The 57,545-nt window shown below is 62.2% G+C and carries 49 protein-coding genes (1 of these 49 running past the window's edge); 29 read left to right on the forward strand and 20 right to left on the reverse strand.

Features of this window, described 5'->3' with window-relative positions; genetic code table 11:
* Positions 1–183: 183 nt before the first annotated feature.
* A complete protein-coding gene (rhtA, locus tag ACKLNA_RS18990; protein WP_408986734.1) occupies positions 184–1,071 on the forward strand; it encodes a threonine/homoserine exporter RhtA in 888 nt (295 codons plus the stop codon).
* Between the two features lie 168 nt (positions 1,072–1,239).
* Positions 1,240–1,521 (forward strand): hypothetical protein, encoded by a 282-nt coding sequence (locus ACKLNA_RS18995; protein WP_085711012.1) that lies wholly within the window; start codon positions 1,240–1,242, stop codon positions 1,519–1,521.
* A gap of 10 nt (positions 1,522–1,531) precedes the next feature.
* On the opposite strand, the gene ACKLNA_RS19000 is transcribed toward ACKLNA_RS18995, so the two are convergent.
* The gene (locus tag ACKLNA_RS19000) at positions 1,532–2,101 is read right to left on the reverse strand and encodes a TetR/AcrR family transcriptional regulator (protein ID WP_408986930.1); all 570 of its coding nucleotides are present in this window, start codon (positions 2,099–2,101) and stop codon (positions 1,532–1,534) included.
* 92 nt (positions 2,102–2,193) lie between these two features.
* Between ACKLNA_RS19000 and ACKLNA_RS19005 the strand changes: the two genes are divergently transcribed.
* Both ACKLNA_RS19005 and ACKLNA_RS19010 read left to right on the forward strand, forming a co-directional pair.
* Complete coding sequence (locus ACKLNA_RS19005; protein ID WP_408986735.1) at positions 2,194–2,922, forward strand: SDR family oxidoreductase; 729 nt, start codon at positions 2,194–2,196, stop codon at positions 2,920–2,922.
* 33 nt (positions 2,923–2,955) lie between these two features.
* Entirely contained in the window at positions 2,956–3,546 is a 591-nt protein-coding gene (locus ACKLNA_RS19010; RefSeq protein WP_408986736.1) for a 2-hydroxychromene-2-carboxylate isomerase, read from the forward strand.
* On the opposite strand, the gene ACKLNA_RS19015 is transcribed toward ACKLNA_RS19010, so the two are convergent.
* Positions 3,543–4,541: a zinc-dependent alcohol dehydrogenase family protein gene (locus ACKLNA_RS19015; RefSeq protein WP_408986737.1), complete on the reverse strand. Its 999-nt coding sequence runs from the start codon at positions 4,539–4,541 to the stop codon at positions 3,543–3,545. The genes ACKLNA_RS19010 and ACKLNA_RS19015 overlap by 4 nt on opposite strands.
* A gap of 112 nt (positions 4,542–4,653) precedes the next feature.
* Here ACKLNA_RS19015 and ACKLNA_RS19020 point away from each other — a divergent pair, with 112 nt between their 5' ends.
* Positions 4,654–5,562, forward strand: coding sequence for a LysR family transcriptional regulator (locus ACKLNA_RS19020; protein ID WP_408986738.1), 909 nt, complete (start codon positions 4,654–4,656; stop codon positions 5,560–5,562).
* Here ACKLNA_RS19020 and ACKLNA_RS19025 read toward each other — a convergent pair.
* The 4 genes from ACKLNA_RS19025 to ACKLNA_RS19040 all read right to left on the reverse strand — a co-directional run bounded on the left by ACKLNA_RS19025 (position 5,555) and on the right by ACKLNA_RS19040 (position 9,779).
* Positions 5,555–7,363 carry an aminopeptidase P family protein gene (locus tag ACKLNA_RS19025; protein WP_408986739.1) on the reverse strand — a complete coding sequence of 603 codons (1,809 nt, stop codon included), beginning with the start codon at positions 7,361–7,363 and terminating at the stop codon, positions 5,555–5,557. The genes ACKLNA_RS19020 and ACKLNA_RS19025 overlap by 8 nt on opposite strands.
* A gap of 57 nt (positions 7,364–7,420) precedes the next feature.
* The gene (locus ACKLNA_RS19030; protein ID WP_408986740.1) at positions 7,421–8,587 is read right to left on the reverse strand and encodes an aminotransferase class V-fold PLP-dependent enzyme; all 1,167 of its coding nucleotides are present in this window, start codon (positions 8,585–8,587) and stop codon (positions 7,421–7,423) included.
* 206 nt (positions 8,588–8,793) lie between these two features.
* The gene (locus tag ACKLNA_RS19035) at positions 8,794–9,408 is read right to left on the reverse strand and encodes a LysE family translocator (RefSeq protein WP_408986741.1); all 615 of its coding nucleotides are present in this window, start codon (positions 9,406–9,408) and stop codon (positions 8,794–8,796) included.
* Positions 9,409–9,509: 101 nt separating this feature from the next.
* Positions 9,510–9,779, reverse strand: coding sequence for a hypothetical protein (locus ACKLNA_RS19040; protein ID WP_408986742.1), 270 nt, complete (start codon positions 9,777–9,779; stop codon positions 9,510–9,512).
* A 389-nt stretch (positions 9,780–10,168) separates the two neighbouring features.
* Between ACKLNA_RS19040 and msuE the strand changes: the two genes are divergently transcribed.
* From msuE to ACKLNA_RS19060, 4 genes are read left to right on the forward strand one after another with little or no spacing between them, the layout of a single operon-like run.
* Positions 10,169–10,732 carry an FMN reductase gene (msuE, locus tag ACKLNA_RS19045; protein ID WP_408986931.1) on the forward strand — a complete coding sequence of 188 codons (564 nt, stop codon included), beginning with the start codon at positions 10,169–10,171 and terminating at the stop codon, positions 10,730–10,732.
* Between the two features lie 10 nt (positions 10,733–10,742).
* Positions 10,743–11,888: an FMNH2-dependent alkanesulfonate monooxygenase gene (ssuD, locus tag ACKLNA_RS19050; protein WP_408986743.1), complete on the forward strand. Its 1,146-nt coding sequence runs from the start codon at positions 10,743–10,745 to the stop codon at positions 11,886–11,888.
* A gap of 10 nt (positions 11,889–11,898) precedes the next feature.
* Positions 11,899–13,086 (forward strand): acyl-CoA dehydrogenase family protein, encoded by a 1,188-nt coding sequence (locus ACKLNA_RS19055; protein WP_007955826.1) that lies wholly within the window; start codon positions 11,899–11,901, stop codon positions 13,084–13,086.
* Between the two features lie 23 nt (positions 13,087–13,109).
* Positions 13,110–14,213 (forward strand): sigma-54 interaction domain-containing protein, encoded by a 1,104-nt coding sequence (locus tag ACKLNA_RS19060; RefSeq protein WP_408986744.1) that lies wholly within the window; start codon positions 13,110–13,112, stop codon positions 14,211–14,213.
* Here ACKLNA_RS19060 and ACKLNA_RS19065 read toward each other — a convergent pair.
* Entirely contained in the window at positions 14,210–14,575 is a 366-nt protein-coding gene (locus ACKLNA_RS19065) for an antibiotic biosynthesis monooxygenase (RefSeq protein WP_248740248.1), read from the reverse strand. The two genes, ACKLNA_RS19060 and ACKLNA_RS19065, sit on opposite strands and share 4 nt — an antisense overlap.
* Before the next feature lie 90 nt (positions 14,576–14,665).
* Here ACKLNA_RS19065 and soxR point away from each other — a divergent pair, with 90 nt between their 5' ends.
* A complete protein-coding gene (soxR, locus tag ACKLNA_RS19070; RefSeq protein WP_085710691.1) occupies positions 14,666–15,124 on the forward strand; it encodes a redox-sensitive transcriptional activator SoxR in 459 nt (152 codons plus the stop codon).
* A 36-nt stretch (positions 15,125–15,160) separates the two neighbouring features.
* Here soxR and ACKLNA_RS19075 read toward each other — a convergent pair whose 3' ends face one another.
* The 3 genes from ACKLNA_RS19075 to ACKLNA_RS19085 form a co-directional block, all read right to left on the reverse strand.
* Positions 15,161–15,931 (reverse strand): MetQ/NlpA family ABC transporter substrate-binding protein, encoded by a 771-nt coding sequence (locus ACKLNA_RS19075; RefSeq protein ID WP_039770347.1) that lies wholly within the window; start codon positions 15,929–15,931, stop codon positions 15,161–15,163.
* 72 nt (positions 15,932–16,003) lie between these two features.
* Positions 16,004–16,669 (reverse strand): methionine ABC transporter permease, encoded by a 666-nt coding sequence (locus ACKLNA_RS19080; protein WP_114884461.1) that lies wholly within the window; start codon positions 16,667–16,669, stop codon positions 16,004–16,006.
* Positions 16,670–16,671: 2 nt separating this feature from the next.
* Positions 16,672–17,886, reverse strand: a complete 1,215-nt coding sequence (locus tag ACKLNA_RS19085; RefSeq protein WP_408986745.1) for an SfnB family sulfur acquisition oxidoreductase — start codon at positions 17,884–17,886, stop codon at positions 16,672–16,674.
* 259 nt (positions 17,887–18,145) lie between these two features.
* On the opposite strand from ACKLNA_RS19085, the gene ACKLNA_RS19090 reads away from it, so the two are divergent.
* The 10 genes from ACKLNA_RS19090 to ACKLNA_RS19135 all read left to right on the forward strand — a co-directional run bounded on the left by ACKLNA_RS19090 (position 18,146) and on the right by ACKLNA_RS19135 (position 26,040).
* Positions 18,146–18,607, forward strand: coding sequence for a VOC family protein (locus ACKLNA_RS19090; RefSeq protein WP_085710695.1), 462 nt, complete (start codon positions 18,146–18,148; stop codon positions 18,605–18,607).
* A 139-nt stretch (positions 18,608–18,746) separates the two neighbouring features.
* Positions 18,747–19,622: an alpha/beta fold hydrolase gene (locus ACKLNA_RS19095; protein WP_408986746.1), complete on the forward strand. Its 876-nt coding sequence runs from the start codon at positions 18,747–18,749 to the stop codon at positions 19,620–19,622.
* Between the two features lie 283 nt (positions 19,623–19,905).
* Positions 19,906–21,105 carry a PepSY-associated TM helix domain-containing protein gene (locus ACKLNA_RS19100; protein ID WP_408986747.1) on the forward strand — a complete coding sequence of 400 codons (1,200 nt, stop codon included), beginning with the start codon at positions 19,906–19,908 and terminating at the stop codon, positions 21,103–21,105.
* A complete protein-coding gene (locus ACKLNA_RS19105; protein ID WP_408986748.1) occupies positions 21,102–21,644 on the forward strand; it encodes a thiamine pyrophosphate-binding protein in 543 nt (180 codons plus the stop codon). Before ACKLNA_RS19100 ends, ACKLNA_RS19105 begins: the two co-directional genes overlap by 4 nt.
* Positions 21,645–21,664: 20 nt before the next feature.
* Positions 21,665–21,973 carry a hypothetical protein gene (locus tag ACKLNA_RS19110; RefSeq protein ID WP_408986932.1) on the forward strand — a complete coding sequence of 103 codons (309 nt, stop codon included), beginning with the start codon at positions 21,665–21,667 and terminating at the stop codon, positions 21,971–21,973.
* Positions 21,970–22,536: a DUF6162 family protein gene (locus ACKLNA_RS19115; RefSeq protein ID WP_408986749.1), complete on the forward strand. Its 567-nt coding sequence runs from the start codon at positions 21,970–21,972 to the stop codon at positions 22,534–22,536. Before ACKLNA_RS19110 ends, ACKLNA_RS19115 begins: the two co-directional genes overlap by 4 nt.
* 35 nt (positions 22,537–22,571) lie before the next feature.
* Complete coding sequence (locus ACKLNA_RS19120) at positions 22,572–23,501, forward strand: metal ABC transporter substrate-binding protein (protein WP_408986750.1); 930 nt, start codon at positions 22,572–22,574, stop codon at positions 23,499–23,501.
* On the forward strand, positions 23,498–24,241 hold the full coding sequence (locus tag ACKLNA_RS19125) for a metal ABC transporter ATP-binding protein (RefSeq protein ID WP_408986751.1): 744 nt from the start codon (positions 23,498–23,500) through the stop codon (positions 24,239–24,241). The genes ACKLNA_RS19120 and ACKLNA_RS19125 overlap by 4 nt, the downstream gene beginning before the upstream one ends.
* A complete protein-coding gene (locus ACKLNA_RS19130; protein ID WP_119429585.1) occupies positions 24,241–25,140 on the forward strand; it encodes a metal ABC transporter permease in 900 nt (299 codons plus the stop codon). The genes ACKLNA_RS19125 and ACKLNA_RS19130 overlap by 1 nt, the downstream gene beginning before the upstream one ends.
* Positions 25,141–26,040 carry a metal ABC transporter substrate-binding protein gene (locus ACKLNA_RS19135; protein ID WP_408986752.1) on the forward strand — a complete coding sequence of 300 codons (900 nt, stop codon included), beginning with the start codon at positions 25,141–25,143 and terminating at the stop codon, positions 26,038–26,040.
* 71 nt (positions 26,041–26,111) lie between these two features.
* On the opposite strand, the gene ACKLNA_RS19140 is transcribed toward ACKLNA_RS19135, so the two are convergent.
* From ACKLNA_RS19140 to ACKLNA_RS19160, 5 genes are all read right to left on the reverse strand, one after another.
* The gene (locus ACKLNA_RS19140) at positions 26,112–26,336 is read right to left on the reverse strand and encodes an MbtH family protein (protein ID WP_065257038.1); all 225 of its coding nucleotides are present in this window, start codon (positions 26,334–26,336) and stop codon (positions 26,112–26,114) included.
* 83 nt (positions 26,337–26,419) lie between these two features.
* Positions 26,420–27,832, reverse strand: coding sequence for an aspartate aminotransferase family protein (locus ACKLNA_RS19145; protein WP_192552118.1), 1,413 nt, complete (start codon positions 27,830–27,832; stop codon positions 26,420–26,422).
* A gap of 143 nt (positions 27,833–27,975) precedes the next feature.
* A complete protein-coding gene (locus tag ACKLNA_RS19150; protein ID WP_408986753.1) occupies positions 27,976–28,461 on the reverse strand; it encodes a GNAT family N-acetyltransferase in 486 nt (161 codons plus the stop codon).
* A gap of 100 nt (positions 28,462–28,561) precedes the next feature.
* Positions 28,562–29,884: an ATP-binding protein gene (locus ACKLNA_RS19155; protein ID WP_408986754.1), complete on the reverse strand. Its 1,323-nt coding sequence runs from the start codon at positions 29,882–29,884 to the stop codon at positions 28,562–28,564.
* A complete protein-coding gene (locus tag ACKLNA_RS19160; protein WP_114884486.1) occupies positions 29,884–30,564 on the reverse strand; it encodes a response regulator in 681 nt (226 codons plus the stop codon). The genes ACKLNA_RS19155 and ACKLNA_RS19160 overlap by 1 nt, the downstream gene beginning before the upstream one ends.
* 153 nt (positions 30,565–30,717) lie before the next feature.
* On the opposite strand from ACKLNA_RS19160, the gene dsbD reads away from it, so the two are divergent.
* From dsbD to dsbG, 3 genes are read left to right on the forward strand one after another with little or no spacing between them, the layout of a single operon-like run.
* Positions 30,718–32,451, forward strand: coding sequence for a protein-disulfide reductase DsbD (dsbD, locus tag ACKLNA_RS19165; RefSeq protein WP_408986755.1), 1,734 nt, complete (start codon positions 30,718–30,720; stop codon positions 32,449–32,451).
* The gene (locus ACKLNA_RS19170; RefSeq protein WP_408986756.1) at positions 32,451–33,326 is read left to right on the forward strand and encodes a prolipoprotein diacylglyceryl transferase family protein; all 876 of its coding nucleotides are present in this window, start codon (positions 32,451–32,453) and stop codon (positions 33,324–33,326) included. Before dsbD ends, ACKLNA_RS19170 begins: the two co-directional genes overlap by 1 nt.
* Positions 33,302–34,072 (forward strand): thiol:disulfide interchange protein DsbG, encoded by a 771-nt coding sequence (dsbG, locus tag ACKLNA_RS19175; protein ID WP_408986757.1) that lies wholly within the window; start codon positions 33,302–33,304, stop codon positions 34,070–34,072. Before ACKLNA_RS19170 ends, dsbG begins: the two co-directional genes overlap by 25 nt.
* Positions 34,073–34,128: 56 nt before the next feature.
* Here the strand turns inward: dsbG and ACKLNA_RS19180 are convergent, their stop codons facing one another.
* Together ACKLNA_RS19180 and ACKLNA_RS19185 are read right to left on the reverse strand one after the other, a co-directional pair.
* The gene (locus ACKLNA_RS19180; RefSeq protein WP_408986758.1) at positions 34,129–34,944 is read right to left on the reverse strand and encodes an alpha/beta fold hydrolase; all 816 of its coding nucleotides are present in this window, start codon (positions 34,942–34,944) and stop codon (positions 34,129–34,131) included.
* 121 nt (positions 34,945–35,065) lie between these two features.
* Complete coding sequence (locus tag ACKLNA_RS19185; RefSeq protein ID WP_408986759.1) at positions 35,066–48,073, reverse strand: non-ribosomal peptide synthetase; 13,008 nt, start codon at positions 48,071–48,073, stop codon at positions 35,066–35,068.
* Positions 48,074–48,453: 380 nt separating this feature from the next.
* On the opposite strand from ACKLNA_RS19185, the gene ACKLNA_RS19190 reads away from it, so the two are divergent.
* Positions 48,454–49,008 carry an RNA polymerase factor sigma-70 gene (locus ACKLNA_RS19190; RefSeq protein WP_408986760.1) on the forward strand — a complete coding sequence of 185 codons (555 nt, stop codon included), beginning with the start codon at positions 48,454–48,456 and terminating at the stop codon, positions 49,006–49,008.
* A gap of 69 nt (positions 49,009–49,077) precedes the next feature.
* On the opposite strand, the gene ACKLNA_RS19195 is transcribed toward ACKLNA_RS19190, so the two are convergent.
* The 3 genes from ACKLNA_RS19195 to ACKLNA_RS19205 all read right to left on the reverse strand — a co-directional run bounded on the left by ACKLNA_RS19195 (position 49,078) and on the right by ACKLNA_RS19205 (position 51,691).
* On the reverse strand, positions 49,078–50,091 hold the full coding sequence (locus tag ACKLNA_RS19195) for a GNAT family N-acetyltransferase (protein WP_408986761.1): 1,014 nt from the start codon (positions 50,089–50,091) through the stop codon (positions 49,078–49,080).
* A gap of 87 nt (positions 50,092–50,178) precedes the next feature.
* Complete coding sequence (locus tag ACKLNA_RS19200) at positions 50,179–50,976, reverse strand: substrate-binding periplasmic protein (RefSeq protein WP_408986762.1); 798 nt, start codon at positions 50,974–50,976, stop codon at positions 50,179–50,181.
* A gap of 91 nt (positions 50,977–51,067) precedes the next feature.
* The gene (locus ACKLNA_RS19205) at positions 51,068–51,691 is read right to left on the reverse strand and encodes a TetR/AcrR family transcriptional regulator (RefSeq protein ID WP_248740225.1); all 624 of its coding nucleotides are present in this window, start codon (positions 51,689–51,691) and stop codon (positions 51,068–51,070) included.
* A 187-nt stretch (positions 51,692–51,878) separates the two neighbouring features.
* On the opposite strand from ACKLNA_RS19205, the gene ACKLNA_RS19210 reads away from it, so the two are divergent.
* The 5 genes in view from ACKLNA_RS19210 to ACKLNA_RS19230 are tightly spaced (at most 30 nt apart) and all read left to right on the forward strand, a layout consistent with a single transcriptional unit that may run on beyond the window.
* Positions 51,879–53,669 (forward strand): acyclic terpene utilization AtuA family protein, encoded by a 1,791-nt coding sequence (locus ACKLNA_RS19210; RefSeq protein WP_408986763.1) that lies wholly within the window; start codon positions 51,879–51,881, stop codon positions 53,667–53,669.
* Between the two features lie 12 nt (positions 53,670–53,681).
* Positions 53,682–54,551 (forward strand): SDR family oxidoreductase, encoded by an 870-nt coding sequence (locus ACKLNA_RS19215; protein ID WP_408986764.1) that lies wholly within the window; start codon positions 53,682–53,684, stop codon positions 54,549–54,551.
* Positions 54,552–54,554: 3 nt separating this feature from the next.
* Positions 54,555–56,171 (forward strand): geranyl-CoA carboxylase subunit beta, encoded by a 1,617-nt coding sequence (atuC, locus tag ACKLNA_RS19220; RefSeq protein WP_408986765.1) that lies wholly within the window; start codon positions 54,555–54,557, stop codon positions 56,169–56,171.
* Positions 56,172–56,201: 30 nt separating this feature from the next.
* Positions 56,202–57,359 carry a citronellyl-CoA dehydrogenase gene (atuD, locus tag ACKLNA_RS19225; protein ID WP_085710720.1) on the forward strand — a complete coding sequence of 386 codons (1,158 nt, stop codon included), beginning with the start codon at positions 56,202–56,204 and terminating at the stop codon, positions 57,357–57,359.
* Positions 57,356–57,545 carry the beginning of an enoyl-CoA hydratase/isomerase family protein gene (locus ACKLNA_RS19230; RefSeq protein WP_408986766.1) on the forward strand. The gene runs 608 nt beyond the window's last position, so the window shows 190 of its 798 coding nt (coding positions 1–190); it begins with the start codon at positions 57,356–57,358; its stop codon lies beyond the right edge, outside the window. The genes atuD and ACKLNA_RS19230 overlap by 4 nt, the downstream gene beginning before the upstream one ends.

Raw genomic sequence — 57,545 nt, forward strand, 5'->3', positions numbered from 1 at the left:
TGCGCCGGAAGTGGGGCGAATTATAGGCCTCCAGAATCTGCCGTCAACCCTTAATTTGGTTTTTCTATCAGTCGACTCAAAAAGCCCGCTTATATATAGACGCAACACCAGCGAATGCGCAGTATATTGCCCATCACTCAGTTAGTGCCTTCTACTGCCTTTACTATCGGACGATGCCGCGCAATGAACGACCAACCCCGCAGTCTTGTATCCATCCTGTTTCCGGTTGGCCTGATATTGATCGCCATGGCATCGATCCAGTCAGGCGCGTCTCTGGCCAAAAGCATGTTCCCCATTGTGGGCGCCCAAGGCACAACGACGCTACGCCTGATGTTCGCCAGCGTGATCATGCTGCTATTGCTGAGACCCTGGAGGGCAAAGTTGACGGCCAAATCGCTGCGCACCGTGATCGTGTACGGGATGGCGCTGGGCGGCATGAACTTCCTCTTCTATATGTCCTTGCGCACCGTGCCGCTCGGCATCGCGGTTGCGCTGGAGTTCACCGGGCCGCTGGCCGTCGCCATCTACGCGTCCCGTCGTGCAATCGACTTCCTCTGGATTGCCCTTGCCGCCGTCGGATTGCTGCTATTGATACCAACAGGTGCGACGACAGCGGGTCTCGACCTTACCGGTGTGGCCTATGCGCTGGGCGCTGGTGTTTGCTGGGCCCTCTACATTCTTTTCGGTCAAAAGGCCGGCGCTGACAACGGCGTGACGACGGCCGCACTGGGCGTGATGATCGCAGCGCTGTTCGTCGCCCCCATCGGCATCGTCCACGCCGGCGCCGCATTGCTGACGCCGTCATTGATCCCGCTAGCCATTGGTGTCGCAATACTTTCCACCGCCCTGCCCTACACCCTGGAAATGGTCGCACTCACCCGTATGCCCGCTCGTACTTTCGGTACGCTGATGAGCATTGAGCCGGCATTTGGTGCGCTATCGGGGCTGCTGTTCCTGCAGGAATATCTCTCCTTGTCACAATGGATGGCCATCCTGTGCATTATTCTGGCTTCCGTCGGTGCAACGATGACCATGGGCAGCCACGCCAAGCCCGTGATTGCGGCAGATTGAAAGCGGTTGTAACGAAGGTCTGGCATTTGCCGCTCATTTAGGCCATGTTTAGCCTCGCAACTCAGTGCCAGATATGGACTTTTTCGGATAGGGACATCGGAACGCGTCAAGCGAGAGCGAATGCAGGCAGACCCGAGCGCCAGACTCGAGGCCGCTATAAGGACGGTAATGAAACGAATTTTGATACTGATCGCCATACTCGCCATTTCGGGATGCGCGGCGACCTCCAAGGCTCAGGTTAAGCACGGCAAAAAAGGGCTGCACATCAACTGTTCAGGGCTCTCCTCCTCTTGGGACAAGTGCTACACCAGTGCCGCCAACTCCTGCGCGCCAAAGGGTTACAAAGTCATCGCCAAATCAGGGGATGCGGTAGAAGAGCCGGGTGATTATCCCTTCGGCCTCAACCCCGCCGGCTATACCAGCCGAAGCATGATCGTCATCTGCAAATAAGCCATCGCCACTATTGTGCTCGCTGAACGGCGAGCTGGCGGCCGATTGCTTCGTGACTGGACTCCAGCACCCGCTGCTGAATCTGCGGGGACGCCAACATCCGCGCCACCACCAATGCTCCGACACATTGCGACAGAATCGCCCAGGCCAGGCTGTCGCTCTCCAGAATCTGCGCCCAACTTTCCTGAAGCCGGCAAATCCACAGTTCCGCCTGTTCCCGGACAACAACATCCGAGCGCGCAATCTCAGCGCCCAGTGCCGGCAAGGCACAACCCAGCTCAGGTTGTTCGACATGAGCCATGCTCAAATACAGCCTCAGGCACCGCTCCAAACGTTCGCGATCCTGTTCACCCCGTCCGCCCAGCCGCTCCAGGCTCTGGCACAACTCGCGCTCGACGATAGCCGCGAACAAGGCATCTTTGGACGAGAAATGACTGTAGAACGCCGCGCCACTGAGGCCAATCGCCTTCATCAGTCCGTCAACGCCCATTGTTGAGAACCCGTTTTTTTTCGCAGACAGCGAACTGCTTTGCAGTAGCTTTTCCTTGGTTTCAAGTTTGTGACCGGCGGAGTACCGCATGTATTTGCCCTCGCAATGGACTGCCTTGACGCTGGGCAAATCCTAGCATAACGTTCGTTCACTTAACGATCGTTTACTAAAGGGATCTACCCATGAATAACAAGAAGGTCGTATTGGTTGTCGGTGCAGGTGATGCCACGGGCGGTGCCATTGCCAAGCGGTTTGCCAAGGAAGGTTTCATCGCTTGCGTCACACGGCGCAGCGCCGAAAAATTGCAGCCATTGGTGGAAGCCATCCAGGCAGACGGCGGCGAAGCCCACGGTTTTGCCTGCGACGCGCGTAAGGAAGAAGACGTGATTGCGCTGATCGAAGATATCGAAACCCGTCTCGGGCCGATTGAAGCATTCGTTTTCAACATCGGCGCCAATGTGCCTTGCAGCATTCTCGAAGAAACCGCTCGCAAGTATTTCAAGATCTGGGAAATGGCCTGTTTCTCCGGATTCCTCAATGCCCGCGAAGTCGCCAAGCGCATGGTCACCCGCCAGCGCGGCACCATTCTGTTCACCGGTGCTACCGCCGGGCTGCGTGGCGCTTCCGGTTTTGCCGCATTCGCCGGCGCCAAACATGGCATCCGCGCACTGGCGCAAAGCATGGCCCGGGAACTCGGCCCCATGAACATTCACGTCGCCCACATCGTGGTCGACGGCGCCATCGACACCGACTTCATCCGCAGCAATTTCCCCGACAAATACGCCACCAAGGATCAGGACGGTATTCTCAATCCCGAGCACATCGCCGAGAACTATTGGTACCTGCACAGCCAGCCAAGGGACGCCTGGACTTTCGAGCTGGACCTGCGCCCCTGGAACGAACGCTGGTAATCCCTTCCAATAACAACAATGAGTGCAGCGATCATGAGCAAAACCGTGGAGTTCTACTTCGACCTCGGCAGCCCCGCCACCTATCTGGCGTACACCCAGCTGCCAGGAATCTGCGCCAAGACCGGCAGCCAGCTGATTTATATCCCGATGCTGCTGGGCGGCGTGTTCAAGGCCACCGGCAACGCCTCACCGGCGATGATCCCGGCCAAGGGCCGCTACATGTTTCAGGACCTGGACCGCTACGCCAAGCGCTACGGCGTACCCCTGAAATTCAACCCGCATTTCCCGATCAATACCCTGATGCTGATGCGGGCGGTGACCGGCATTCAATTGCGCCACCCGGAGCGCTTCCAGGCGTTCATCGATTGTCTGTTCAAAGCCCTGTGGGTTGAGGGTCGCAGCCTCGATGAACCGGCAACGGTTGCAGCGGTGCTGAACGAACATGGCTTCAATCCTGAGCAGGTACTGGCATTGACCAATGATGAAGCGGTCAAGACTGCCCTCAAGGACAACACCGAGGTAGCCGTGAAACGTGGCGTTTTCGGTGCACCGAGCATGTTCATCGACAATCAGTTGTTCTTCGGTCAGGACCGGCTCGACTTCGTTGAAGAAGCCCTGCGCTAGATCTCTACCACCAGACGTCCCCGGGCTGCTTTCGATGAAAGCAGTTCATGGGCTTCACTGGCCGATTCAAGCGTGAACCGACGCGCATCGAGCAGCGGCTTCACCTCTTCGGCTTCGATCAACAAGGCAGCCTGGCGCAGGATCTCGCCATGATGCTCGCCACCCTTTCCAGTCAGCAGCGGCAACAAGGTAAACACACCAGAGTAGGTCGCACCGCGGAAAGATAGCGGCGCCAGACTATGCTGCCCCCACCCGAGGCAACTCAACACATGCCCGTGGTAGATGCGCGCAGCCTTGAACGACGCATCCAGCGTTTCACCGCCGACCGTGTCATAAACGATATCGAACCCCTCCCCCGCCGTGTACTCGCGGACATAGTCGTCAACCGACATCTCTCGGTAATCAATGAACGTTGCGCCATAACCTTCAATAATCCCGCGTTGCCCTGCGGAGCCCGTCGCAAAAACCTCGGCACCGAACGCGCGGGCAATTTGCACCGCCACATGCCCGACGCCACCCGCCCCACCGTGAATCAATACTTTTTTCCCGGCACTCACCCGAGCCCGATCAACCAGGCCTTCCCACGCCGTAATCAGCACCAGCGGTAACCCTGCGGCCTCACGCATGCTCAGATTGGCCGGCTTACGCGCCATAAGCCGCGCATCAACCACCGCAAATTCCGCCAGCGAACCCTGCACGCCGCCAATGCCGGTCGCCAACGCATAAACCTCATCGCCCGATGCCCACCCCTGCACGCCTTCACCCACCGCTTCGATCACACCCGCCAGATCCAGCCCCAGCACTGCCGGCAACGGCTGTCGAGCATGGGCGGCCTGCCCGGCACGGATTTTCAGATCCAGCGGATTCACACCACTGGCCTTGATCCGCACCAATATCTGTCCGGCACCCGCCACGGGGCGTTCAAGGGAAACCAAGTGTAGCGGCCCATTGGCGGTGTCCACTATCAGGGCATTCATGTGCAGTGAGTCAGTCATTTCGGTCATTCCTGTGGGAGAAAGTGAAGCCATGTTCTTTCAACCGACTCATGCCGATAAGACGCCGAATGACTATAGTGATCATGCCAAACCGGCATGAATGAGGCGCTTCGTGGACAAGCTCAACGCAATGGCAATCTTCGTCCGGGTGGTCGAGCGCGGCAGTTTCTCCGCCGTCGCCCGGGAGCTGCAGACCACCCAACCAACCATCAGCAAAGTCCTGCGCGCCCTGGAAATCCAGCTGGGCGGCAAGCTGATTGCCCGCAGTACGCGCAAGCTGTCGCTGACCGATGAAGGTCAGCGGTACTACAACGAATGCCGGAATATTCTTGCCGCGGTGGATGCGGCCGAACACAGTTTCCAGTCCGGTCGGGAAACAGTCGCCGGGGCGTTATGCATCGGCTCTTCGGTCAGCTTCGGCCGCCTGCAGATCGCTCCAAGACTCCCCGATTTTCTCAAGCTATACCCACAGATTCAGATCGACCTGCACCTGAACGACCAGAACCTGGATCTGGTCAGCGAAGGCCTGGATGTCAGCCTGCGCATCGGAGAATTGAACGACAGTGGCATGATCGCCCGGCGCATCGGCACCACACATCGTGTCACCGTCGCAGCACCTGCTTATCTGCAACGCCACGAACATCCGCAATCGCCGCAGGATCTGGCGCAGCACAACTGCCTGCAATTCAACCTGCTCGAATCGCAAAACCTGTGGACTTACGAGAAGGACGGCCAGCGCCACGAGGTGCGCATCAAAGGCAACGCCCAGAGCAACAACTCCGAAGCGATCCGCGAAATGGTTCTGGGAGGATTGGGGATTTCGCTGTCACCGGTCTGGCTGTTCAGCGAGGACTTGAAGGCCGGTCGAGTGATCGCCCTGTTGCAGGACTACCAGACCCGATCACTGCCGATACACGCCGTGTCCCCGGCGAACCGTCGTCAGTCCGCCAGGGTCAACGCGTTTGTCGAGTACATGACCCGGGCGCTGGCAGCAGCGCCCGAGCTTCAACCCATCAAATAGCGGCAGTGCGCGTATTCAGCCACGCCAGTGCCTCACCGCTGAGCAACGGACTCAAACGCTTGCGCACTTCGGCGTGATAGGCGTTGAACCACTGCTTCTCTTCCTGCGTGAGCAAGGACGGTTCCAGGCAACGGGTGTCGATCGGGCACAGGGTCAGGGTTTCGAACTTGAGGAACTCGCCGAACTCGCTGCTTCCGGCAACTACGTTCATTGCCAGGTTCTCGATCCGCACACCCCAGCGACCCGGACGGTAAGTACCCGGTTCGATGGAGGTGATCATCCCCGGTTGCATGGCAGTTTGCGGCGCGGGCGCAGCCTGATAGGCGATCACCTGCGGACCTTCGTGCACATTGAGGAAATAACCTACGCCGTGACCGGTGCCATGGCCGTAATCCACGTTCTCGGCCCAGATCGGCGCACGGGCAATCGCATCCAGCAGCGGCGACAGAATGCCTTTCGGGAAATGCGCGCGGGACAGCGCGATCACGCCCTTCAACACGCGGGTGCAGTCATGTTTCTGTTCTGCGCTCGGCGTGCCGACCGCCACCATACGTGTGATGTCGGTGGTACCGCCCAGGTATTGGCCGCCGGAATCGATCAGCAGCAAGCCGTCACCCTCGATTACCGCGTGCTCTTCCGGGGTGGCATGGTAATGCGGCATGGCCCCGTTGGCGTTGTATGCAGCGATGGTGTTGAAACTCAGCGACACATAATCCGGGCGACGCTCACGAGCCGCCGTGAGTTTTTCGTCAATGGTCAGCTCGGTAATGCGCTCGCGGCCCCAGGCCGATTCCAGCCAGGTGAAGAACTCACACAGCGCCGCGCCGTCCTGCTCCATCGCCTGACGAATGTGCTCGGCATCCGCCGGGCTTTTTTGTGATTTGGCCAATGTGGTCGGATTCAGGCCTTCGACCAGTTTCACGCCGCTGTCGAGGTTGCCCAGCAGGCCGCTGGTTACCCGCGCCGGATCCACCAGCAGGCTCGCGCCGTTCGGGATTGCAGCCAAGGCCTCGGCAACTTCGCTGTAGTCGCGCAAGGTCACGCCGTCTTTTTCCAGCACGACGCGCAGATCAGCGTCGACCTTGCTCAACGCCACAAACAGCGTGGCCTGTTGCTGACCGATCAGGGCGAAGGAAACAAAAACCGGGTTGAACGACACATCGCCGCCGCGCAGGTTGAACAGCCAGGCGATATCGTCGAGGGTGGCAATGAAGTGCCAGTCCGCGCCGCGTTCCTGCAAGGTGTCACGCAGCTGGGCGAGTTTCTCGCCACGGCTGACGGTCGCCTGCGGCGGCAGGTGTTGATAGATCGGCGCGTTCGGCAGACCCGGACGGTCGCTCCAGACTTCGTTCAACAGGTCGAGGTCGGTACGCAGACTGGCGCCCCGCGCTTCGAGCTTGCCGCCCAGGGTTCGCGCCGACGCCACGGCCATTACCGCGCCGTCGACTGCGACCACGCCACCTTCCGGTGTCTGCTCGGCGAGCCAGTCCAGCGGGCTCGGCTGACCCGGTTGCAGTTTCACCAGTTCGATGCCGCTGCCCTTGAGTTCCTTGGTCGCCTGTTCCCAGTAACGACTGTCGGCCCAGACCCCGGCAAAATCGGTGGTGACAATCAACGTGCCGACCGAGCCATGAAAACCCGACAACCATTGCCGCCCCTGCCAGTAACCCGGCAGGTACTCCGACAGGTGCGGGTCGGCGGATGGCACCAGCAGTGCGTGAATGCCTTCGCGACGCATCAGTTCGCGGGTGTGCGCCAGGCGCTGGGGAACCGTTCCTTCGGTCAAAGTCTGGGTACTCATCGTGTCTCCTGCCAATCACTTCATCGTTATTGTTCGGTGCCGTTCGAAGCCGGCTCGTTAAAGCCCTGTCGCCCAGAATGCCGGAGCACTGGCGCAGGCGGTCTTGATCAGATCTACAGCCTTGTCGATGTCCTCGGCGGTGGTGAAACGACCGAGGCTCAGACGAATGGTACGGCCGGCCAAATGCGCATCGTGCCCCAGCGCCAGCAAAACGTGGGACGGTGTATTGCTCGCAGAATTGCAGGCCGAGGTCGCAGAGAACGCGATCGAATGGCTCAGCGCCGCCGGGTTGAACTCGCCTTCGCTGAAGGTCAGGCTCAAGGTGTGCGGGATACGCTGACTGGCGCTGCCGTTGAGGCGCACGCCGGGCAGGCTCAACAGTTGTTCGAGCAATCGCTCGCGCAACGCGACGATGGTTTTCTTCTCGTCATCGAAAGCTTCTGCGGCCAGGGCAAACGCCGAGCCCATCGCGGCGATCTGATGCGTCGCCAGCGTGCCGGAACGCAATCCGCCCTCGTGGCCGCCACCGTGAATCTGCGCCTGCAAACGCTGTTGAGCACGCGGGCCAACGTACAGCGCACCGATGCCTTTGGGGCCGTAGAGCTTGTGTGCCGAAAACGACATGAGATCCACCGGCCATTGCGCCAGATCGATCGCCACCTTGCCGGCGCCTTGCGCCGCATCGACGTGGAACAAGGCCCCGCGTCCACGCACCACTTCGCCGATGGCCGGGATGTCGTTGACCGTGCCGAGCTCGTTGTTGACCAGCATCAGCGACACCAGAAAGGTGTCATCGCGCATCGCCTCGCTGACCGCTTGCGGGGTAATCAGGCCGTCGGCGTCCGGCACCAGATAGGTCACGGCAACACCGGCGTCCTGCAATTGCCGGGCGGTGTCGAGGATGGCTTTGTGTTCGATCTGACTGGTGATGATGTGGCCGCCGGACACGCCACGTGCCTGGGCGACGCCTTTGAGGGCAAGATTGTTGGATTCGGTGGCGCCGGAGGTCCAGACGATCTGTTGCGCCTGGGCACCGACCAGTTCGGCGACTTGCCGGCGAGCGTTCTCGACCGTTTGCCGGGCCTGCTGGCCGAAGGCGTGGGAACTGGAGGCCGGGTTGCCGAAGTTACCGTTGAAACCCAGACACTCGATCATCACCTGGATGACCCGCTCGTCCACCGGGGTGGTGGCGGCGTAATCGAAATACAGCGGACGTGTGTTCATAAAAAGACTCGCAGAGCGTGTTCCGGGATCAGGAAGCTCGTGTCTACAAACGGCACGACGCAGCCTTGTGAGCTGCGTCCGGGTTCGAGAGCGTCATCAATACCTGATCGGATGCCGTTAAAGAAGAACAACTTCATTTAAAAGTGCGTAGGAACGCTCCTGAACGCGACTTTAACAGGCATCGGGCTGGCGGTTGTAGCACTGCGTCAGCTAAAGCTTTCAAGGAATAACGGATACAGCGAAATCACCAGCAGCGCCGCCATGCCCCAGTTGAACACCCGCAACCAGCGGCGATCCTTCAATACGTTACGCAACAGGGTCCCGCACGCCGCCCAGACGCCGACGCTCGGCAGGTTGATGATGGCGAACACCGCCGCAATCACGATCACGTTGGTGAAATAACCCTGCATTGGCGTGTAGGTACTGATGGCGCCAATGGCCATGATCCACGCCTTGGGATTGACCCACTGGAAGGCTGCCGCGCCGAGGTAGCTGATCGGTTTCGCCTCGCCGGATTCGCTTTCGCCGACCGGGCCGGAATGGGCGATTTTCCACGCCAGGTACAACAAGTACGCCGCGCCGACGTAACGCAGGACCGTATAAAGCAGCGGATAAGTCTGAAACACCGCGCCCAGGCCAAAACCCACCGCCACCACCAGCACGAAGAAGCCGCAGGTAATGCCGAGCATATGGGGGATGGTGCGGTTAAAGCCGAAGTTCACGCCCGATGCCAGCAACATGGTGTTGTTCGGCCCCGGTGTGATCGAGGTGACAAGGGCAAACAGGGCAAAGCCCAGCAGCAGGTCAAGCGAGAGGGTCATGGCAGGCAGTCCGTCAGGGTCATTCAGGTGTTGACCCTATCCCACGGCGCCGCTCAAACCCACGGACAGTTGGGTAAAACTTCAAGCAGTACAGTTACGGATCAGCTGGGACGACCGTGCAGCTGTACGGCCCGCTCGGCGCTCATTTCACCCTTGTTGTCAAACCCGAAAGGCTTCTGTGGCTGGCCGAGCAATTCGGCTTTTTTCACCTGGTATTCCTCGAAGGACAAGCCGCGACGGTTCAGACTTTCGAGGGCCAGTTCGCGAGTTTCTTCCGCCGTGTAAGGGCGCAATTCCGGGGAAACGTGGCTCGCGCAACCGGCGAGAACGGAGACAGCGAACATCAGGGAAACAGTCAGTAAACGATTCATGGGAGCGTCCTGGCGAGCAGTGTGGGTCGATGGAGAAAGGCTACGCCCGGGCTCGTCGTGGCAGAAATCAACGCTCTCAATAGTGGCTATCAGAATTCGGGCAGGATTCGCCCTTTATATTCTCAAAAGACCTATCAATATCAATTAACAGTCTTTTACGGAATAACAGTCAGCCTTTATAAATCCTTCATCGCGTTCGGCAGTGTTGCTCCAGCAACTGTTTCCCAGGCAACAGCGGTTCAACAAACCGGCCTGATATTCACAGGACCACAGCCCCCGACAACGCTCAAAGCCCCGGAATACGGGCCTCACAGGAATTGGTACAGCGCTTGCTCCGCTCCAGTGACTACTCACTGCTCGCCGAGCAACTGTTGAAAAAGGAACTGACCATGCCGCGTCCATTGAAAGTCGTCGCCCTGTCCGGCGGAACCTGGCGTCCATCGCGCACTCTGGTGCTGACCCAGGCCCTGCTGACCGAACTGTCCGGGCACCTGCCGGTCGAGAGTCATCTGATCGAACTCGGTGACATCGCCCGCCCGCTCGGCGCCGCACTGTCCCGTCAAGAGCTGCCGACCGAGATCGAAGCCGAGCTGCAAGCCATCGAGCAGGCTGATCTGTTGATCGTCGCGGCGCCGGTGTATCGCGGTTCCTATCCCGGACTGCTCAAGCACCTGTTCGACCTGATCGATCTGAATGCGCTGATCGACACCCCTGTGCTGCTCGCCGCCACCGGTGGCAGCGAACGCCATGCGCTGGTCCTCGATCACCAGTTGCGCCCGCTGTTCAGTTTCTTCCAGGCCGTGACCCTGCCGATCGGCGTGTACGCCACCGAGGCCGATTTCGCGGATTACCAGATCACCAGCGAGCCGCTGAAAGCGCGGATCCGTCTGGCCGCCGAACGCGCCGCGCCGCTGTTCGGTGCACACCTCAAACCGTTGCTGAAAATCGCTTAAGGAGCTGTTCATGGATGTTTTCTGGTTCCTCCCGACCCACGGCGACGGCCACTATCTGGGCACCACCCAAGGCGCGCGCCCGGTCACCCTCAATTACCTGAAACAAGTGGCGCAAGCCGCCGACAGCCTCGGTTACCACGGTGTGCTGATTCCCACCGGGCGATCCTGCGAAGACTCTTGGGTGATCGCCTCGGCGCTGGTGCCGTTGACCGAACGCCTGCGTTATCTGGTGGCGATCCGTCCGGGGATCATCTCGCCGACCGTCTCGGCGCGCATGGCCGCGACCCTGGATCGACTGTCCAACGGTCGCTTGCTGATCAACGTCGTGACCGGCGGTGACCCCGACGAAAACCGTGGCGACGGCAGTTTCCTCAGTCACAGCGAACGCTACGAAGTCACCGACGAATTCCTCAGGATCTGGCGTCGCGTGCTGCAAGGCGAGGCGGTGGATTTCGAAGGCAAACACCTGAAGGTGCAAAACGCCAAAGCCCTGTATCCACCGGTGCAAAAACCCTACCCGCCGCTGTACTTCGGCGGTTCCTCCGACGCGGCCCATGATCTGGCCGCCGAGCAGGTCGACGTGTACCTGACCTGGGGCGAACCACCGGCCGCCGTCGCCGAAAAACTCGCCGATGTGCGCGAACGCGCCGCCCGTCACGGACGAAAAGTGAAGTTCGGCATCCGTCTGCACGTGATCGTGCGCGAGACCGCGGAAGAAGCCAGGAAAGCCGCCGACAAACTGATCGAACACATCAGCGACGAAACCATCGAGGCCGCGCAGAAATCCTTTTCCCGCTTCGATTCCGAAGGCCAGCGGCGCATGGCCGCCCTGCACGACGGGCGCCGCGACAATCTGGAAATCTCGCCCAATCTGTGGGCCGGCGTCGGCCTGGTGCGCGGCGGTGCCGGCACTGCATTGGTCGGCGATCCGCAGCAAGTGGCGGCGCGGATCAAGGAATACGCAGATCTGGGCATCGAGAGCTTCATCTTCTCCGGCTATCCGCATCTGGAAGAGGCCTACCGCTTTGCCGAGTTGGTGTTCCCGCTGTTGCCCGAGCCGTATGCGAGCCTGGCCGGACGCGGCGTCACCAACCTCACCGGGCCGTTCGGCGAAATGATCGCCAACGATGTTCTGCCCGCCAAAGCCAACGCCTGAGGAAGACCGAGTGACTGCCAAACCGCAAAGCACCCTGCTCTCCCCCTTGCAGACCGCCCGACAACTGGCCGCCGAATTCGCCCTGACCGCCGTCGAGCGCGACGAGCGCGGCGGCACGCCGAAAGCCGAACGCGACGCCCTGCGCGACAGCGGTCTGCTGGCCCTGAGCATTCCCACCCGTTACGGCGGCCTCGGCGCGCGCTGGAGCGAAACTCTGGAAGTCGTGCGCGAGTTCGCCAAAGTCGACAGTTCGATCGCCCACGTCTTCGGTTTTCATCATTTGATGCTCGCCACCGTCCGGTTGTTTTCCCGACCGGAACAATGGCAACCGTGGTTCGAACAGACCGCGCGGCAGAACTGGTTCTGGGGCAACGCGCTCAATCCGCTGGATACCCGAACCGTGGTCAAGGACCTCGGTGGCTGGCGCGAGTTTTCCGGAAAGAAAAGCTTCTGCTCCGGCGCCAGCGATTCGCAGATGCTGATCGCCTCGGCGGTGGACGAAAGCAACGGCGGCAAACTGCTGATCGCGGCGATCCCCAGCGGCCGCAGCGGCATCACCCTGCACAACGACTGGAACAACATCGGCCAGCGCCAGACCGACAGCGGCAGCGCCACGTTCGAACGGGTACGGGTCGAGGAATCGGAACTGCTGCTTGATCCGGGTCCTTTAAGCACACCGTTCGCCTGCTTGCGCCCGTTGATCGCACAACTGACGTTCACCCACATGTTTCTCGGCATTGCCGAAGGTGCCTTTGAAGAGGCGCGGCAATACACCCTCAGCGAAACCCGGGTCTGGCACAAATCCTCGGTGCGCGAGGTGCGTGAAGACCCGTATGTGCTGGCCCATTACGGCGAGTTTTGGGTCGCCCTCGAAGGCATCCGTCTGCTGGTAGAACGCGCCGCTGCGCTGCTCGACGAGGCCTGGGCCAAAGGCCCGAACCTAAGCGCCGAAGAGCGCGGCCACCTGGCCACGGCAATTGCCACGGCCAAGGTCGCCGCCAGTCGCCAGGGCCTGGAGATTTGTAGCCGACTGTTCGAAGTCACCGGTGCTCGATCAACCCATGCGTCGCTGCGCCTCGACCGCCACTGGCGCAACCTGCGCACGCAAACCCTGCACGACCCGCTGGATTACAAACTCCACGAGCTGGGCGACTGGGCGCTGAACCAGTCCCTGCCGGTGCCGACGTTCTATTCCTGATTTCCTTTCGTGGAGCGAGACCCATGCAACTGCTGACCCTGCCGCCCTCACCCGCCCTGGCCACTTCGATCCGCGCCACCGCCCAGGTCTTCGAAGACCCGAAATCCCAGGCCCTGCTCGCGCATCTGCAACAAGTCGCGCCGAGCGAAGCCAGCGTGCTGATCATCGGCGAAACCGGCACCGGCAAGGAACTGGTAGCGCGGCATATCCACAACCTCAGCAACCGGCGCAACCGGCCGTTCATTGCCGTCAACTGCGGGGCGTTTTCCGAATCGCTGGTGGAGGCTGAATTGTTCGGCCACGAAAAAGGCGCCTTCACCGGTGCCCTCAGCGCCAAGGCCGGGTGGTTCGAAGAGGCGGATGGCGGCACCTTGTTCCTCGATGAAATCGGCGATTTGCCGATGGCGATCCAGGTCAAATTGCTGCGGGTCTTGCAGGAGCGCGAAGTGGTGCGCCTCGGGTCGCGCAAAAGCATTCCCATCGATGTGCGGGTGCTGGCGGCGACCAACGTGCAACTGGAGAAAGCCATCAATGCCGGGCATTTCCGCGAAGATCTGTATTACCGGCTGAACGTGGTCAATCTGGAACTGAGCCCGTTGCGCGACCGACCCGGTGACATCCTGCCGCTGACCCGGCATTTCATCGAGGCCTACAGTCAGCGCCTGGGTTACGGACGCATCACCATCAGCCCCGGTGCCGAGCACAAACTGCGCGGCTACAGTTGGCCGGGCAATATCCGCGAACTGGAAAACGTCATCCACCACACGCTGCTGATCTGCCGTAACGGCGTGATCGAGCGCGATGATCTGCGCCTGTCGAACCTGCGCATCGACCGTCCGGACGATCAGCACGGCAGCGGCGACGACTCACCGGAAGCGCTGCTCGAACGCGCCTTCCAGAAACTCTTCGAACAGCAGGCTGGCGCGCTGCATGAAAAGGTCGAAGACGCGTTGCTGCGTTCGGCCTATCGCTTCTGCCACTACAACCAGGTGCACACCGCCGCGCTGCTCGGCCTGAGCCGCAACGTGACCCGCACGCGGCTGATCAAGATCGGCGAACTGGCGGTAAACAAGCGGCGGCCCACGGAAAACCTGCAGGGCGAGCGCCTGATCCAGCTGTCGATCTAGCCCACCAACTGGCAGTGCAAGCCATCGTCGTGACTGCGGGCGATGCTGCTCAGCACCTGGAATGAACCGAAGGTCACGGTTCGCGCCTGATGGGCGCGGATCAACTGCCAGAAATCCTGCTCGCCGGTTTCGAAACTCTGGAACGCCGCCTCCCCCGCCTCGCGGGATTGCCATTGCAGGAAACCCAGCACTCGCCGGCCATCGTCGCTGGCCTGAACGCTGGCGCTGACGAAACCGGCATAACGCTGGGCCAGACGCTCGGTCTGCACGGTCAGTGCCGAGACCAGCGCCGGTTGTTGGCCGGGCTCGATTTCGAATTCGATCAATTGGGTGAAGCTGCGATTTTTCGCTGTGACTTGCATAACGCCCCCACTCGGTCAGGCGAATCTTGCGATTCGAAGGACAGCAGGGTAAAACCTCGAGTTAACTAGAGGTCAAGGGGCAATTTTCAAATGGTCACAGCGGAAAATCTGCACAGGCAACTCACCGTCGGCGAAGTCGCGGCCCGCAGTGGTGTCGCCGTCACCGCCCTGCATTTCTATGAATCCAAAGGTTTGATCAAAAGCCAGCGCAATGCCGGCAACCAGCGCCGGTATCCACGGGAGGTGCTGCGCCGGGTGGCGCTGATCAAGGTGGCGCAACGGCTGGGCATTCCGCTGGCAGAAATCGGCGAGGCGTTGAAACAGTTGCCGGACAACCGCGCGCCGACAGCGGCGGACTGGAAAGTATTGTCGGAGCAATGGCGGCGGGAGCTGGACGAGCGGATCAATCAGCTGATGCTTCTGCGGGATCGGCTGACCGGTTGTATCGGCTGCGGCTGCCTGTCGATGGAGGCCTGTCCGCTGCGCAATCAGGGCGATGTGCTGGGCGAGCAAGGGCCGGGAGCGCACTTTCTCGATGTCCCGGATTGACGGCCCCCACGGCATGGGAACCGTCAAATCGATCAATCAGAAGCCCGGCGCAATCTGCCCTTTGTAGCGGGTCAAAATGAACTGACGCACCTCATCGGAGTTCAACGCCTTGGCCAGTTTCTGCAGGCCCGGGTCGTTGATGTTGTCGGGGCGCGCGACCAGAAACTCGATGTACAGGCTCTTGCCCTTCTCGACGATCAGCGCACTGTTGGTGTCGATCCCGGCTTCCAGCGCGTAGTTGGCGAACACGAAGGCCAGGTCCACCTGGCTGACGGAACGGGCCAGCAACGCGCCTTCCAGTTCACGGATTTTCAGGTGCTTGGGGTTTTCGACGATGTCGCGCTGGGTGGCCAGGGTATTGCTTGGATCCTTGAGTTTGATCAGCCCCGCCTCGTGCAACAGCACCAGGGCGCGACCGGTGTTCACCGGGTCATTGGGAATCGACACGCTGGCACCGTCCTTCAGCTCCGAGATGTTTTTGATCTTGGTCGAGTAAGCACCAAACGGCTCGATGTGCACGCCGACCACAGGCACCAGATCGGTGTGGCGGGTCTTGTTGAAATCATCGAGAAACGGCCGGTACTGGTAGTAGTTGGCGTCGAGGTTTTTCAGCGCCAGTTGCTGGTTGGGCTGGATGAAATCGGTGAAGACCTTGATGTCCAGATCCACGCCTTCCTTGGCCAGGGTCGGTTTGACGAACTCGAGGATTTCCGCGTGCGGCACCGGGGTGGCACCGACGATCAGTTTTTCATTGGCATGGGCGCCGAACGACAGAACGGCAGCCAGTACGGCCAGGGTCTTTTTCATGCTGTGCTCCAAGGCAGATTTGAGTGGCCGTCGTGGGGTGGACGTGGGGCCTTTATGGGATGAACTGTTTTTTCAGCGGCGGCTGTAGTGCGCCACCAGTCGGTCGCCGGTCATTTGCAGGGCCTGCACCAGAATCAGCAGCAACACCACGGTGACCACCATCACGTCGGTCTGAAACCGTTGATAGCCGAAGCGGATCGCCAGATCGCCGAGCCCGCCGCCACCGATCACGCCAGCCATGGCCGTGTAATCCACCAGCACGATGGCGGTCACCGTCACCGCCGCCAGCAACCCGCCGCGGGCTTCCGGCAACAACGTGTGGCGGATGATCTGCCAGGTGTTGGCGCCCATGGCCTGGGTCGCCTCGACCACGCCGCGATCGACTTCGCGCAACGCGGTTTCCACCAGTCGCGCAAAGAACGGTGTGCAGCCAACCACTAGCGGCGGAATGGTTCCGGGCACGCCCAGCGAGGTGCCCACCAGCAACGTGGTCAGCGGAATCAGCACGATCAGCAGAATGATGAACGGCAGCGAACGCAGCATGTTCACGATCACCGACAGCACCCGGTACACGCCGACCGTTTCATGCAACTGGCGCTTGCCGGTGAGAAACAGCAGCAGCCCCAGCGGCAAGCCCAGCAACACCGTGAACAGCAACGCCGCGCCGAGCATGCTCAACGTATCGAGACAGGCCTGGGCGATGTCGGCCCAGTAAATGTGTTTGAACCACTCGGCCATGATCAGGACCAGTCGTGGCGTGGCGGTTTGACGCCGTTGAGCAGCCAGTTGCCGACCACGTGGTATTTCCAGCGCACCGGGTCATGCAGGGTATGGACCCGGGCGTTGCGCCAGTGGCGGTCGAAGTTGTGCTTCTTCAGGGTCGAACGGGTGCCACCCAGTTCGAAAAGCTTGTTGCTGGCTTCGATGGCGATTTCGGTGGTCAGCACTTTGGCCTTGGCCACGGCCAGGGAGGCCAGCGCGACGTTGTCTTCATCGGGTGCCGGGCGTGCGGCGTCGAGCGCCCAACCGGCCCGTTCGAGCAAGGCTTCGGCGGCTTCCAGACGGATTTCCAGTGCGCCGATCTGAATGATCGTCAGCGGATCTTCGCTGGCCTTGTCCACCCCGGCGTCGATCCATGGCCGGGCAAACTGACGGACGAACTCAACCGTGTCCCGCAGCGCCGCCCGGGCAATGCCGGCGTCGATGGCGGCAGTGGTCAACTGGGCGAACGGCCCGGCCAGGGTCGGGCTCTCGTAGGAACGGTACGTCGGGAACAGATTGAACGGCGCCACCTGCAAGTCTTCCGCCAGCACGGTCCCGCTGGACGTGGTGCGCTGGCCGATGCTGTCCCAGTCGTCGACGATCACCAGCCCTTTTGTGCCGCGCTCGACGAAAGCCAATTGGCCCTTCTGTTCCTCATCCAGCGCCAGCACCGCCAGCCAGTGGGCGTAGAGCGAACCGGTGCAGTAGCCCTTGCGGCCATTGATCACGTAGCCGTCGCCATATCGACGGATCGTGGTCTGGATGTCCTGCACGTTCTTGCCTCCGGTTTCCGACAGCGCATTGGCAAAGCGATGACCTTGCAGCGCCAGCTCAAAAAAATGCGCCTGCTGTGCGAGCGTGCCTTGCAGACGGATGTCTTCGAGCAGGCAGTAATGGTTCTGTGGGATCTGCCCGAGGGACGGATCGGCGGCGGAAATGATCGCGATCACCTGTGCCAGCACCGCACAGGACACCTGCGCGCCGCCGTGCTCCTTCGGCACGGTGATGCCCCACAGGCCACTGTTGGAATACAGATCGACGATTTCGGCGGGCACTTCACGGTGGCGGTCACGCTCGGCGGCGTGCTCCTGCAAAACGGCGGCGACCTGTGCGGCCACGCGCAAGGCTTCGGCGTCGTCGGCGATCCGATGGGCGGCCGGCGGGTTGATCGGATAAACGGCAGATTCAGACATGGATGACTCTCGGTATCGGTGTTGTACCGGGTCATTGCAGCTTCTGTGCCTGACTGGTAGCCCTTGTCTGACGCGGCTTTCAACGGCTATCAACAGATACTGGCGATAAAAACCCGCGCATTCTGTTGCTTCACTGTCGATGGCTGAACACTGCTCGTCGGCTACTCGTTCATGGCAGCGCGACGGATCTATAGTTGAGCGACCGGAAACCCCGGCGAAGGCAAACCTTCAGTCACTCATAAAAAAAGGGAGTACCGCCATGAGCGTCCAACCCATCCCGGAGGGGTACCACAGCGTGACCCCGTATCTCGGCATCCATAAGGCCGCCGAGGCCATCGATTTCTATAAAAAGGCGTTCGGTGCCACCGAAGTCATGCGCCTGAGCATGCCTGACGGTCGCGTCGGCCACTGCGAACTGCGCATCGGCGACAGCGCGATCATGCTGGGCACACCGTGCGACCAGGGACCATTGAGCAACCCGGACAGCGCCGTGTCCGTCGGTCTGCATCTGTACGTGACCGATGTCGACAAGTCGTTCCAGCGTGCACTGGATGCCGGGGCGAAGGCAGTGTCCGAGGTCAAGGATCAGTTCTACGGCGATCGCAGCGGTACGTTGAAAGATCCCTACGGGCATCTGTGGTTCCTGGCCACGCGCAAGGAAGACCTGACCCAGGAGCAGATCGAACAGCGGGCGAAGGAAATGTTTCAGCAGGCTCAGTAACCACGATTCTCCATTCCCGCGCCGCGCGCGGGGATGGGTGAACACGATTCATGAACCGTCGAACCACGCTTCACGCCTTGTCATGAACGCCCGGCGATTTCAGGATGCAGGTCAACCGCCTGAATAAAGGATCAACCCGATGTTTGCCGGATTCGTCAAAGACCAGCGCCACGTCAATGGCGTGGACATCACCTATCGCCTCGGCGGCAGCGGCCCGGGCCTGTTGCTGTTGCACGGGCACCCGCAGACCCACGTCATCTGGCACAAGGTCGCCGAGCAACTGGCCGAACATTTCACCGTGGTCGCCGCCGACCTGCGCGGTTACGGCGACAGCAGCCGACCGCCCGCCGATGATCGGCACGCCCACTATTCCAAACGGGAAATGGCCCGCGACGGCGTGGAACTGATGAAGGCGCTGGGCTTTACGCAGTTCTCGATCCTCGCCCACGACCGTGGCGCCCGGGTCGCCCATCGCCTGGCCCTCGACCATCCCGACGCCGTGCAGCGCATGGTGCTGCTGGACATCGCGCCGACCCTGGCGATGTACAGCCAGACCAACGAAGCCTTCGCCCGGGCCTACTGGCACTGGTTTTTCCTGATCCGCCCGGCGCCGCTGCCGGAAACCCTGATCGAGGCCGATCCCGAAGCCTACCTGCGCAGCGTCATGGGCAGCCGCAGTGCCGGGCTCAAGCCGTTCACTGACGAAGCGTTCGCCGAATACCTGCGCTGCCTGAGCCTGCCCGGCAGTGCTCGCGGCATCTGCGAGGACTACCGGGCCAGTGCCGCTATCGATCTGGAACATGACCGGGCCGACCTCGATGCCGGCCATCAGCTAAGCCTGCCGCTGCTGGTGCTGTGGGGCGCCGAAGGCACGGTCGGTCGTTGCTTCGATCCACTCAGGGAATGGCAGCAGGTGGCCACCGACGTGTGCGGCAAGTCCTTGCCCGCCGGGCATTACCTCGCAGAAGAAGTGCCCGAGCTGTTGCTCGCCGAGGCGCTGCCGTTCCTGCGCTGATTCGCCGCCAAAAAGATCAACACAATACCGTGTGGGAGCGAGCTTGCTCGCGATGACGGTGTATCTGTGACATTCAAGCTGTCTGACACGACGCTATCGCGAGCAAGCTCGCTCCCACAAGAAACATTTACTTTCATATCCTTCATCGGGATTTGCTTCAGTCATCCGTCTTATAGAGATGCGGGCCAGTCGCGTAGGCAAAAGCCACGACCGGCCCTTCAGGGACTCCCGTGCTGCGAAGCCCGTAGCGCCGAGCCCCCTCACTGAATCAAGACCCGTCATCATGTCGAAGAAATCCCGCTCGAAACTGTGGTTCCTCGTACACAGCTGGCTGGCGTTGCCGATCTGGTTTTTTGTCCTGATTGTCTGCGTCACCGGCACCCTGGCGGTGGTCAGCCAGGAAATCGTCTGGCTGGCCAACCCGCAGATGCGCGCCAGCGCTCCTTCGGACGACGCACCTCGTCTGAGTTACGACCAGATCCTCGCCGAAATCAAAAAAGCCGAACCGCAGACCGTGGTGCAAAGCATCAACCGGCCAGATGAATCGCACTTTGCCCTCGATGTCGACGTCAGCTATCCCGACGGCCGTTCGCTGACGGTCTACGTCAACCCGTACACCGGCGTTATCCAGGGCACCGCCCCGAACTTCAACTTCAAGGCTTTCACCCGCGCGCTGCATGGCTGGTGGCTGGTGCCGTTCACCAACGGTTTCAGCTGGGGCTGGTATCTGGTGTCGTTCCTCGGCCTGCCGATGCTCGCTTCGCTGGTGACCGGGCTGGTGGTTTACAAACGTTTCTGGAAAGGCTTCTTCCGCCCGACTTTGCGCTTCAATCACGGTGCACGGATCTTCTGGGGCGACTTTCATCGCTTGAGCGGCATCTGGTCGATCTGGTTCATCGCAGTGATTTCAATCACCGGCACCTGGTTCCTGATCCAGGCACTGCTGGCGGACAACCAGATCTCCATTTCCAGCGAGCCGATCATTCCGGCCATGTCCCGCGAAGCCGTGCCGCAGTCGAACGATGGTTCTCCGCCGCCACGTATCAGCCTCGACCGCGCCATCGAAATCACCCAGACGAAAATCCCCGGCTTCGAAGCCAGTTTCATCAGCCTGCCAGGCAATGCCTACGCGCATCTGGATATCGGCGGACGCGGCTGGTATCCGCTGATGTACCAGACCGCCACGCTCAACCCGTATAGCGGTGATGTGGCGGCTTCGCGGCTGCTTTCCGATCGCACGTCGCTGGAGTTCGTCACCGAATCCATGCGTCCGCTGCATACCGGCGATTTTGGCGGCCTGTGGATCAAGCTGATCTGGTTCTTTTTCGGCCTGCTGCTGAGCATGATGGTCCTCAGCGGGTTGTTGATCTGGACCAAACGCACCGCACTGGCCACCGCCAACGCCCTCAAGCGCGAGCACAAAAAACAGCGCGTCCAGGCGCAACCGGCCCTGCGCCGTGAAACGTCGGAGGTGAACCTGTGAGCAAGCCCACTACCGGGGCTCAGCCTTCACGGCTGAGCGTGATCTGGCACAAATGGCGCTTCCACATCAACGTGCTGTTGCTGCTGATCCCATTGGGCTTCATGCCCAAATACTTCGCCGACGCCTCGCTGTTTCGCGGTGACAGCGGACTGGGTGAACGGGAGATCGGCGAAATCCAGGTCGGTCCCTGGAGCCTGCGACTGGCCGAACTGCGCAATGAGGCACCGAACCTGAGCGGGCCGGCCGGCTACATGAAAGATTTCAGCGCCGCTCTCTGCGACGCCTGTGTCGACCACGTCAAGGCGACCTACCTGCGCATCGGCAAACCCCGCAGCTTACGGGCGGCCGGAGTGATTTTCTTCGGCACACCGTACCGCATGGGCACCCAGTTGCCGGTGCCGGAAAAGACCGCCGCCGACGCCGAGCTGTGGATCACCATGGAAGGCTGGGACGGCAGCATGCACCAGGCCTCGATTCCGCTGAGCCAGGCCTCACCCGCCACCCTTGCCTGGTTGAACAAACAAGGAGCCAAACCATGAGCCGTCCTTTCCACCCGATCATGAATGCTGCCTTGCTGGCGCTGTGTGCCGGTTTCAGCGCCAGCGCCCTGGCCCACAATCCGATGTGCGAGTGCAAGGCCATCGATGCCGAACAGATCAAATGCACTGGCGGTTTCTCCGACGGCAGCGGCGCGCCGGGGGTGACCCTCGATGTGATCGGTTACGACGAGACCGTTCTGGTGCCGGGCAAGCTCGGCGCCGATTCGACCCTGACCTTCAAGAAACCCGGCGCCGAATTCTACGTGCTGTTCGACGCCGGCCCCGGCCATGTGGTCGAAATCGACCAAGCGGATATCGAAGCCCCATGACCACGCCGACCACTCAAATCGTGCGCCCTGCCGGCGCCGGCCATGAAACCCTCAATGTGCTGCTGATGTGCCTGCTGATCCTCGCGGTCGCCGGCTCCGTGGTGGCATGGCGCGGTGTTTCCCACGAACCGGAGCCGGTTGCCAGCCATCAACTGGATGCCCGCCGCGACCTCGTTGCCAGCGAGCAAGGCATCTACGCCGACCTGCGAGTAACCCTCGACGAAATCCAATTGTTGCGCGAAGAACAGCAAAAGCTGCCAAACCCGCAGAACCTGGCGGATGAAGGTTTCGCACCGTTCGCCCAGGACGCCAGCTCTGTGAGTCGTGGCGGCCATGCCTGGCAATTGCTGGCCGACGGCGCCTATTTCGGCCACAGCCAGGCACCGGCCGTGGCCGGCTCGTTTCTGATGCGCCTGAATGACGCCGCGCCGGACATCTGGCTCAACCGCGCCGCCGATGTGCCAGCGCCGACAGACCTGTCCGACGCGGCACTGACCGCGGCCGGATGGAAACAGATCATCGCGCAATTCGATGCCGGGGTAACCCGCGAACATCGTCATTGAACCCTCGCCTTCATTCGAGAGAAGACCGCTTGCCCATGCCCAGTTCATCTCAACGCCGCCCCTTCCTGCGCCTGCTGCTGATCGGCCTGTGCACGTGCCTGCTGAGCCCGCTGGCCAGCGCCGATCTGGCCAAACGCCTGCGCATCGGCATCACCCTGCACCCTTATTACAGCTATGTGGCGAACATCGTCGGCGACAAGGCCGATGTCGTGCCGCTGATTCCCGCCGGTTTCAACCCCCACGCCTACGAGCCCCGGGCCGAAGACATCAAACGCATCAGCGGGCTGGACGTGATCGTGCTCAACGGCGTCGGCCATGACGACTTCGCCGACCGCATGATCGCCGCCAGCGAAACGCCGGACATCAAGACCATCGAAGCCAACGAAAACGTGCCGCTGCTGGCCGCCACCGGAGTTGCGGCGCGCGGTGCCGGCAAAGTGGTGAACCCGCACACATTCCTGTCGATCAGTGCCTCGATTGCCCAGGTCAACAACATCGCCCGGGAGCTGGGCAAGCTCGACCCGGACAACGCCAGGACCTACACCCAGAACGCCCGCGCCTACGGCAAACGCCTGCGGCAGATGCGCGCCGACGCCCTGGCCAAACTGACCCAGGCGCCGAACGCCGAACTGCGGGTTGCCACCGTTCACGCGGCTTACGACTACCTGCTGCGTGAGTTCGGCCTGGAAGTAACGGCGGTGGTCGAGCCGGCCCACGGCATCGAGCCAAGCCCGAGCCAGTTGAAGAAAACCATCGACCAACTGCGGGAACTGGACGTGAAGGTGATCTTCTCCGAGATGGATTTCCCCTCCACCTACGTCGAGACCATTCAGCGCGAATCCGGTGTGAAGCTGTACCCGCTGTCGCACATTTCCTACGGCGAATACACCGTCGACAAGTACGAAAAGGAAATGACCGGCAACCTCGACACCGTGGTTCGGGCGATTCAGGAGTCCGGCGCATGACGGCACAGGAAAACCTCTCGATCGTCAGCAGTGGCCCGGCCCTGGAATTTGCCGAGATCAGCCTGACGCTGGGTCGTACCACGATTCTGGACAAGGTCAGCTTCCAGGTGCAGCCCGGTCACGTGCATGCGCTGGTCGGCCCCAACGGCGGCGGCAAAAGTTCGCTGATCAAGACCCTGCTCGGGCAGATGCCGCATCAGGGCCGGCTCAGTCTGCAATGGCCGGGGGAGCCCGGCACCATCGGCTATGTGCCGCAGGCGCTGGAATTCGACCGGGGCCTGCCGATGACCGTCGACGACTTCATGGCTGCCATGTGCCAGCGCCGCCCGGCGTTTCTCGGCCTGAGCAAACGCTACGCCGGCGCCATCGGTGATGCGCTGGAGCGGGTGGGCATGCAGGACAAGCGCAAGCGCCGGATGGGCGCGCTGTCCGGTGGTGAACGCCAGCGGGTGCTGCTCGCCCAAGGCCTGATCCCGGCCCCTCAACTGTTGGTGCTGGATGAACCGATGTCGGCCCTCGACGAAGCCGGGATCCAGGTGTTCGAACGCCTGCTCGGCGACTGGCGCGCGGCGGGCATCACCGTGCTGTGGATCGAGCACGACCTGGAAGCCGTCGGGCGTCTGGCCAATCGCGTCACCGGCCTCAACCGCCGGGTGCTGTTCGACGCCACGCCGCAGCAGGCGCTGACCCCGGAACGCCTGCTGACCCTGTTCTCGACCCATCCACGGAGCGCTGCCTGATGAGTTACGAAGCCTTTCGTTTGATGGTGCAAGGCTGGGCCTCATCCGGTTACCTGCCGGAAGCCCTGGCCTACGGTTTTGTGGTCAATGCGCTGCTGGCCGGTCTGCTGATCGGCCCGGTACTGGGTGGTCTCGGTACGCTGGTGGTGGTCAAGCGCTTCGCGTTTTTCTCCGAAGCAGTCGGTCACGCGGCGTTGACCGGCGTGGCCATCGGCATTCTGCTCGGTGAGCCCTACACCGGGCCGTACGGCAGCCTGTTCGGCTACTGCCTGCTGTTCGGCATTCTGCTCAATTACCTGCGTAACCGCACCGGCCTGGCCCCGGACACGTTGATCGGCGTGTTCCTGTCGGTGTCTCTGGCGCTGGGCGCCAGCCTGCTGCTGATCCTCGCGGGCAAGATCAACGTGCACATTCTGGAAAACGTACTGTTCGGCTCGGTGCTGACGGTCAACGGCAATGATCTGGCGGTGCTGGCCATCGTCGGTTCGCTGGTGATGGCGCTGGCGTTGCCGCTGTACAACCGCATCATGCTCGCCAGTTTCAACCCGCAACTGGCAGCGGTGCGCGGCGTCGCGGTAAAGACCCTGGATTACCTGTTCGTGATTCTGGTGACCCTGATTACCGTCGCGGCGGTGAAAGTCATCGGCGCGATTCTGGTCGGGGCCCTGCTGGTGATTCCGGCGGCGGCCGCGCGTTTGCTCAGCCAGTCGCTCAAGGGCTTTTTCTGGTGTTCGGTGCTGATCGCCACGGTCAGCACGCTGTGCGGGATTCTCGCGCCCATCGTCTTCGATCTGCCGATTCCGTCCGGCGCCGCAATCATCCTCGTCGCCGGTATCGGCTTCGCCCTCGCGGCCATTGCCCGGGGCATCGTCCCCAGTCTGAAAGGGAACCTTGGATAAATGTCTTTTTCATTGCGACAACTTGCCCTGGCCATCGCCCTCAGCGGCGCTGTCTCCAGCCCATTGCTGGCCGCCGAAAAACCCGTGCGCGTGTTGGCCTCGCTGCCGATCACCTACGGTTTGGGCGAAGTGCTGCTCAAGGGCACCGACATCAGCCTCGAACGCGCGGCACCGGCGAACCTGCCGGGCAGCCGTCAGTCCGCCTACTTCACCGGGCGCGGCGCTCCGGCACTGGACAAGCTGGCCAGCGGCGCCGATGCAGTGATCGGCGTGCGCTCGCTGTGGGCCGATGACCCGCTATACCCGATGGCCCGACGCAGCAACATCCGCATCGTCGAAGTCGACGCCGCCCGTCCTGTAGACGGCGCCCTGCCCGGCATTGCCGTGCAACCGGGGCTGAAAGTCGACGGCCTGAACAGCCAGCCGTGGCTGGCCAGCAACAACATGGGACGCATGGCTGATGTGATGGCGGCGGATCTGGTGCGTCTGGCGCCGAAGGACAAACCGAAGATCGAGGCCAACCTGGCGGCGCTGAAACAGCGCCTGCTGAAGCTCAGTGCCGACAGTGAAGCGCGTCTGGCCAGTGCCGACAATTTGAGCGTGCTCAGCCTGAGCGATCATTTCGGCTATCTGATCGGCAGTCTGAATCTGGAGTTGGTCGGGCAGGATCCGCGACCGGACGCTGAATGGACGCCGGAAGACCTGAAAAAACTGACTGCAACGCTCAAGGACAACAACGTGGCGCTGGTGCTGCACCATCGGCAGCCGTCGGATGCGCTGAAAGCGGCGATTGCCGAGTCGGGCAGCCGTCTGCTGGTGCTAAGCACCGATGCGGCGGATCCGGTGGCTGAACTGGAAGGGAATGTGGATGCGCTGCTCAAGGGTTTGAGCGGCGCATAACACCGAACCTCCGGAAATGAAAAAACCCGCTGACTGTTTCCAGTCCAGCGGGTTTCTTTTTGGCCGGCGACTTACTGTGCAGCCGCTTGCGCTTCCATCTTCTGACGCAGGCTCAGCGGGCGCATGTCGGTCCAGACTTCTTCGATGTAGGCCAGGCATTCTTTCTTCATGCCGCTCTTGCCCACGGTGCGCCAGCCTTCCGGGATGGCCTTGTAATCCGGCCAGATCGAGTACTGCTCTTCGTGGTTGACCACGACTTGAAAGAGGATGTCCTCGCGGTCGAATACTGACGTCATGCTGTGTCTCCATCGTTGTAGGGGTGGGCTGCACGGCGGGTGCAGCCGGGTATGTAGAAGGAACGTTCGGCGCGGCGAAAAATTTACAGGGCGGCGGTCGCGGCACTCAGCGCACGGCCGAAGATCTCGGCGACGCGGTCGATTTCGGCGGCGGTGATCACCAGCGGTGGCAGGAATCGCACCACCGCACCATGTCGCCCGCCCAATTCCAGAATCAGGCCACGCTTGAGGCATTCGCGCTGCACCAGCGGCGCCAGGCGCGCAAACGCAGGTGGATGACCCAGTGCATCCGGTGCACCGTTCGGATCCACCAGCTCGACACCGAGCATCAGGCCACGACCGCGAATATCGCCCAATTGCGGGAAGTCACGCTGCAGGATGTGCAGGTGCTCACTCAGGCGTTCGCCCATGGCGGCGGCGTGTTCGCAGACCTTGTGCTCGACCAGGTAACGCATCACTGCGGAACCGGCGGCCATCGCCATCTGATTGCCACGGAAGGTGCCGGCATGGGCGCCCGGCTGCCAGGTGTCGAGCCAGTCGCGATAGACCACCACCGCCAGCGGCAGGCTGCCGCCGATAGCTTTGGACAGCACCACCACGTCCGGGGTGATGCCGGCGTGCTCGAAGGCGAACATTTTGCCGGTGCGGGCGAAGCCGCTCTGGATCTCGTCGACGATCAACGCGACGCCGGCCTTCTCGGTGATGCGACGCAGGCCGCGCAGCCACTCGATGTCCGCCGGGATCACCCCGCCCTCGCCCTGCACTGCCTCGACGATCACCGCCGCCGGCAGCTGCACACCGGCCTCCGGGTCATTGAGCAGGTTTTCCAGGTAACTCAGATTGGCCTTCACGCCCGCCGCGCCACCGAGGCCGAACGGGCAACGGTAGTCATAAGGGAACGGCATGAACTGCACGCCGTTGCTGAGCAGCGCGCCCAACGGTTTCTTCGGCCCCAGGCTGCCCATCAGGCTCAACGCGCCCTGGCTCATGCCGTGGTAACCGCCGGAGAACGACAGCACCGTGCTGCGGCCAGTGGCGGTACGCACCAGCTTCAGCGCGGCTTCCACGGCGTCGGTGCCGGTCGGGCCGCAGAACTGGATTTTCGCTTCCTTGGCCAATGCTGGAGGCAGCAGGCCGAACAGGTCCTGAACAAACTGGTCCTTCACCGGCGTGGTCAGGTCCAGGGTGTGCAGCGGCAACTCATCGGCCAGCACCTGCTGGATCGCCTCGATCACCACTGGGTGGTTATGCCCCAGCGCCAACGTGCCGGCACCCGCCAGGCAATCGATGAAGGTACGCCCCTCGACGTCTTCGACGTACAGCCCCTTGGCACGCTTCAGCGCCAGCGGAATGCGACGCGGGTAACTGCGGGCATTGGATTCCTGCTGGCTCTGGCGTGCCAGCAGCGGCGATTCATTGAACTGATACAGCGTTTCCGCCGGCGCGGAGGCGATCCGGGCCGACGACTCTTCGATAAGGCTGGTGGCGACTGACATCTCTCGACCCCTCAATTCGCTATGGATAGTGACCAAAACTGCACACCGCACAGGTGCGCGTTCCGGTCCCGGGGCGCACATGCAGGTTTTCCTGTTCTGGAAACGCACCAGCACGTCGAGGATTTACACCCTTGAGCGAGTTGTCATGCCGACAGCGGCAACGACTTGTGCATCGGCAGGCTGCGCATGCCGTGGCGAATGAGTGGCGGCGCCGATTCGCGATAGCCCAGACGTCGATAAAAGGCTTCACCGGTGCGGGTGCTGGTGAGCACTGAACGGGCGCTGCCGCGAGTCAGCAGCCAGCCTTCAAGGTCAGTCATCAGCGCCCGGCCGACGCCCCGGCGAAACCATTCCGGCTGCACATGACACAGCGTGATATCGCCATTGGCCAGCGCCATGCCGACGCCAATGGGTCGGCCCTGCATCAAGGCAATATTCAGATAGCGCTGCGGATCGGCGAGCCAGGCACTGATGTGGTCGGGCGATTGCTGACGGATCCAGAGATCCACAAGGTGGGGGTCATTACGATGGTCGAGCGCACAACCGACGCGAATCGAACGCTCGACGATGCGGCTGATGATGCCGGTATCGGCCGCAGTGGCCGGGCAAATGTAGATGGATGCATCCATGGCGCTGTTCCCTCAATCCATTGAGTCAAAGGCTGGGGCGACAATAGCGGCGCCGCTGGCGAATGACCAATGGAGAGAGGTTACATTTGATGTGCCGGGCTCAGGCCGGTTGCAGCGGCATGGTCAGTTCGACCCGCAAGCCATCCGGGCGACTGTCGAAATGCAGGGTACAGGCACAGCGCTGGACAATCGCCTGGACAATCGCCAGCCCGAGCCCGCAACCGGTGCTCTGGCCGTTGCGCCAGAATCGTTGGGTCAGATGTTGCAGATCGTCCGGTGCAATCCCCGGCCCGTGATCACGCACCACGAAACGTACGCGGTTGCCGATGGTTTCCACACTCAGTTCCACGGCACCTTCCGTCGGGGTATGGCGCAGGGCGTTATCGAGCAGATTGCGCAAAGCCGCAATCGACAACACCGCCGGCATTTGCAGCGGTGCGCTGGACAGTTTTTCAGGGAGCTGCAGTTTGATCCGCTGCCGCTCGTCGCTGGCGGAGTCTTGAATCGCCAGTTTCGCCACTTGCTCGGCGCTGCACTGCACGCCGTCGTCGAAGGACAGACTGCCCTCGACCCGGGCCAGCAACAGCAATTGTTCGAGGGTCCGGTGCAAGCGGTCGGCGCCCTCCTCGGCCCGGGCCAGGGACTGATCACGGGCGCTGCCGTCGGTCATGCGCGCCACTTGCAGGTGGGTCTTGATCGCCGTCAGCGGGCTGCGCAGTTCATGGGCGGCGTCACCGGTCAGGCGACGTTCACGCTCGATGGTCTTGCCGATGCGCTGGAACAGTTGATTCTGGGTTTCAAGCAGCGGTTTCAGTTCGCTGGGGAACGACTGCAATTGCAACGGTTCGAGGGAGTCGGCATTGCGGCGCATCAAGGCTTCGCGCAAGCGGTTGAGCGGTGCCAGGCCCTGACCGATCCCCAGCCACAGCAGGCACAGACAGCCGAGCAGCGCCACGCCCACCGGCACCGAGGCCGCCAGCAGGATCGACATGTTCAGGGCTTCGCGCTCGATTACCCGGTCGGCGGTGGTAATGCGCACATCGCCCCGGGCCAGGGTGAAGGTGCGCCATGGAGCACCGTCGATCATCTGGTCGTGGAAGCCCATTTTCTGAGCTTCCAGTGCCTGTTCCGGGTTGTTGTGGCTGCGGGCGAGGATTTCCCCGCGCAACGAACTGACCTGACAGGCCATGCCGCCGGGAATGTTCAGTTGTTCGGCGCTGAAGTGAGTGCCCTCGCCCTTGCTCGGGATCGCCGGCAATTGCTCCAGCAACCCGGCGACCATACGCGCCGATGCCACCAGCCGCTGGTCGAGGGAAAACATCATCTGATTGCGCAAGTCGCTGAGCATCCAGGCCGCCGCCAGGGCCCAGATCAGCGCGAACGCGGCGCCGAGGGTCAGACTCAGGCGCAGGCGCAGGCTCATCACTTGTCGGGTTCTCCACCATCGGCCGGGCCCAGGCGATAGCCCAGACCACGCACGGTTTCAACGATGCCTTTGCCCAGTTTGCTGCGCAGGTGATGGATGTGCACGTTGAGGGCGTTGCTCTCCAGCTCATCGCTGAAACCGTAAACGCTGTCCTTCAACTGCTCGGTGGACAGCACCCGGCCACGGTTGTGCAGCAGGGCTTGCAACAGGGATTGTTCGCGGCGGGACAGGTCCACCGAACGGCCGGCCAACGTGGTTTCGCGGCTGCTCGGGTCGTAGGTCAGTGCACCGTGCTCGATCAGGTTGACGCTGCGCCCGGCCACCCGGCGCAGCAGGGTTTGCAAGCGAGCGAACAGTTCGCGCAAATCGAAAGGCTTGAGCAGGTAATCGTCGGCGCCGGACTGCAAGCCGTCGACCCGGTCAGTGACCGAATCCCGTGCGGTAAGGATCAGTACGGGAATTTCCAGACCTTGCTGGCGCAGTTGCTGCAACAGTTTGAGGCCATCTTCGTCCGGCAAACCGAGGTCGAGCACCATCACGTCGAATTCGGCAACCTTGAGGATCGCCCGGGCCTTGGAGGCGGTGTTGACGTGTTCGACCGTCAAGCCCTGGGCCGTCAGCCCGGCGACGATGCCGCTGGCGATCAACTCATCGTCTTCGCAAACCAGTACGTGCATGGTGAGTCCCGTAGAAAAATGCCGATTAGGCGGTTGGCCGATTAAGCTGACATTATGCCCCGAACGCCACAGCGACAAGGGTGCCGCGGTTAATCATCGGTTAATCGCCGCCGCCCATTGTGCTCATCACTTGCACAGGGACAAGGCTCCTCCATGCGTCATATTTTTTTATTGTTTGCACTGTTGATTTCGGGTCTGGCCCAGGCAGGGAACGATCCTTTTGCGACAAAACCGGAATTTCTCCCGGTCGACAAGGCCTTCGTGCTGACGTCCGAACGTCTGGATTCCGGCGAAACCCAACTGTTCTGGCAGATCACCGACGGTTACTACCTGTATCAGAAACGCCTGAAATTCGATGGATTGGCGGCGGAAAACGCCCCGTCCCTGCCCGAAGGCGAATCCCACAGCGACGAGTATTTCGGTGAGCAACAGGTCTATCGTCAGGGCCTCGAACTGAAGATCCCAGCGACGGCCAAAGGCCAGATCAAGGTCAGTTATCAGGGCTGCGCCGATGCCGGCCTGTGCTATCCGCCGCAGACCCGGGTGATCGATCTCGGTGGCAAAGCGGCCGCTGCGGCGACCGATGAGGCACAGGATCAAGCGCTGGCCAGCGGCCTGCAACAGCACTCGCTGGGCTGGAGCCTGCTGGTGTTCTTCGGTCTCGGTCTGCTGCTGGCCTTTGCGCCGTGTTCGTTGCCGATGCTGCCGATTCTGGCTGGCATGGTGGTCGGCAGCGGTGCCACGCCACGTCGTGGTTTCGCGCTGGCCAGCAGCTATGTGATTTGCATGGCGCTGGTGTATGCGGCAATGGGCGTGATCGCCGCGCTGCTGGGGGCGAACCTTCAGGCCTGGCTGCAAAATCCGTGGCTGCTCGGAACGTTCGCGGCGGTGTTCGTGATTCTGGCGCTGCCGATGTTCGGCTTCTTTGAACTGCAATTGCCGGTGGCCGTGCGTGATCGGCTGGAGCACGCCTCGCGCAGTCGCAGCGGCGGCAGCCTGGTCGGTGCGGGGGTACTGGGCGCGCTGTCCGGCCTGCTCGTCGGCCCGTGCATGACCGCACCGCTGGCCGGTGCCCTGCTCTACATCGCGCAAAGCGGCAATGCACTGCACGGCGGCTTGATCCTGTTTGCCTTGGGCATCGGCATCGGCATCCCGCTGTTGGTGCTGGTGACGGTCGGCAATCGCTTCCTGCCGAAACCCGGCGCGTGGATGAACCTGCTCAAGGGCGTGTTCGGCTTCCTGTTCCTGGGTACGGCGGTGTTGATGCTGCGTCCGGTGCTGGACTCGTCGCTGTGGCTCGCGCTGTGCGGCGCGCTGTTGCTGATCGCGGCCTACAGCGCCTGGAAACAGTCCGAAGGCTTCGGCCGGGTAGCCCAGTTGTTCGGTGCCAGCTCACTGTTGCTGGGACTGTGGGGCAGTTTGCTGGTGGTGGGTGCAGCGGGCGGCAGCGATGATCCATTCCAACCGTTGCAGGTGTACAGCGCCGGACGCACCGGCACGGCGGCACCGAACGGTCATGAAGCATTCCTTACGATCAAGGATCCGGCGGCCCTGCAAAGTGAACTCGACGCTGCCAAGGCTCAGGGTCAGTGGGTGTTGCTCGATTACTACGCCGACTGGTGCACGTCGTGCAAAGTCATGGAGAAAAAGGTGTTTGGCCAGGCGCGGGTGATGCAGGCCCTGAGCGATGTGCGTCTGCTGCGTCTCGACGTCACCGATGACAATGCCGCCAGCCGCGAGCTGCTCGGCCGCTACAAGGTGCCGGGGCCACCGAGTTTTGTGTGGATCGGCACCGACGGTGAAGAGCGCCGCAGCCAGCGCATCACCGGCGAGGTCGATGCCGATACCTTCCTGCAACGCTGGACCACCACCCGAGACGCCCGTTAATGCTGACCTTCACCCTCGGCACCTTTGCCATTGCGCTCAACCACCTGCTGCTGATCAGCGCCCTGGCGCTGGCAACATTCGTCGGCTGGCGGGTGGCCAAACGCGGTGGCGATAACCCCGAGTCGGCGCTGTTCAGCCTGTTCTTGCTGGGCATGCTCGCGGCGCGCATCGCGTTTGTCGCCGTGTACTGGGGTCACTATCGCAACGATCCGTGGCAGATCATCGACCTGCGCGATGGCGGCTTTCTCGCCTGGCCGGGGGTGATCGTGCTGTTGCTGGCGGCGCTGTATCGCGGCTGGCGCCGGCCGGGTTTGCGTCGACCGCTGGGTTTCGGTGTGGCCAGCGGTGTGGCGTTCTGGGTACTGGCGACCCTGTCGCTGAACATTTATGAGCAAGGCACACGCCTGCCGGACATCACCCTGCGCAACGCCGCCGGGGAAACCGTGAAACTCGCCGACTACCAGGGCGGCCCGCTGGTGATCAACCTGTGGGCCACCTGGTGCCCGCCATGTCGCCGGGAAATGCCCGTATTGGAAAACGCCCAGCAGCAACGCCCGGACCTGACGTTCCTGTTCGTCAATCAGGCCGAAAGCATGCAAAGCGTCGCGACCTTCCTCGAAACCCAGGGCCTGAGCCTGAACAACGTACTGTTCGACCGCAGCGGGCATCTGGGTCAGGCCGTGGGTTCCATGGCATTGCCGACTACGCTGTTCTATAGCCCTGACGGCCAATTGCTGGCCAGCCATCTGGGCGAGTTGTCGAACGCCAGTCTGGCCCGGGCCCTGGAAAACTTCGACACCCCGAATCCGACTACGAACGCCGCACCGGCCACCTCTGCAAGGAAACTGCCATGCCTCGCCTCCGCCACCTGCTGACGCTGTCTCTGGGCGCTGCCCTGTTGCACTTTCCGTCGGTGCAGGCCGCTGAAGAATTGCCTGATGCGATCAAGAAAATCGAAGCCAAGGGCGCAAAAATCGTCGGCCAGTTCGATGCACCCGACGGACTGCGCGGTTACGCCGCGCAATACCAGAACCGTGGCATGGCGCTGTACCTGACGCCGGACGGCAAGCATGTGCTGCTGGGCAATCTGTACGACGCCGACGGCAACGACCTGAGCAGTGCGCCGCTGCAAAAACTGGTGTACGCGCCGATGGCCAAGGAAGTCTGGGCCAAGTTCGAGGCGAGCAACTGGATTCAGGACGGCAAAAAGGACGCACCACGCACGGTGTACCTGTTCAGCGACCCGAACTGCCAGTACTGCAACATGTTCTGGGAACAGGCCCGCCCTTGGGTCAAGGCCGGCAAGGTGCAGTTGCGGCACATCATGGTCGGCATCATCCGCGAAGACAGCCCGGCCAAATCCGCCGCGCTGCTGGCGGCCAAGGACCCGGCCAAGGCCCTGGACGATCACGAGAAAGCCGGCAAGGCCAGCACCCTCAAGGCCATGAAGGATATTCCGGCCGCCGTGCAGACCAAACTTGCGGCGAACATGCAGTTGATGGAAGACCTGGAATTGCAGGCCACCCCGGCGATCTTCTACATGGACGACAAGGGTGAGCTGCAACAACAGCAAGGCGCGCCGACGCCGGACAAGCTGGCGAAGATTCTCGGGCCGATGTAACGCTTGGTTTGCAGGCGCCTGAACGGGCGCCTGCTCGCGAAGCTTGGAGACTCGCTCTAGCGGTTGCGCTCGTTCAGAAAAGCAAACAACACCTCCGTCACAAACCCGGGATTCTCCAGATTGGAGATATGCCCCGCCTCCGGCACCAGCACACACGGGCAGCCGATCAGCTCGGCCATTTCCCTGGCTTCCGACGGTGGACGGGGTTTGTCCTGATCGCCGCAGACCACCAATGTCGTTGCTGCATTCAGTTCACCCAGACGCGGCAGCAGATCGTCGCGGCCAAAGGTGATGCGCCCCATCGGCACGATGCTTTGACGCAGGCGATCGGCGGAATAGCCGGCGAGTTGTGCGCGGAAATCCTGATAGAGCGCCGACTCTCGATCGATGCCCGGGCGGAAGAAGATCGGCACCACGATATCCAGCAGTTGCTCGGAGATGCCGCCGCTTTCCTCGATCTGTTTGAACAGCGAGAAGTAATACTGACGGGTCGGTTCCGGCTCGACACCGACATAGGTGTCCATCAGCACCAGACCGTTGAGCCGATGCGGTGCCGACAGCGCAAGGCGAACGCCCCACATGCCGCCGACCGACAGCCCGACCAGCGTTACCCGGTCGATCTCCAGATGGTCGAGCAAGGCCAGTGCCTGACGTGCGATGTCATCCAGTGATGTGGTGTTTTCAGGCAAACGTCCGGATTCACCGTGACCCCACAGATCCAGCGCAATTACCCGATAGTGTGGCGACAGCGCTGAGATTTGCGGTGCCCACATGGCCTGGTCCCACAGGTAGCTGCCGGCCAGCAGCACCGCCGGGCCTGTGCCTTGATCAATGTAGTGAAGCGCTTGTCCGTCAACCTCGAAGAAAGCCATCGATTCACCTGCACGGTAAAAAAGAGAACCGGCAGACTGAGCTGCCGGTTCTCGATCGTCAACCCTGGAAATGTACGCGAATGTACAGGTTGAATGGTGTTGAACACGCAGGCGCTGAAGACTACAAACCCTCCAGTTCCGCCATCAGATCATTCAACCGATCCACCTTCTCCTCGGTAATGTCACTGGCCGCCAGCCCTTCGATGTATTCGGCCAGTTCCTCCACCGTGCTGCACTCGAACATCGCTCGCAGCGGCACATCCCGTTGCAGGGCTTTCTGCACCCGCGAGGCGATCTGCGTGGCGAGCAGCGAGTGGCCGCCGAGTTCGAAGAAGTTGTCGCGAACCCCGACCTTCTCCACCTTCAGCACCTCGGCCCAGATATCGGCCAGGGTTTGCTCCAGATCGCTGCGCGGCGCCAGGTAATCCTGGCTCTGCAACTGGCCGATCTCCAGCGCCGGCAAGGCCTTGCGGTCGAGTTTACCGTTGGCGTTGAGCGGCAACCGGTCGAGCCACAACCAGTGCAGCGGCACCATGTATTCCGGCAGTTCGGCGCGCAGGCGCTGCTTGATCCGCTCCAGCCGTTCGCTTGGGTTCAGTGCCGTATCGGCGGCCACAAGGTAGCCGACCAGATGCTTGCCATTCACCCCTTCCTGCACACCCACCGCGCCATCGCGGACTTCCGGTTGTTCGTGCAGACGCGCTTCGATTTCACCCAGCTCGATCCGGTAACCGCGAATCTTCACCTGATGATCGACCCGGCCGACGTATTCCAGCACGCCGTCACTGCGGCGGCGCGCCAGGTCACCGGTGCGATACAGACGCTCGCCCGGCGCGCCGAACGGGTTCGGTACGAACACCGGCGCGGTGCGCAGCGGATCGCTGACATAACCGCGACCGACACCGGTGCCCGCCACGCACAACTCGCCCACCGCACCCAGCGGTACCAGATCCAGTGCGCCATCGAGCAGGTACAGCAAGTTGTTGTCGGTCGGCGTACCGATTGGCAGGTAACTGCCGCGAGTCGAGGCCATATCGACGCGGAAGAACGCCACGTCATCCGAACACTCCGCCGGGCCATAGGCGTTGACCAGACCGATCTCCGGGTAACGCAACAGCCATTGGTGTGCCAGCTCCGGCGGCATCGCTTCACCGGTCGGCAGCATCCAGCGCAGACCGTCGAGGCTCAGGCGATCCGAGGCGAGCATGCCCTGAATCAGCGACGGCACGCTCTCCAGCACGGTGATGCCCTGCTGCTGAACATGCACCAGCAAACCTTGCGGATCATGGGCGATGGTGTTCGGCACGATGTCCACCCGCGCCCCGAACAGCGGTGCGGCGAGGAACTGCCAGACCGAAATGTCGAAGCTTTGCGACGCAGTCTGGGCGATCACATCGGCATCGCTCAGGTTCAGGTACGGCACCTTGCTCAACTGGTTGTTGAGCATGCCGCGCTGCTCGACCATCACGCCTTTCGGCAACCCGGTGGAGCCCGAGGTGTAGATCACATAGGCCAGATTGTCCGGGCCACTGAAGATGCCCGGATTCGCCGACGACACCGCGCCGGCCTGAACCTCTTCCCACACCAGCAGGCGTGGGCGGTTGGCGCAGCTGAATTCATCCAGCAAGGTCTTCGCCTGTTCACGGCAAGCCTCGGTGCACACCAGCACCGGCGTGCGGCTGAGCTCGATAATGCGTTGCAGACGCTGGCTCGGCAGGCCCGGATCCAGCGGCAGGTAACCGGCACCGGCCTTGAAGCTGCCGATGATCATGCCCAGCAGATCCAGATTGCGCTCGCCCAGCAGCGCCACCGGTTGATCCATCTGCACCCCGGCCACGACCAGCGCATGGCCGAGACGGTTGGCGTTCTGGTTCAGCTCGGCATAGCTCAGTTGCTGATCGAGGCAACTGGCGGCGATGCGTTGCGGATGTTGCGCGACCTGCGCCTCGAACAATTCGACGTAGCTCTGCTCCAGCGGATAGTCGTGCTCACTCTGGTTGCAACCGTGGAGCAGGAAATCCTGTTCATCAAAGCCCAACAGCGGCAGGTCAGCCATGTCGCCATGGAAGCCGTCAACCAGCGCCAGCAGCAGACGCTTGAACTCACCGAGCATGCGTTCGATGGTCGACTCGTCGAAGTAACGCTGGTCGTAGGACAGATGCAGACCCAAGTCATCGCCCGGATAGCACACGGCTGTCAGCGGGAAGTTGGTGTGAGTACGGCCCGAATCCGAGGTCGCGTTGAGGCTCTGTGCACGGTCCAGCACCGAGACTTCCACCGGGGCGTTTTCGAACACGAACAGGCTGTCGAACAGCGGCTGGCCTTTCGGCAGTTCGCTTTGTTCCTGGATGTTCACCAGCGGCAGGTATTCGTACTCGCGCAGTTGCATGTTGCTGTCGAGCAGACCGCTCAGCCACTGACGCACGCTGGCTCGCTGATCGTCCGCCGGGATCTGCACCCGCAGCGCGATGCTGTTGATGAACAGGCCGACGGTGCGTTGCATCTCCGGCATTTCCACTGGGCGCCCGGCCACGGTCACGCCGAACAGCACGTCGCGATCACCGCTCAGGCGTCGCAGCACCAGTGCCCACGCCGCTTGGGCGAAGGTGTTGATGGTCAGTTGATGGGCCTGGGCCAGCTCACGCAGACGGGCGCCATCCTCGACATTGAGCCGGGTGTAGCGGTCGCCGACGATCATGCCGCCGCTATCGCCGGCGTGTTCACGCAGGAACGGCCGGTCGCTCGGGATCGGCGTGGTGCGCTCGAAACCTTGCAGGTTCTGCTGCCACCACTGACGCGCTTCGGCCAGGCTCTGACGTTGCAGCCAGCCGATGTAATCGCGGTAACGCGGCGGCACCGCCAATTGCGCTTCGCGACCTTCACCGAGAGCGGTGTAGATCTCGAAGAAATCGTTCATCAGCAGCGAACGGCACCAGGCATCGATCAGGATGTGGTGGTTGCTCATCATGAACCAGTAGCGCGCGGCGCCGACCTTGATGAGACGCAGGTGGAACGGGGCCTGATTGAGCAGATCGAACCCGGCCTCGCGCTCGGCCTTGAGCAGCGCTTGCAGTTTCGGCTCCTGCTCGGCGTCAGCGATGGCGCTCCAGTCCAGATACTCGATGGGTGTACGACCCGGGGTGTGGATCACTTGCAGCATGTCTTCGCCGACGTTCCAGCAGAACGACGCACGCAACGCTTCATGACGGGCGACCACAGCCTGCCACGCCTGAGCGAAACGCTCGGGGTCGAGTTCGCTGTTGATGCGGTAGCGATCCTGCATGTAGTACAGACCGGTGCCCGGTTCGAGCAAGGTGTGCAGCAGCATGCCTTCCTGCATCGGGGTCAGCGGGTACACGTCTTCGATGTGCGCCGCCGGCACCGGCAGTGCGTCGAGTTGCGTCTGGGTCAGTTTTGCCAGCGGGAAGTCCGACGGCGTCAGGCCACCGGCCTCGTCCTGCAGGCAATGTTCGATCAGGCTCTGCAACTCACCGACATAGGCGTCTGCCAGCTCGTTGATAGTCTGCACGTCGTAGCGTTCGGCGCTGAAGGTCCAGCGCAGCAGCAGTTCCCCGCCGTACACCTGACTGTCGACGCTCAACTCGTTCGGCAACGGTGCGTGCGGATCGTGGGCCGCGCCGACCGATTCATCCAGCGGACGGAACAGCGCGTCGCTGCCGAAGCTCTGGTCGAACTGGCCGAGGTAGTTGAAGGTGATCGGCGCATTCGGCAACGCCGCCATGCTCTGACGGCTGGCGTCATCGGCGAGATAACGCAGCACGCCATAGCCCAGACCTTTGTGCGGCACGGCGCGCAGTTGCTCCTTGATCGCCTTGATCGAAGCGCCCTGCCCGGCCGCTTCTTCGATGTTGTGCGGAGTCAGACGCAGCGGATAAGCGCTGGTGAACCAGCCGACGGTGCGGGTCAGGTCGATCTCGTCGAACAGGGTTTCGCGGCCGTGGCCTTCCAGTTGAATCAATGCCGATGGCTGACCGCTCCAGCGGCACAGCACGCGGGCCAGCGCGGTCAGCAACAGATCGTTGACCTGTGTGCGATAGGCGCTCGGTGCCTGTTGCAACAATTGCTTGGTGCGCTCGGCATCCAGACGCACGCTGACGGTTTGCGCATGACGATTCTCGCGACCGCCCTCAGGACGTTCGCACGGCAAATCGGCAGTCGGACCGGCCAGTTGCGCTTGCCACCAGCTCAGTTCTTCACGCAGGGATTCGCTGCCGGCGTAAGCCTGCAAACGCGCCGCCCAGTCCTTGAAGGCGCTGGTTTTGGCCGGCAGTTTCACCGACTGATCGGCGTCGAGCTGGCGATACACGGTTTGCAGATCGTCGAGCAGAACGCGCCACGACACACCGTCCACCACCAGGTGATGGATGGCGATGAACAACCGTTGCTGACCGTCCGGCCCATCAACCAGCACTGCGCGTAGCAGCGGGCCCTGGGCAAGGTCGAGACTGCGCTGGGCATCGGCGAACAGCGCGGCGCACTTGTCCATCGATGGTACACGGACTTGCCACAGCACGGCGGCATCGGTCACCGGTTGATGGGTCGCCTGCCATGCGCCGTCGACCTCGCTGAAGCGCAGACGCAGACGCAGGGCGTCATGCTGCTCGATCACCGCCAGCAATGCTTGCTCCAGACGGTGTGGTTCCAACGCAACAGTCGGCTCCAGCAGCAACGCCTGGTTCCAGTGCTGACGCTCGGGAATCTCGGTGTCGAAGAACCAGTGCTGGATCGGCGTCAGACGCGATTCACCAGTCACCAAACCTTGCTCGGCCGTCACGGTTTCACTGCGACTGGCGACAGCGGCCAGCGTCTGCACAGTCTGATGCTGGAACAGATCGCGGGGGCTGAAATGAATGCCCTGCTGACGCGCCCGGCTGACCACTTGAATCGACAGGATCGAGTCACCGCCCAGTTCGAAGAAGTTGTCGTTCAGACCGACCTGCTCGACGTTGAGCACTTCGCACCAGATCTGCGCCAGGGTCTGCTCCAGCTCGTTGCTTGGCGCTACGTAATCCTGACGATTGAGCTCCGGATCCGGTGCCGGCAACGCGCGACGGTCGAGCTTGCCGTTGGCGGTCAGCGGCATGCTCGCCAGCAGGATCAAATGCGTTGGCACCATGTAGTCCGGCAATTGCGTCTTCAAGTGCGTCTTCAGCGCTTCGCGCAGTTCGGCTTGCTCGGCTTCGCTTCGCGAAGCGACCTCGGTCACGAGATAGCCGACCAGTTGTTTGCCGCTCGGCGCATCCAGCGCCAGCACCACCGCTTCGCGAATCGAATCGTGATCGAGCAGGCGGGTTTCGATCTCGCCCAGTTCGATACGGAAACCACGGATCTTCACCTGATGGTCGATCCGCCCGAGGTACTCCACCAGACCATCGGCGCGCTGGCGCACCAGGTCGCCGGTGCGGTACATGCGCCCGCCATTGGCGGCAAACGGGTCAGCGACAAAACGCTCGGCGCTGATGCCGGCGCGGTCGTGATAACCCTGGGCCAGGCCGGCGCCACCGACGAACAGTTCACCGATCGCACCTTGCGGCACCAGCGCCAGATCGGCGTCGAGAATGTAGGCCACGCGATCACCGATCACGCTGCCAATCGGCACACTGCCGGCGCCCTCTTCCAACACCTCCGGCGCAAGACTGGCCAGCGGCATGACCACGGTTTCGGTCGGGCCGTAGGCGTTGAAGAACAGGCTCGGCTTGAACGCTGCACGAATCCGCTGCAGGTGCTCGCCGGTCAGCGCTTCGCCGCCGGTGATGATCATTCGCACCGGCAGGATGTCGTTTTGCGTGGCGAGAAACTGCGCCAACTGGCTGCCGTAACTCGGGGTGAAGCCGAGAATATTGATCCGATGTTCACGGATCAGGCCGCAGATTTCTTCCGCGTCCCACTGACCTTGCGCACGCAGCACCACCTGCGCGCCGCTGAGCAGCGGCACCAACAGGCGCTCGGTGGCGGCGTCGAAGTTGATCGAATAGAAATGCAGCTCGCAATCGTCCGGGCGCATGCCAAAGCGCTCGATCACCGCCTGGCAGTGCATGGCGATTTCACCGTGGGATACCACCACGCCTTTCGGTTTACCGGTGGAACCCGAGGTGTAGATCAGGTACGCCTGATGCTGCGGCAGGCTGATGAACGGAAGTTCGGTGGCCGGGTAATCGGCCAGCGCCGCACTGTCGTCTTCCAGGGACCAGCGCGCTACGTTCGACGGCAATTCGCCGAGGGCTTTGAACATCGCGCGGTCGCTGAGCAGCAGGCCGACGCGGCTGTCTTCGATCATGTAATGCAGGCGATCGAGCGGGTATTCCGGATCCAGCGGCACATAGGCGCCGCCGGCCTTGAGGATCGCCAGGAGGCCGACGACCATTTCCAGCGAACGCTCCAGCGCCAGACCGACCCGCACTTGCGGACCGACACCGCGTTCACGGAGAGCCCAGGCCAGACGATTGGCGCGGGCGTCGAGTTCGGCGTAGCTGAGGGTCTGCCCGGCGAAGGTCAGGGCCGGCGCGTCTTTGCGCGCCAGTGCCTGCTCGGCGAACAGGTGATGGATGCACTGGTCGAGACGACGCTCGCCCGGCTCGACGCCAAGGCTGTCGAGCAATTGCTGTTGCTCAGGTGCATCGAGTAGCGGCAGTTCGCTGAGGCGTTGCTGCGGATCGGCGATCAACGCTTCCAGCAGATTGCGCCAATGCCTGGCCATGCGTGCGATGGTCGGCTCATCAAACAGGTCGGTGCTGTAAGTCAGGCAGCAACCGAGGCGATGGTCGAGGTCGGTGACTTCAAGATTGAGATCGAATTTGGTCGCCCGCGCATCGTTGGCCAGGTACTCGACAGTCATGCCGGCGAGCATGCGGCTTTGCTGGAACTCCCAGCGCTGCACGTTGCACATCACCTGGAACAACGGGTTGTACGCGGCGCTGCGCGGAGGCTGCAGCGCTTCAACCAGATGGTCGAACGGCAGGTCCTGATGGGACTGACCTTCGATCACGGTGTGACGTACCTGCTCGAACAACTCGCCGACCGACATCTGGCCGTCGAGCTGGCAACGCAGCACTTGAGTGTTGAGGAACGCACCGATCAGCCCTTCGCTTTCCGGACGGATACGGTTGGCCACTGGCGCGCCGATGCGCAGATCGGTCTGGCCGCTGTAGCGATAGAGCAACGTTGCAAGTGCGGCGGTCATGGTCATGAACAGGGTCAGACCGTTCTGCGCGTTGAACGCCCGGACCCGTGCGGCAAGATCGTCGCTCAGGTCGAAACGGAACAGTTCACCCTGGTGGCTTTGCACCGGTGGCCGCGGACGGTCGCCCGGCAATTCCAGCAGCGGATGTTCGCGCCCCAATTGCGCGGTCCAGTAGTCGAGCTGGCGCTGACGCTCGCCGGATTCCAGCCAGTTGCGCTGCCACACGCTGTAGTCGAGATACTGCACCGGCAACGGTTCCAGCGGTGAATCGCGGTCATCGACGAACGCTTCGTACAATGCGCTGAGTTCCCGGGCGAAGATGTCCATCGCCCAGCCTTCGGTGACGATGTGGTGCAGGGTCAGGACGAAGTAATGCTCCTGCTCGGCGGTCTTGACCAGGCAGGCGCGCAGCAGCGGGCCGGTCTCCAGATCGAACGGCAGGTGCGCTTCGTCGTCGGCCAGTTGCTGGACTTTCTGCTCGCGCACATCGGCGGCGAATTTCGAGAAATCCTTCCAGTCCATGCGCACACCGGTCTCGGCATGCACCTGCTGGCGGGCCACGCCGTCGATGCTCGGGAACGTGGTGCGCAGGGTTTCGTGACGCAGGATCAACGCTTGCAGCGCCGACTCGAAACGCCCGACATCCAGCACGCCACGCAGGCGCGCCATGCCGCCGACGTTGTACGCCGGGCTGTCCGGTTCCATCTGCCAGAGGAACCACATGCGCTGCTGGGAATAGGACAGCGGCACCGGTTTGCTGCGATCAACCTTGTCGATCGGTGGCTGTTTGTTGGTGCGGCCGCTGGCCTGGATCTGCCGGATCTGCTCGGCGAAATCCCCCAGTTCGCTGTGTTCGAACAAGGCACGCAGCGGCAGCTCGACGTCGCAGGCCTGACGGGTGCGGGAGATGATTTGCGTGGCCAGCAGCGAGTGACCGCCGAGGGCGAAGAAGTCGTCGCGCAGGCCGACCTGTTTGAGGCCCAGCACTTCGCGCCATATTGCAGCGATCTGTTGTTCCAGCTCGGTGACTGGCTCGACGTGTTCGCGCACCTGCCATTGCGGCTCGGGCAAGGCGCGGCGATCGAGTTTGCCGCTAGGGCTCAGGGGCAGTGCTTCCAGCCGCATCAGTTGCGCCGGGACCATGTATTCCGGCAGCTCGGCGGCCAGTGCGGTTTTCAGGCGAGCGGTTTGCGCGTCCTGATCTTCATGGGTGTCAGTGGCGGTGAAGTAGCCGATCAGTTGCGGGCCGGCGACGGTTTCGCGCACCAGCACGGCGGCCTGGGCGACGCCGTCCTGAGCCAGCAGACGCGCTTCGATCTCTTCCGGCTCGACGCGGAAGCCGCGCAGTTTGACCTGCTGATCGAGACGGCCGAGGTATTCGATCACGCCATCGTGGGTCCAGCGTGCACGGTCACCGGTGCGGTACAGACGTGCGCCCTGCTCGCCCAGCGGATCGACCACGAAACGTTCGGCGGTCAGCGCCGGGCGGCCGAGGTAACCACGGGCCAGGCCGATGCCGCTGATGCACAGCTCACCCGGCACACCGGCCGGCACCGGATTGAGATCGCTGTCGAGCACGCGGCAGATCACGTTGCCCAGCGGACGGCCAATCGGCGAACGCTCGCCATCGGCCACGCTGCAATGCCAGTGGGTGACGTTGATCGCGGTTTCGGTCGGGCCATAACGGTTGTGCAGTTGCACCGCCGGCAGTTGCGCCAAAACGCGGTTGCGCAGTTCCGCCGGCAGCGCTTCACCGCCGGAGAACACGCGACGCAGGCTGGTGCATTCGGCACTCAACGGTTCATCGATGAACAGCGCAAGCAGCGGCGGCACGAAGTGCAGCGTGGTCACGCCGTACTGCTGAACCAGCTGCGCGATGCGATGCGGGTCGCGGTGTTCACCCGGGCCGGCAATCAGCAGGCGCGCGCCGGTAATCAGCGGCCAGAAGCATTCCCACACCGACACGTCGAAACTGATCGGCGCCTTCTGCATCAACACGTCGGTGTCGTTCAGGCGATAAGTGTTCTGCATCCATTGCAGACGTTCGGCCAGCGCCGCATGAGTGTTGCCGACGCCTTTCGGCTGGCCGGTGGAACCGGAGGTGTAAATCACGTAGGCGAGGTTGTCGCCGTGCAGGTGCAGGCCCGGTGCCTGGCTCGGCCAGTTCTCCAGGTGCAGGGTGTCCATGGCGATCACGCTGACGCCTTCGCTGGCCGGCAAGCGGTCGAGCAACGCAGTCTGGGTCAGGAGCAGTTCGACGCCGCTGTCGCTGAGCATGTAGGCCAGGCGTTCGGCCGGGTAATCCGGATCCAGCGGCACGTAGGCGCCGCCGGCCTTGATGATCGCCAGCAGGCCGATCAGCAGTTGCGGCGAACGCTCGGCGGCGATGGCCACGCACACGTCCGGACCGACACCCTTGTCGCGCAGGTAATGGGCCAGACGGTTGGCCTGGGTGTGCAGTTCGGCGAAGTCGAGGCTGCCGCCGTCCCACACCAGCGCGGTGCGATCCGGGGTTTGCCGGGCTTGTTCATTCAGCAGCTCCGGCAACCATTGCTGCGCTGGGGTGCACGGGGCGATGCTCCACGCGTTTTGCTGAGTGTGTTCGGTGGCGGTCAGCAGCGGCAGGTCACCGATGGCCTGCTCCGGGCGTTCGCAGATAGCACGCAGCAAGTTGCTGAAATGCTCGGCCAGACGCTCAATGGTCGCAGCATCGAACAACTCATCGGCGTAGTCGAACGACAGCGTCAGACGACCGTTCCGGTCTTCTTCGCTGTGCAGCTGTAGATCGAACTTGGCCTCGCGGCTGTGCCACGGCAGTTCTTCGGCGAGCAGACCCGGCAGACGCTTCAGTGCGCTCAGATCGCGTTGCTGATGGTTGAACATGACCTGGAACAGACCTTGTTCGCGGGCCTGGGGGAAGGCTTCGAGCAATTGTTCGAACGGCAGATCCTGATTGGCCTGGGCACCGAGCGCCGCCTGACGGGTTTGTGCCAGCAGTTCGGTGAATGGCAGACGCGAATCGACGTCGGCGCGCAGCACCTGGGTGTTGATGAAGAAGCCGATCAGGCCCTGGGTTTCCAGACGCGGACGGTTGGCGTTGGGCACACCGATGCGGATGTCACGCTGGCCGCTGTAGCGATGCAGCAGACTCTGGAACGCCGAGAGCAGCAGCATGAATGGCGTGGACTGATGGGCTTGAGCGGTTTGGCGAATGGCGTCGCTGAGGCTGATCCCCAGACGAACGCTGTGGCGTGCGGCGCTGTGCTTTTGCCTGGCGGAACGTGGATGGTCAGTCGCCAGTTCCAGCGTCGGATGCTCGTCACCCAACTGCGCTTTCCAGTACGCCAGTTGTCGCTCGCCCTCGCCTTGCGCCAGCCACTGGCGCTGCCAGCTGCCGTAGTCGGCGTATTGGGTCGGCAGCGGCGCGAGTTCCGCGCGCTGGCCTTGGGAAGCGGCGGCGTACAGGCGCGAGAACTCGTCGATCAGCACGTTCAGCGACCAGCCGTCCGCGATGATGTGGTGCATCGTCACCAGCAGTTGGTGATCTTCGTCATCGAGGCGAACCAGCGTCACCCACAGCAGCGGGCCTTTCTCCAGATCGAACTGGGTGCGAGCTTCGTCTTCGCGGATCTGTTGTGCGCGGGCTTCACGCTCGCCGGCCGGCAGGTCGCTGATGTCGATCAGTTGCAGGTTGAATTCACCCGCCGCTTTGACCTGTTGTAGGGCCACGCCGTCACGCTCGAAGAAGTGCGTGCGCAAGGATTCGTGGCGCTCGATCAGTTGCTGGAAACTGGCGCGCAGTGCGTCTTCGTCCAGTTCGCCACGCAGGCGCAGGGCACCGGGAATGTTGTAGGCGCTGCTTTGTGAGTCGAGTTGCCAGGTGATCCACAGGCGATTTTGCGCCAGGGATTGCGGCAGTGCTTCGATGCGCGACAGCGCGGTGATTTCACCCTGGGCGCTGCCACCGTCCTGTTGCTGTTGCGCCACGGCGGCGGCGAACGCGGACAGGGTTGGCGCTTCGAACAGCAGACGCAGGTTCAGCTCGAGGCTCAGCTCTTCGCGCACCTTGGCAATCACTTGGGCGGCGGCAATCGAGTTGCCACCGAGCAGGAAGAAGTGATCGTCGGCGTTGACCTGTTTGACGTTGAGCTGCTCAGCCCAGATCTGGCCGATCAGACCTTCCAGTTCAGACGCGGATGCGGTCGATTCCTGAGCGGTTTCCGCAGTGGCCGACGGGAACACCGCGTAGCTGTCGAGGCTGCCGTCAACCAGACGATTGCGGCAGGCCGAACGCTGCAGCTTGCCGCTGGAGGTCTTCGGCAATGCGCCCGGATTGAGCAGCACCACCACACTCGGCGCTTCCTGATAGGCCTCGGCCACAGCCTGGCGGATGGCTTTGATCAGCGCTTCGGGCGGCAGAATTTTCTGCACGCTGCGGCTGATTTCCGCCGCGATGCCGATGCCTTCTTCACCATTCTGATTGACCGCGAATGCAGCAACGCGGCCCTTGCGCACCACCTCCACTTCGTTCTCGACTGTTTTCTCGATGTCCTGCGGATAGAGGTTGTGACCGCGCACGATCAGCATGTCTTTCAGGCGACCGGTGATGAACAGTTCGCCGTCGCGGATGAAGCCCAGGTCACCGGTGCGCAGCCACGTCTGGCCGGCGTGCCGGACGAAAGTCTTGGCAGTCGCCTCGGGATTGCGCCAGTAGCCGTGGGCGATGCTCGGACCGGTGGCCCAGACTTCACCGACGGCGTTGTCGGCCAGTTCTTCGAGACTGCCCGGCTCGACAATCAGCACCGCATGATCGGGCTGGCTGATGCCGCAGCTCATGATCGCGCTGCCCTCGCCCGCTTCGGCACGGTTCTGTGCCAGGGCTTGATCGTCCACACGTAGCGCCGGAATGCCGGTGCCACGCGGTGTGCCGGCGACGAACAGGGTCGCCTCCGCCAGACCGTAGGACGCCATGAAACTGCTTTCGCTGAAACCGCACGGGGTGAATTTCTCGGCGAAGCGCTCGAGGGTGTCGAGACGGATCGGCTCCGAGCCGGAATAGGCCACGCGCCAGCGGCTCAGGTCGAGACGCTCCAGCGCCGATTCGCTGACGCGCTCGCTGCACAGACGGTAAGCGAAGTCCGGGCCGCCGCTGATGGTGCCGCCGTATTGGCTGATCGCTTCGAGCCAGCGCAATGGCCGGCCGAGGAAGTACGCCGGCGACATCAGGATGCACGGCACGCCGCTGAAGATCGGCTGCAGCAGGCCACCGATCAGGCCCATGTCGTGGTACAGCGGCAACCAGCTGACGATCACGTCGTCCGGGTTCACGTCGATACCGAAGCCGTGACGGATCAACAGTTCATTGGCCACCAGGTTGCCGTGGCTGACCTGCACGCCTTTAGGCAGGGCCGTCGAACCGGAGGTGTATTGCAGGAAGGCGATGTGGTCTTGCGGCAAGGTCGGTTCGACCCAGCGTTCGGCCAGCGCATTGTCGAGGGTGTCGACGCACAGCAGCGGCGGCGCGCCTTCGATTTGCTGCAAGGCATCGCGCAGGTCGGCGCTGGTCAGCAACAGGCGCGGTTCGGCGTCGGCGATGATCGACAGCAGGCGTTCCTGATGGTGACGCTTGGCCGACTCCGGCGGATAGGCCGGCACCGCAATCACGCCCGCGTACAGGCAACCGAAGAAGGCCGCGACGTAATCCGGACCACTCGGGAACAGCAGCACGGCGCGATCGCCAAATCCAGCCTCCGCCTGCAACGCTGCAGCAATGGTGCGGGCGCGCTGATCGAGTTCGCGGTAACTGAGCACCACAGCCTGCTCCTCGGTTTCAGCGAGAAAGCGCAAGGCCAGCCGGTCCGGCGTCAGGGCCGCGCGGCGCTGGAGGGCTTGGACCAGGGTGCTGGGGAGTTCGAACGCGTCGGTCATGAGGTTTCCTGCCTGAATTCGGCTTGCTGGTGGAATCGGGTTGGCTGCGGCATACCCGTGAGAGGCATGCGGGACACGGTCTTCGCCGACCGTGCAAGGCATTGGAATGCGGTAGGTCCGGGTCTGCGTACCCGGATCCATTCACCAATGAGAACGGATGACGTCTTGAAATAATTAGTCGGCAGGCTGGATCGCCAATGGGGCTGGGCGCTTGGGCGAGTGCGACGGCGTGTCGCAGTTCTCGGATCGCACTGTTATGGATCATTAGTTCTCTTTCTCAATTGACAATCATTATCATTCAACATAATTTGTCGCTCGATGTGTAGGACGGCCCCGTCCCCCAGGCGTCCCACTAACCTATTGGCAGCAAGGTGATTTCCATGACGGAACAAGTATCCACAAGCAGGTGCGATTCACCGCTACTTCAGGCATTCGTCGACAATCGACTGATTCTGGTCAAGATTGCAGCCCGCATTACCGGCTGCCGGTCACGCGCCGAAGATGTGGTGCAGGATGCGTTCTTCCGACTGCAATCGGCGCCGCCGATCACGTCGTCGATCAAGGCCCAGCTGAGTTATCTGTTCCAGATCGTTCGCAATCTGGCCATCGATCACTACCGCAAACAGGCGCTGGAGCAGAAGTACGCCGGCCCCGAGGAGGAAGGGTTGAACGTGGTCATTCAGGGCGCCTCGCCGGAAACCTCGCACATCAACTTCTCGACCCTGGAGCACATCGCCGATGCGCTGACCGAGCTGCCGGTCCGCACGCGCTATGCGTTCGAGATGTATCGTCTGCACGGCGTACCGCAGAAGGACATCGCCAAGGAACTCGGCGTTTCGCCGACTCTGGTCAACTTCATGATTCGTGATGCGCTGGTGCACTGCCGCAAGGTGTCGGGCAGTCGTGCAGATGCCGTGATGGCGAACCGTCGCTGACAGCACACCACCCAAAAAAAGATCGCAGCCTTCGTTGAAGGGCTGCGATCTTTTTGTTTCAGCGAGAAATCACGCCAGTTTGCAGCGATCAAAAAACCGCTCGCGCCCCAGGATCATCAGCGCCGCGCGCTTGTGCGGGAAATCGAATTCCTTTTCGCAGTGGAAGCACTGGTTGTGCATGTGGCCGATCATCTTTGCGTTGTCGGCACGCGGTTCGGCGACCACTCGCTGAGTGCGCGGATCATCCAGAAACAGATAGTGCACCAGCGCTGACAGCCAGCTCGCCACTTTGTGCGGGCCGCGATGGTCTTCCTCACCGACCAGCATGTGAATGCCACGATCATAATTATCGGCATCGTAGAACGGCGCGATGCGATCTTCCTTGGCCCAGTAGGCTTCGAAGTAAGCGAACGGCTGATCGTCGAAACAGCCAATCAACGTCAAGGTGTGCGGGTCGGCGTCGAGCTTGCTCAGGTACTCGCGATGCTGTTCGAGGCTGCCCTCCTCTTGCCAGAAACTGGCGACTCGCGGGCTGTTCTGCCAGCGATTGAAACGCGCGAGATCCTGCTCGATCTCCACCGTTCGCAGAGAAATCCACGCACCCAGGCGCGCATCGAAACGTCGATAGACTTCACCTCGCGGCTTCACCGGACGCAGTGGATGGCGCTTGCCGTTGCTGATGACCATCTGCTGCGGATAGCTGCCGGTCAATGAGGTGCCGAGCCACGGTTGCGGCAGTTGCCAGAACAGCGTGCGCTCGCAGCGATATTCGCCCGCCACTTCAGTGCTCACCAGCAAACCGCTGAGCAAAGCTTCGGTCGGCGGTTGATCCAGTTGCCAGATCAATTGCTGACGCGCCGGATCCCGGGCAAACAGCCAATAGCAGGCCGCCCACAGCGCCTGGCCTGGCGGCAATGCATAGCGTTCATCGATCTGGATCGGCCCCTGACCTTCACGATCGAGGCGCAGGCGAATCAGCGGTTGCCCGTCCAGGCTCAGGCTCAGACGGCTTTCGGTGGCATCGGCTATCAGTTGGCTGCCCGAAGGCAAGGCCAGGGCAGTCAGGTCATTCAGATTGGACATGGGTCGGGCTCACGATAATCGTCGACAGTTCAACGATGGGACGTGAGCCGAAGCGGGAAATTTAGGCCGTGCCGGAAAAACCGCAGGTCATGGGCGAGGCACCGGCACCACGGCAATCTTGTACGGATCGAAGATCTTCAGCATCTGGCCGTTGTCACGCAGCCCTTGCAGCAGTTTGCCGAACGCCTCTCCGGTGATTGGCGCCTTCGGACTGAGAATCGCGTAGTGGTGATAGATCTGGTCGATGCGCTGGGACACCAGCAACTCGTCACGCACCTTTTCGTTGCGCAGCAGGTAATCGAACAGATAGGAGCGGGTCACCAGCGCAATGTCCGCCCGACCGCGCAGCACCATCAACAGGTTGCTGTCGTGGGAATAGGTCAGTGTCGCGTTGTAAGTTTCAGCGAGGTACTTGGGGTCGGCATTGAAGTTGGCGAATTCGTAGTGATAGCCGCTGTACAGCGCAAGACGTTTGCCCTTGAGATCAGCGAAGTAATTTTGCTGGCGACCGGGTTTACTCTGTGCAACGAAGATCTCCGCATCCTCGAGGCCCATGTCGACGGTCGTATGGGGAATGTCTTTCCAGCCCCAGTCCGGGTTCTCGAAGATCGCCATGTCGGTGCGGCCATCCTTGAAATCGCCAAATCTTCGCGGAATCGAAGTGGGCACGAGCTCGAAGCGATAGTCGCTCTGGGAGCTGTTCAGTGCCGCGACCAGTTCCGGGAGCAGACCGGTATCGGCGCCGTTTTCCGGGCGGATGGTATAGGGCGGAAAGTGTGCGGCGCCCACCCGAACCACTTGCACTGCCTCAACAGGCAATACCCATAAAGCAGCCAGCGCTGCGAGCATCAGCCCCGCGGCCGTCCGATCTGGCGAAGACTTCAAAACACCCCACTCCCCGAAAAAGTACCGTTGCATGCATTCAAGCTAGGCGGTTTCGCCCAGTTAGCCAGTTTCCCGGGCCGATAGAAAGCGATTAGCGCTCTTCGAGCACCAGAATCAACGCCTCTTCGGCCAGTTGATCAAGGCTCAGACTGCCGCCGGCGCGGAACCAGGTGGTGGTCCAGGACAACGCGCCCGTGAGAAAACGTCGGGTAATGAACACATCGCCGCGAATGAACCCCGCTTCTTTGGCTTCACCCAGCACTTGCAGCCAGATGTCCTCGTAGATATCACGCAACGCCAGCACCTTGGCCTGACCGTCTTCGGACAGCGAGCGCCATTCATACACCAGCACCGCCATCGCTTCGCCGCTGCCGCCCATGATCGACTGCAATTCGCAGCGGATCAGCGCCAGCACCCGCTCGCGCACATTGGCCGCATCGGCCAAGGCCGCCCGCATCAACGCGGTGTTGTAGCGGATGGTTTCTTCCATCACGGCACGCAGGATTTCATCCTTGCTCTTGAAGTGGTGAAAGATGCTGCCCGACTGAATGCCCACGGCGCCGGCCAGATCGCGCACGGTGGTGCGTTCGTAGCCCTTGTTGCGAAACAGGTGGGCCGCCACTTGCAGCAGTTTGCCGCGAGCGCTGTCCGGGTCGGTCAACTGGCCTTCGTCAACCAGTTCGCGCATCACCTTCAGGGCTTTTTGCTCGTCCACCCGTTCTCTCCTACAGTCGTTCAGTCGTCTGCCGCCCTGAAACGGCAGGGTTGCGCGGGCAATTTAAGCCGCCGGCCGCGACCAAGCAAGCGCTTGGGCAGAAGATAATTTCGCCTGTTTACAAACCAAGCGCTTGCTTGGTAGCCTCGATGCACTTCTGTCACAGGTTGCTGAGTCGGAGATGAAAATGCCCACCACGGTTCGCATCGGATGCGCCAGCGCATTCTGGGGAGATACGTCGACCGCCGCCGCGCAGCTTGTGGCCGCAGGACAGCTGGACTATCTGGTCTTCGACTACCTGGCCGAGATCACCATGTCGATCATGGCCGGCGCGCGCATGAAGGACCCGCAGGCCGGGTTTGCCGGCGATTTCATCGAAGTCCTCACGCCATTGCTGCCACAGCTGGCGGAACAGAAGATTCGCGTCATCAGCAATGCCGGCGGGGTCAATCCAAAGGCCTGTGCCGCCGCGTTGCAAGCGGCCTGCGACAAGGCTGGCGTGGCGCTGAAAATCGCCGTGCTGTCGGGCGATGACCTGCAACCGCAATTCAAACAACTCGCCACTCAAGGCATCACGGAAATGTTCAGCGGCGCCCCGCTGCCGCCGATGTGCGTGTCGACCAACGCCTACCTCGGCGCCCCGGGCATCGTCGAAGCCCTGCGCCTGGGCGCCGACCTCGTCATCACCGGCCGGGTGGTCGACAGCGCGGTGGTCAGCGCCGCGTTGGTGCATGAGTTCGGCTGGTCATGGCACGAATACGACAAACTCGCCCAGGCCGCATTGGCCGGGCACATCATCGAATGCGGCGCGCAGTGCACCGGCGGCAATTTCACCGATTGGCGTGACGTGCCGGATTACGAACACATCGGTTTCCCGATCGTCGAGGTCAGCGCCGATGGCCAGTTCATCGTCAGCAAACCCGAAGGCTCCGGCGGGCTGGTGACGCCGCTGACCGTCGGTGAGCAGATGCTTTACGAAATCGGCGACCCACAGGCCTATCTGTTGCCCGATGTGGTCTGTGATTTCAGCCAGGTCAAACTCCAGCAACAAGGCAAAAACGCCGTCCGGGTCCACGGCGCCAAAGGCCTGCCGCCCAGCGACCAATACAAGGTCAGCGCGACATATCCGGACGGTTTCCGCTGCACCGCCAGTTGCCTGATCGCCGGTATCGATGCGGTGGAAAAAGCCCGCCGCGTCAGTCAGGCGATCATCGACAAGACCTCGGAAATGCTCGACCAGAAAGGTCTCGGGCCTTACACCGAAACCCATATCGAACTGCTCGGCAGCGAAGCCACCTACGGCCCCCACGGCCAGCGCCGGGACAGCCGTGAAGTGGTGATCAAACTCGCCGTGCGCCACCCGAACAAACAGGCCCTGATCCTGTTCTCCCGGGAAATCGCCCAGGCCGCGACTGGCATGGCGCCAGGGCTGACCGGCATCGTCGGCGGACGGCCGACGGTGTATCCGCTGATCCGCCTGTTCTCGTTCCTGATCGACAAAAGCGCCTGCAGCTTGCAGATCGACATGGACGGCGAGCGTCACCCGTTTGCCCTTCCCGCCTCGGCCACCCTCGACAGTCAGGATCTGCCCCTGCCCCACGAAACGCCCAAACCTCAGGGCCGCGCCGACGCGAGCGTGCCATTGGTGAAACTGGCCGTGGCGCGCTCCGGCGACAAGGGCAATCACAGCAACATCGGTGTCATGCCGCGCCGCCCGGAATACCTGCCGTGGATCGCCGAAGCGCTGACCCCGGCGGTGGTGGTCGACTGGATGAGCCATGTCCTCGACCCGATTCATGGCCGGGTCGAACGTTGGTATCTGCCCGGCACCCACAGCCTCAACTTCCTGCTGGAAAACGCCCTCGGTGGCGGTGGCGTGGCCAGCCTGCGCATCGACCCGCAAGGCAAAGCCTTCGCCCAGCAATTGCTGGAAATCCAGGTCCCGGTGCCGCAGAGCATCGCCGAACAGTTCGACTAGAGGATTGGCACCATGGCGTATGAATCGATTTTCAGGGCCGATCTGCTCAGCGGCCAGACCGTGATTGTCACCGGTGGCGGCAGCGGCATCGGGCGTTGCACCGCCCATGAACTGGCGGCGCTCGGGGCCACCGTGGTGCTGATCGGACGCAAGCCGGAAAAGCTGCAAACCGTCGCCGCCGAAATTGCCGAGGACGGTGGTCGGGCGCACTGGAAGGCTTGCGATATTCGTGACGAAGAAGCGGTGAAATCACTGGTCAGCGAACTGATCCGTGAACACGGGCCGATCCACGGACTGGTCAACAATGCCGGCGGCCAGTACCCGTCGCCATTGGCCTCGATCAATCAGAAAGGCTTCGAAACCGTGCTGCGCACCAATCTGGTCGGCGGTTTTTTGATGGCCCGGGAAGTGTTCAATCAGTCGATGAGCAAACACGGCGGCAGCATCGTCAACATGCTTGCCGACATGTGGGGTGGCATGCCCGGCATGGGCCACTCCGGCGCCGCGCGTTCGGGCATGGACAACTTCACCAAGACTGCCGCCTTCGAATGGGGTTACGCCGGCGTCCGGGTGAATGCCGTGGCGCCGGGATGGATCGCCTCCAGCGGCATGGACACCTATGAAGGCGCGTTCAAAGCCGTGATCCCGACCCTGCGCGAACACGTGCCGCTCAAGCGCATCGGTACCGAATCGGAAGTCAGCGCGGCGATCGTGTTTCTCCTCAGCCCGGCTGCCGCATTTATCAGCGGCAGCACCTTGCGCATCGACGGCGCAGCCAGTCTGGGCAGTCGCGCATGGCCGCTGCACAAGGCAAGCCACAGCGAATCGTTCAACGGGTTTCACCGGGCCTATATGCCGGACGTCTTGAAGGACAAGGAGTAAACCATGCCGGTCATTCAGTCCCAGCTCGATCCACATAGCGAAGCCTTCGCCCGCAACCGCGCGGCCATGCTCGCCGCCATCGAGCAAGTCCAGCAGCTCGAACAGAACCTGCTGAACAAGGCTGCCGAGGCCAAACCGAAATTCGACAAGCGCGGACAATTGCTGCCCCGCGAACGCCTGAACCTGCTGCTCGACCCCGGTGCCCCTTTCCTCGAACTGGCCAGTCTTGCCGGTTACAAATTGCACGACGACAAGGACGGCAGCTCGGCAGGTGGCGGCTTGATCGCCGGCATCGGTTACGTGTCCGGTGTGCGTGCCTTGATCGTGGCGAACAACAGCGCGATCAAGGGCGGGACGATTTCCCCGTCGGGCCTGAAAAAATCCCTGCGCCTGCAGCAGATCGCCCAGGAAAACAAACTGCCGGTGATCACCCTCGCCGAAAGCGGCGGTGCCAACCTCAATTATGCGGCGGAGATTTTCGTCGAAGGCGCACGCAGCTTTGCCAATCAGGCACGGATGTCGGCCTTGGGTTTGCCACAGATCACCGTGGTGCACGGCTCGGCCACCGCTGGCGGCGCCTATCAGCCGGGGCTGTCGGATTACGTGGTGGTGGTGCGCGGCAAGGCCAAGCTGTTTCTCGCAGGCCCGCCATTGCTTAAAGCGGCGACCGGCGAAGTGGCCACCGACGAAGAACTGGGCGGCGCCGAGATGCACGCGCAAGTGGCCGGCACCGCCGAGTACCTGGCCGAAAACGATGCCGACGGTGTGCGTCAGGTGCGGGAAATCGTCAGTCTGCTGAACTGGAACGAGCAATTGCCGTGGCGGCCCGAACCGCAATACAAAGAACCGCTGTACCCCGTCGACGAACTGCTCGGTCTGATCCCGGACGACCCGAAAAAACCCTATGACGTACGCGAAATCATTGCGCGGATCGCCGACGAATCACGCTTCATGGAGTTCAAGGGTGAGTTCGATCAGCAAACCATTTGCGGTCACCTGAAAATTCAGGGGCGCGCCTGCGGCTTCATCGGCAACAACGGTCCGATCACTCCGAATGGTGCGAGCAAGGCGGCGCAGTTCATTCAGCTGTGCGACCAGAGCCAGACGCCGCTGCTGTTTTTCCACAACACCACCGGGTTCATGGTCGGCACCGAATCAGAGCAGAACGGCGTGATCAAGCACGGCTCGAAACTGATCCAGGCCGTGGCTAATGCGCGGGTGCCGAAACTGACGATCGTGGTCGGCGGCTCCTATGGCGCGGGCAACTACGCGATGTGCGGGCGCGGGCTCGATCCGCGCTTCATCTTCGCCTGGCCCAACAGCCGCACTGCGGTGATGGGCGGCGCCCAGGCCGGCAAGGTGCTGCGCATCGTCACCGAAGCCAAACAGCTCAAGGACGGCCTGGTGCCCGACCCGAAAATGCTCGACATGCTGGAACAGGTCACTGCGCAAAAACTCGACAGCCAGTCCACCGCCCTCTACGGCAGCGCCAACCTGTGGGACGACGGGCTGATCGACCCGCGCGACACCCGCACTCTGCTTGGCTACCTGCTGGACATCTGCCACGAAGCCGGCATCCGCACACTGGCCCCCAACAGCTTCGGCGTCAGCCGCTTCTGACCGCCTCGGACCTCAAGGAGAACAATAAAAATGATCTTCACCCCGGAACACGAAGCCCTGCGTCGCACCGTCCGCCAGTTCGTCGAGCACGAGATCAACCCCCACGTCGATGAGTGGGAAAAGGCCGGGCGCTTTCCGATCCACGAGATTTTCCGCAAAGCCGGCGACCTCGGTCTGCTGGGGATTTCCAAACCGGAAAAATTCGGCGGCATGGGCCTCGATTACAGCTATTCGATCGTCGCCGCCGAAGAGTTCGGCACGATCCATTGCGGCGGCATTCCGATGTCGATCGGGGTGCAGACCGACATGTGCACCCCGGCCCTCGCCCGCTTCGGCTCCGATGAGCTACGTGACGAGTTTCTGCGCCCGGCGATCACGGGCGAACAGGTCGGTTGCATCGGCGTGTCGGAAGTCGGCGCCGGCTCAGATGTCGCCGGGCTCAAGACCACTGCGCGCAAGGACGGCGACGACTATGTGATCAACGGCAGCAAGATGTGGATCACCAACTCACCGAGCGCCGACTTCATCTGCCTGCTGGCCAACACCTCGGACGACAAACCGCATGTCAACAAATCGCTGATCATGGTGCCGATGAACACGCCGGGCATCAGCCTCAGTTCACACCTGGACAAGCTCGGCATGCGCAGCTCGGAAACCGCCCAGGTATTTTTCGACAACGTGCGCGTACCCCAGCGCAATCGCATCGGCCATGAAGGCGCCGGGTTCATGATGCAGATGTTGCAGTTCCAGGAGGAACGCCTGTTCGGCGCGGCGAATATGATCAAGGGCCTGGAATATTGCGTCGACAGCACCATCGAGTACTGCAAGGAACGCAAAACCTTCGGCAACGCACTGATCGACAATCAGGTGATTCACTTCCGCCTCGCCGAATTGCAGACCGAAATCGAATGCCTGCGGGCGCTGGTCTATCAGGCCACCGAGCAATACGTGAAAGGCCAGGACGTCACCCGGCTGGCCTCGATGGCCAAGCTCAAGGCCGGACGTCTCGGCCGCGAAGTCAGCGACAGTTGCCTGCAATACTGGGGCGGCATGGGCTTCATGTGGGACAACCCGGTGGCCCGCGCCTACCGCGACGTGCGGCTGGTATCGATTGGCGGCGGCGCCGACGAAATCATGCTGGGCATCATCTGCAAACTGATGGGCATCCTGCCGGGGAAAAAGAAATGACCACCCTTCCCGCTTGCCAGACGCTGTTGCTGGAATCCCATAACGGCGTGCTGCACATCACCCTCAATCGTCCGGAAAGCCGCAACGCCATGAGCCTGCAAATGGTCGCCGAACTGCGCGCAGTGCTTGCCGCTGTGCGCGATGACCGCAGCGTGCGCGCCCTGGTGCTCAGCGGCGCCGGCGGGC

This window comes from Pseudomonas sp. UV AK001, from assembly GCF_046097675.1.
In the GTDB taxonomy this organism is placed as follows: Bacteria; Pseudomonadota; Gammaproteobacteria; order Pseudomonadales; family Pseudomonadaceae; genus Aquipseudomonas; species Aquipseudomonas kribbensis.

Coding starts and splice junctions, on each gene's coding strand:
- rhtA (WP_408986734.1), top strand. CDS start 184: ATGAACGACCAACCCCGCAGTCTTGTATCCATCCTGTTTCCGGTTGGC.
- ACKLNA_RS18995 (WP_085711012.1), top strand. CDS start 1,240: ATGAAACGAATTTTGATACTGATCGCCATACTCGCCATTTCGGGATGC.
- ACKLNA_RS19000 (WP_408986930.1), bottom strand. CDS start 2,101: ATGCGGTACTCCGCCGGTCACAAACTTGAAACCAAGGAAAAGCTACTG.
- ACKLNA_RS19005 (WP_408986735.1), top strand. CDS start 2,194: ATGAATAACAAGAAGGTCGTATTGGTTGTCGGTGCAGGTGATGCCACG.
- ACKLNA_RS19010 (WP_408986736.1), top strand. CDS start 2,956: ATGAGCAAAACCGTGGAGTTCTACTTCGACCTCGGCAGCCCCGCCACC.
- ACKLNA_RS19015 (WP_408986737.1), bottom strand. CDS start 4,541: ATGACTGACTCACTGCACATGAATGCCCTGATAGTGGACACCGCCAAT.
- ACKLNA_RS19025 (WP_408986739.1), bottom strand. CDS start 7,363: ATGAGTACCCAGACTTTGACCGAAGGAACGGTTCCCCAGCGCCTGGCG.
- ACKLNA_RS19030 (WP_408986740.1), bottom strand. CDS start 8,587: ATGAACACACGTCCGCTGTATTTCGATTACGCCGCCACCACCCCGGTG.
- ACKLNA_RS19035 (WP_408986741.1), bottom strand. CDS start 9,408: ATGACCCTCTCGCTTGACCTGCTGCTGGGCTTTGCCCTGTTTGCCCTT.
- ACKLNA_RS19040 (WP_408986742.1), bottom strand. CDS start 9,779: ATGAATCGTTTACTGACTGTTTCCCTGATGTTCGCTGTCTCCGTTCTC.
- msuE (WP_408986931.1), top strand. CDS start 10,169: ATGCCGCGTCCATTGAAAGTCGTCGCCCTGTCCGGCGGAACCTGGCGT.
- ssuD (WP_408986743.1), top strand. CDS start 10,743: ATGGATGTTTTCTGGTTCCTCCCGACCCACGGCGACGGCCACTATCTG.
- ACKLNA_RS19060 (WP_408986744.1), top strand. CDS start 13,110: ATGCAACTGCTGACCCTGCCGCCCTCACCCGCCCTGGCCACTTCGATC.
- ACKLNA_RS19065 (WP_248740248.1), bottom strand. CDS start 14,575: ATGCAAGTCACAGCGAAAAATCGCAGCTTCACCCAATTGATCGAATTC.
- soxR (WP_085710691.1), top strand. CDS start 14,666: ATGGTCACAGCGGAAAATCTGCACAGGCAACTCACCGTCGGCGAAGTC.
- ACKLNA_RS19075 (WP_039770347.1), bottom strand. CDS start 15,931: ATGAAAAAGACCCTGGCCGTACTGGCTGCCGTTCTGTCGTTCGGCGCC.
- ACKLNA_RS19080 (WP_114884461.1), bottom strand. CDS start 16,669: ATGGCCGAGTGGTTCAAACACATTTACTGGGCCGACATCGCCCAGGCC.
- ACKLNA_RS19085 (WP_408986745.1), bottom strand. CDS start 17,886: ATGTCTGAATCTGCCGTTTATCCGATCAACCCGCCGGCCGCCCATCGG.
- ACKLNA_RS19090 (WP_085710695.1), top strand. CDS start 18,146: ATGAGCGTCCAACCCATCCCGGAGGGGTACCACAGCGTGACCCCGTAT.
- ACKLNA_RS19095 (WP_408986746.1), top strand. CDS start 18,747: ATGTTTGCCGGATTCGTCAAAGACCAGCGCCACGTCAATGGCGTGGAC.
- ACKLNA_RS19100 (WP_408986747.1), top strand. CDS start 19,906: ATGTCGAAGAAATCCCGCTCGAAACTGTGGTTCCTCGTACACAGCTGG.
- ACKLNA_RS19110 (WP_408986932.1), top strand. CDS start 21,665: ATGAATGCTGCCTTGCTGGCGCTGTGTGCCGGTTTCAGCGCCAGCGCC.
- ACKLNA_RS19115 (WP_408986749.1), top strand. CDS start 21,970: ATGACCACGCCGACCACTCAAATCGTGCGCCCTGCCGGCGCCGGCCAT.
- ACKLNA_RS19120 (WP_408986750.1), top strand. CDS start 22,572: ATGCCCAGTTCATCTCAACGCCGCCCCTTCCTGCGCCTGCTGCTGATC.
- ACKLNA_RS19125 (WP_408986751.1), top strand. CDS start 23,498: ATGACGGCACAGGAAAACCTCTCGATCGTCAGCAGTGGCCCGGCCCTG.
- ACKLNA_RS19130 (WP_119429585.1), top strand. CDS start 24,241: ATGAGTTACGAAGCCTTTCGTTTGATGGTGCAAGGCTGGGCCTCATCC.
- ACKLNA_RS19135 (WP_408986752.1), top strand. CDS start 25,141: ATGTCTTTTTCATTGCGACAACTTGCCCTGGCCATCGCCCTCAGCGGC.
- ACKLNA_RS19140 (WP_065257038.1), bottom strand. CDS start 26,336: ATGACGTCAGTATTCGACCGCGAGGACATCCTCTTTCAAGTCGTGGTC.
- ACKLNA_RS19145 (WP_192552118.1), bottom strand. CDS start 27,832: ATGTCAGTCGCCACCAGCCTTATCGAAGAGTCGTCGGCCCGGATCGCC.
- ACKLNA_RS19150 (WP_408986753.1), bottom strand. CDS start 28,461: ATGGATGCATCCATCTACATTTGCCCGGCCACTGCGGCCGATACCGGC.
- ACKLNA_RS19155 (WP_408986754.1), bottom strand. CDS start 29,884: ATGAGCCTGCGCCTGCGCCTGAGTCTGACCCTCGGCGCCGCGTTCGCG.
- ACKLNA_RS19160 (WP_114884486.1), bottom strand. CDS start 30,564: ATGCACGTACTGGTTTGCGAAGACGATGAGTTGATCGCCAGCGGCATC.
- dsbD (WP_408986755.1), top strand. CDS start 30,718: ATGCGTCATATTTTTTTATTGTTTGCACTGTTGATTTCGGGTCTGGCC.
- ACKLNA_RS19170 (WP_408986756.1), top strand. CDS start 32,451: ATGCTGACCTTCACCCTCGGCACCTTTGCCATTGCGCTCAACCACCTG.
- dsbG (WP_408986757.1), top strand. CDS start 33,302: ATGCCTCGCCTCCGCCACCTGCTGACGCTGTCTCTGGGCGCTGCCCTG.
- ACKLNA_RS19180 (WP_408986758.1), bottom strand. CDS start 34,944: ATGGCTTTCTTCGAGGTTGACGGACAAGCGCTTCACTACATTGATCAA.
- ACKLNA_RS19185 (WP_408986759.1), bottom strand. CDS start 48,073: ATGACCGACGCGTTCGAACTCCCCAGCACCCTGGTCCAAGCCCTCCAG.
- ACKLNA_RS19190 (WP_408986760.1), top strand. CDS start 48,454: ATGACGGAACAAGTATCCACAAGCAGGTGCGATTCACCGCTACTTCAG.
- ACKLNA_RS19195 (WP_408986761.1), bottom strand. CDS start 50,091: ATGTCCAATCTGAATGACCTGACTGCCCTGGCCTTGCCTTCGGGCAGC.
- ACKLNA_RS19210 (WP_408986763.1), top strand. CDS start 51,879: ATGCCCACCACGGTTCGCATCGGATGCGCCAGCGCATTCTGGGGAGAT.
- ACKLNA_RS19215 (WP_408986764.1), top strand. CDS start 53,682: ATGGCGTATGAATCGATTTTCAGGGCCGATCTGCTCAGCGGCCAGACC.
- atuC (WP_408986765.1), top strand. CDS start 54,555: ATGCCGGTCATTCAGTCCCAGCTCGATCCACATAGCGAAGCCTTCGCC.
- atuD (WP_085710720.1), top strand. CDS start 56,202: ATGATCTTCACCCCGGAACACGAAGCCCTGCGTCGCACCGTCCGCCAG.